Here is a 57,671-nt window from a genome sequence, read left to right on the forward strand (position 1 = left end):
AGAACGTTTTTCTCTTGGCGAAAAAGTACGTGAACTGAAAGACCTCAACCAACAGATCTCCGAAGATGCCAAACAATTGACACGCGCTTTGAAAGGTGAAAGTAAAACACAGGGAAATTGGGGAGAAATGATCCTGGAAAGCATTCTGGAAAAATCAGGTTTGAGAAAAAATCAGGAATATTTTCTTGAACATGAATTAAAAGATGAAAACAACAAAGCCATTTTCTCTGAATTTTCCGGCAAGAAAATGCGTCCTGACGCCGTTGTAAAATATCCCGACAACAGAAACGTCATAATTGACAGCAAAGTTTCTCTAACGGCTTTTGTAGAAATGACAGATGAAACTGACCCTGAAATTTTGATAGTAAAACAAAATCAGCATCTTCAGTCAGTGAAAAACCACATCAATCAATTGAATCAAAAAGCTTATGACGATTTTGATAAATCACTGGATTTTGTGATGATGTTCATTCCAAGTGAAGCGGCTTACATCGCTGCTTTGCAAGCCGAGCCGAATCTTTGGAATTTTGCTTATGATAAAAGAATTCTGTTATTAAGTCCGACCAATTTGATTACTTCTCTCAAGTTGATACAAGACCTTTGGAAACGGGAACATCAGAATCGGAATGCGATGGAAATTGCAGACAGAGGCGCAAAGTTGTACGACAAATTTGTTGGTTTTGTTGAAAATATGGAACGTATCGGTAAGAATATTGATCAGGCAAAAAATTCTTACAATGATGCTTTCAAACAGCTAAGTTCGGGCAATGATAATCTGATTACCCAAACTCAGAAATTGAAAAATCTCGGGATTAAGAATAAAAAAAATCTTCCTCAAAGTTTAGGTGAGGAAGATTTGTAGATTAGCGATATGGCTTATTTATCTCATCAATTGTGGCTCTTAATTCACCAATTGTAAACTTTTCCGGATCACATTTGATTTCTGGAATCTGGTGTTGTTTTAGAAAATCGTTTAAATCTCCACAATCTCTCAGTATATTGAACTCTTTATTATCAAGATCTAGAACAATTCCTTTTATATTTCCATTCATCAAATAAGTCATCGGACTTAAGTTCCCCAGTAATGCTTTTGACCACATACCTCTCATATTTTCTTCAAAATAAATAAATCGCCCATAACTTGTAACCTTGCAAAACCGGGAATATTGATCCGGATCATATCCTTTATCTTTCTTATTAGTATATTTTCTATAAGTCTGAAAATACATCTCTCCATTATGAGAAACTGCTAGAGGGATTCTAATTTTTTTATCTTTTTGTTTGAAGTAAAAAAATACTTTATCTGGAGATTCAGAAGAATCTTTTACATCAGATGGTTTAAAATAAACTTCATCTGTTGAGGTTGGTTTTTTATTCAAGACATCCTCCAATGTTTCATAGACACCTTCCGGAAAATCACCTTGGTTTATAGATTGATATTGTTTTTCCTGACCCATTCCTAGATTGAAAATTAAAAAAAAGAATGGTAGAATAATTAGTTTCATATGTTATTAATTTAAGTTTATAAATACCTATTTTTTACTTATTCAAAAGTTTTGCAACTTCCGATGCTGCGTAAGTGAAGATCATATCGGCTCCGGCGCGTTTGATGCTGGTTAAACTTTCTATTAGGACCTTATCGTTGTCCAGCCAGCCGTTTTGTGCAGCCGCTTTCAGCATTGCATATTCTCCACTTACCTGATAAACTGCAATTGGTTGTGTAATCAGTTCACGAATTTTAGAAACTATGTCCAGATAAGGCATTCCAGGTTTTATCATGATGATATCTGCACCTTCTTCTACGTCTTTCAAAGCTTCATCGATTGCTTCGCGAGAATTATGGAAATCCATTTGATATGTTTTTTTGTCTGCAGGAATCTCCTGTGCATCAACCGGTGCACTGTCCAAAGCACTTCTGAAAGGTCCGTAAAAGGCACTCGCATACTTGGCCGCATAAGATAAAATCCCAACATCGGTAAATCCATTCTCTTCCAAACCTTCTCTCATTGCCAAAACACGGCCGTCCATCATATCACTTGGTGCCAAAATGTCAGCTCCTGCTTCTGCCAAAGAAACTCCCATTTTTACGAGCGCGTCAACTGTAGAATCGTTGTCTATTTTTCCGTTTTTGATAATTCCGTCGTGACCATAAATAGAATACGGATCAAGCGCAACATCCGGCATAATGATGACTCCGGGAACTGCATCTTTTATAGCTTTGATGGTAGTTTGCATCAATCCGTTTGGATTCCAGGATTCTTTTCCGGTATTGTCTTTGAGGTTATCGGAAACCTTCATATAAAGATTGACAGCTTTGATACCCAAATCATAATTTTCTTTAACAGTTTGTACCGTTAAATCTAAACTTTGCCTAAAAACCCCTGGCATCGAGGAAATGGCTTCCTTTTTGTTATTTCCTTCCATAACAAACATTGGCAGGACCAAATCGTTTGTTGTAAGGGTTGTTTCACGAACAAGACTTCTGATGGCATCGTTGGTTCTTAGTCTTCTGTTTCTTGAAATCATCTTGATAAAAATTATTTATGCAAATTTAATTATACTTTTACGGATAGACTATTGCATATGAATTTTATTTAAAATATATTTGTTGTAATTGTTTAAGTACAGACTAAAGCGAATGAAAAAACTTCTATTTTTTATTATATTTACGTTAGTTTCAGTTGGATTTTCGGGAGGAATGAAGGCGCAATCTACTCGTGCAATGGCAGGACAAAAGACCGATGACGGTATTTTGGTCGCTTTCCCTAATCCTACCAAGGATGTCCTGATCTTGAAATCAAAAGATAATTTTGCTAAAATCAAAACTGTAACTTTCTTTTCAATTTTGGGAGTTCAGGTGGCAGAATATGCAATCAATAGTAACAATGCCGAGCTAAGACTTGATAAACTTCGTCCTGGAAAGTATCTAATGAGATATACTTTGGATGATAATACTCAAAAAATTGCGCAGATCATCAAGCAATAAAAAATTCAATTTAATATATAATGCCGGTTCATCCGGCATTTTTTATTTATCATCTTTAATTTCTGTAAATTTGCCATAACCTAGAAAATTAAATTATGAGAAAACTGGTCACTTTACTTTTTGTGATTTTCTTTCAGATCTTTAATTCACAATTCAGGAGTTCTCTTTATGATGACAATCAACTGACTGTATCTTTGCGAGGAGGATTGGATTTCCCATCTTACGATAACCAAACCAAATTCATTGATTATAAATATAATCTGAATCTGGGAGCTTCTGTTGATTTCTACTTCAATTGGATAGGTCTGGGAATTGATTTGGATCATCTCAAGAATACTTCTAGAAATACGTATCCGACAGATAATCTATACAATAATACTGCTCCGCTTTCTAATATCAATTTGACCGAGAGTAAAATCAATAGATTGTTTTTTGGGATTGGTCCAAACTTCCGTTATGTGGTTAATGACGATATAAGTTTAGCATTCAAATTAAAAGGTGGAATTTCCAATATCAATGGTGGAGAAACAATTTTGACTTCGGCACCTTATAATCTTAATTACCATAATGGATATGACGAGAAAAACATCCTGACAGGAAAAGGGCAAGTTGAACTGAACTGGTTTTTCTCAGAATATGTGGGGCTGAATATCGGCGGTTATTATATTCAACATTTCAAGGCCAAAGACCTTGTTAAAAATGGAACTGCTTCTGGGCATATCCCTTTTACAGAGTCCGGAAATCAAAATAATATCAATCCAAACAATCCAGATATTAGAAATAGCAGTCTTGATCATAAAATACATTCAGCTGGTGTTTTTGCAGGACTGACATTTAGAATCCCGACCAAAGAAGCAACTCCTAATTACGGCTTATCTGTCATAGCAAAAGACAAAGAAACAGGATTGATCTTGCCTGATACTTTTGTGGAGCTTTTTAAAAATGGGAAAAGAACCCATTTTGCCAAAACCAATTCTCAAGGTGTGGCTTTCTTCAAGAACATCAAGCCTGACAATTACGATATCAAAGGAAGTCTTTATAATATAGACCTGACCTCAGCCAAAACCAATAAAACAGAGTTCATAAAAAACTCTATGCTCAAAAAAGAAATATCAACAGATGCAGAAACCTTCTTTGTGAAAGGTCAGGTGAACATCTGTAACTCAAAAAATCCTTTGAGAGATGTAACTGTTGTTATCAAAAATAATGAAACCGAAGTCTATCATGAAGTAAAAACAGACATCAATGGAAAATTCTATTTCAAGGCAGACAAGAATTCAACTTATAGCATCTATGGTAAAAAAGGAAGTTACTTTTCACAAACGGAATCGGTAACTTCTAAAAATGTTGATAGGACTAATACTTTTTTCCTCAATCTACAAGTTTGTATGGAGGAAACAACTTGTGGAAAGCCAATCAATCTGAAAAATATCCATTACGACCTGGACAAATATTTTATTCGGGAAGATGCGAAAGCAGAACTCAACAAAATGGTTCAGTTCATGAAAGACAATCCAAACGTAAAAGTTGAATTGGCTTCTCATACAGATTCCCGAGCTACCGATGATTATAACAAGACACTTTCCCAGAACCGTGCAAATGCTGCCGTTGATTATCTGGTTTCAAAGGGTATTGATAAATCCAGGCTGAAACCAATTGGTTATGGAGAAACTCAACTGTTGAATAAATGTAGCAATGGTGTAGATTGTACCGAGCAAGAACACCAGACCAATAGAAGAACAGAGATGAAAGTTATTTGTCCTTGATAAAAAACCATTTCTTGTAAACCAAAAATCCAATAGAAACACCTAAAGTATTAAGAATAACATCATCGACGTCCGCAAAACCTCGCTTAAAATAAAACTGAGAAAACTCGATGATATTGATCACAACAAAGAATGTCAACAGGAGCCATCCCAATCTATTGAGTTTGGGATAGAGGATCCCTAGAAAGCCATAAGGAACAAACATAACGATATTCCCAATCATATTAAATGTGAATTCGAAAGGGCGATAGGGCAATACAGTAGTTAAATATCTGATAATTGTTTTAAACGGAACATATTCAATTGTTAAAAAATCTGCCAGATCATCACGGAATGTTGCAAAAAACAGCAAATACAACATAAAAACGGTATAGACATTGATAAGTGCAGGATAAATTCGGTAAAGCAGTTTCTTCATCAAATAGAAAGAATAGATAATTAATAAAAATTTAAGTAAAAATATTTAAAATAATGCACACATACAAAGTAAAAGCCTACGGAACAGACGCTCCAGAGAATGATTTGGAACTCTTCACCATAGAAAGAAGAGAAGTACAACCAAAAGACATCGAGATCGACATCTATTACTGTGGCGTTTGCCACTCAGACCTCCATACGGCAAGGAATGATTGGGGCGGTTCAGTTTATCCTGTTGTTCCTGGTCACGAAATTGTAGGAAAAGTTCTTCAGGTTGGTTCTGATGTTACCAAATTCAAAGTCGGAGACTTGGTTGCCGTGGGTTGTATGGTAGATTCTTGCAGAATTTGCCACAGTTGCGAGCAAGACCTGGAACAGTTCTGCGAAAAAGGATTCACAGGAACTTATAACGGGAAAGATAAATATATTGAAAACACGAGAACATTCGGTGGTTATGCAGAATCTGTTGTAGTTGACGAGCATTTTGTTTTGAGTCTTCCTGAAAATCTGGATATGGCCGCTGCTGCACCACTTCTTTGCGCAGGAATCACGACCTGGTCGCCTTTGAAGCATTGGAATGTGACGGAGAAATCGAAAGTTGCTGTAGTTGGTCTTGGCGGATTAGGTCACATGGCAATTAAGCTAGCAAAAGGTTTAGGTGCTGAAGTGTCCTTGTTCTCCAGAACGCCGGGAAAAACTGAGGATGCGAAAGCTCTAGGCGCAGACCATGTGATTATTTCTACAGATGAGGAATCGATGAAATCGGTTTTCAACAAGTTTGATCTGATCATCGATACGGTTCCTTATGAGCACGACATCAATCCTTATATGAATACCCTGAGTGTGAACGGAACTTTGGTTTTAGTTGGCTTCATTGGAGAATTCGAGAATGATGCGGTGAGCACACGACCAATGATCTACAAAAGACGTTCGGTTGCGGGCTCATTGATTGGTGGAATCAAAGAAACTCAGGAAATGCTGGATTTCTGTGGTGAGAAGAACATTGTTTCCGACATCGAAATTATCAACATCCAGGACATCAATGATGCTTACGAAAGAATGCTGAAAAGTGATGTGAAATACAGATTCGTTATTGATATGAAAAGTTTGAAGAATTAATTTTAATTCAAATAAAAAACAATGAAAAATAGAGAACACCATTAGATGTTCTCTATTTTATTTTGAAGCTTCATCAGAATAATTTGAGATAAGACCAAGGTGTTTTTCAAAAAACCTACGTGTGTTATATCAAAAAAGACACGAACGTTTTGAGGCACCCTTGCGAACACCCCATTCATCGGGCTTGCAGAAGGTCTTTTTTAGCTTTCAAAAAGGTAAAATTATAGCAAAGTCTCGCAAAAAAAGAGGGCACAAAGTAGTATCCTCTTTCTCAGTTTTTAATAAATTTGATTTATCGTTATTAGTTTTCTTCTAATTACCAAAAACTATATTATTGTTTTGTTAATGAAAGAATACAGCATCAAGAAGACATTTGATCCTAAAATAAAAAAATCCCGACTCTTCTGATGAATCGGGATCTGTGTATGTTAAGAGAAATATCTTAAGCCTGAACGTTGTTACCTCCTAATACGAAAGGCTCAACTTCTTTGATCTCACCAAACTGCTGCTCATAGTTAGCAACATTTTGCTGAAGTGCAGCTAAAACTCTCTTCGCATGAAGAGGTGCTACGATAACTCTAGATCTTACTTTTGCTTGTTGTACACCTGGCATCAATTGGATAAAATCCAATACGAATTCTGATGGAGAGTGATTTACTAAAGCTAGGTTCACATAAACTCCTGCTGCTACAACTTCATTAAGTTCGATGTTGATGTTGTTTGGATCTTGGTTTTGATTATTGTCCATTTTTTGTTTTAAATTATTTTGTTAAAATTATAGATTACGAATATAAATCATTTCTAATTTAAATCCATAATCTATAATATCTTTTTTAGTTAATATCTTCGAATTCTTTTCTAGAACCCACGATTACATTCTGATAGTCTTTAAGACCTGTACCTGCTGGGATTCTGTGTCCTACGATCACATTTTCCTTCAGACCGCTCAAGAAATCGATTTTTCCGGAAACAGCTGCTTCATTAAGAACTTTGGTTGTTTCCTGGAACGACGCTGCAGACATGAATGACTTGGTCTGTAACGCTGCTCTTGTGATACCTTGTAATACAGGAGTTGCAGTTGCAGGAAGCGCTTCTCTCACTTGTACCAGGGCTTGATCTTCTCTCTTAAGTTTCGAGTTCTCATCTCTAAGCTCTCTTGCAGTGATCATTTGTCCAGCCTGGAATACTTTAGAATCTCCCGGCTCTGTAACAACCTTCAGTCCAAAAACTCTGTTGTTTTCTTCCAAGAAATCGAATTTGTGTTCCAAAGCTCCCTCTAGGAACTGAGTATCTCCTCCATCCACAATCGATACTTTTGTCATCATCTGACGAACAATAATCTCGAAGTGTTTGTCATCGATCTTCACCCCTTGAAGACGGTAAACCTCCTGGATCTCATTTACCAGATATTCCTGAACCGCAGTTGGACCTTTGATTCTTAAGATATCATCCGGCGTGATAGAACCATCAGAAAGTGGACCCCCAGCATAAACGAAGTCATTTTCCTGAACAAGAATCTGGTTAGATAATTTAACCAAATATTTCTTAATCTCTCCAGTTTTAGCTTCCACGATCAATTCACGGTTACCTCTCTTGATCTTACCGTAAGAAACTACACCATCGATCTCTGTAACTACAGCTGGGTTAGATGGATTTCTAGCTTCGAACAATTCGGTAACTCTTGGAAGACCTCCGGTAATATCCCCTGCTTTTGCAGATTTTCTCGGGATTTTGATAAGGACTTTACCAGCCTTGATCTTTTCACCATCGTTCACCATCAAGTGGGCTCCAACAGGTAAGTTATATGCTTTTTGCTCTACGCCTTTTGCATCTACAACCTTTAATGTTGGTACCGCTTTTTTATTTCTAGATTCTGAGATAACTTTCTCTTCGAAACCTGTCTGCTCATCAATCTCCAATACGAAAGAAATACCTTGGATAATATCCTCATACTCTACCTTACCAGAAGTTTCTGCAATGATAACCGCGTTATACGCATCCCATTTCGCAATCAGGTCTCCTTTTTTAACCTTGTCTCCTGGTTTTACAAATAACTCGGAACCATAAGGAACGTTGGCGATCATAATTGGCGTTCTAGCTTCGTTATCTGCCACTAATCTAAATTCTGTTGAACGAGAAACAACGATATCTGTTTCCTTTCCGTCTTCACCTTCAGATTTAATAGTTCTAACCTCATCCATCTCAACAATACCATCACGTTTTGCAACGATACTTGGATTTTCTGAAATGTTACCCGCAGTACCCCCTTGGTGGAAAGTTCTCAGTGTCAACTGAGTTCCCGGCTCACCAATAGATTGTGCTGCAATTACACCTACAGCCTCTCCCATATGGATTCCTTTACCTGTGGCAAGGTTACGTCCGTAGCATTTTGCACAGATACCTTTTTTGGATTCACAAGTTAGTGGAGAACGAACTTCTACAGCCTCGATTCCAGCTTCCTCGATCTTCTTGGCAACAGCTTCTACGATCAGTTCATCAGCATTGGCCAATAACTCATCTGTTTCCGGATGGTAGATATCATGAAGAGAAACTCTACCAAGAATTCTGTCAGAGATTCTTTCTACAATCTCGTCATTTTTCTTAAGTGCAGTAACTTCTGTACCTCTCAATGTTCCACAGTCATCTTGTGTAATGATAACATCCTGTGCAACATCTACCAATCTTCTGGTCAAGTAACCAGCATCGGCCGTTTTAAGGGCGGTATCCGCAAGACCTTTACGAGCACCGTGGGTAGAGATAAAGTATTCTAAGATGGAAAGACCTTCTTTAAAGTTCGCAAGAATCGGGTTTTCGATGATCTCTGCTCCAACAGAACCTGCTTTTTGTGGTTTTGCCATCAAACCTCTCATCCCTGATAACTGACGGATCTGTTCCTTAGAACCCCTCGCTCCAGAATCAAGCATCATATACACAGAGTTGAAACCACCTTGGTCAGTTTTCATTCTGCTCATGATCATTTCTGTCAATCCGGCATTGGTATTGGTCCAAACGTCAATTACCTGGTTATAACGCTCCGTATCTGTAATAAGACCCATGTTATAGTTAGCTTTGATCTCATCAACCGTTTCGATAGATTGTGCAATCATTGCTTTTTTCTCAACCGGAATCACAATATCTCCTAATGAGAATGAAAGACCTCCTTTGAATGCGTTAGCATATCCAAGATTCTTCATGTCATCCAAGAACTTAACAGTCGTAGGGAAATCTGTATCTTCTAAGATCTGACCAATTACGTTTCTAAGAGATTTCTTAGTCAATAACTCATCGATATAACCTGATTCTTTTGGTACAATCTGGTTGAACAAAATTCTACCAACCGTTGTATTCAACAATTTGGTTACGATTCCTCCATTTTCTTTTACAGGAAGACGACATCTTACTTTTGCATTAAGGGAAACTTGTCCTTCTGCATAAGCGATCTCCACTTCTTCCGGAGAGTAGAAAGCCAGACCTTCGCCTTTTACTTTCATTGTCTCTGTAGAATCCAGCTGTTTGGTCATGAAATACAGACCCAAAACCATGTCCTGAGATGGTACCGTGATTGGAGAACCATTTGCAGGGTTAAGGATATTCTGAGAACCTAGCATCAATAACTGAGCTTCCAAAATAGCTTCTGGACCTAATGGCAAGTGTACCGCCATCTGGTCACCATCGAAATCGGCGTTGAAAGCCGTTGTTACCAATGGGTGAAGCTGGATTGCCTTACCTTCGATCATCTTAGGCTGGAATGCCTGGATACCCAGCCTGTGCAAAGTAGGCGCTCTGTTCAAAAGAACAGGATGACCTTTCATCACACCTTCCAGGATATCATAAACTACAGGCTCTTTTCTATCGATGATCCTTTTAGCTGATTTTACAGTTTTTACAATTCCTCTCTCAATTAGCTTTCTAATGATAAACGGTTTGTAAAGCTCCGCAGCCATATCTTTCGGAAGACCACACTCGTGCAATTGTAAGCTAGGACCTACAACAATAACTGAACGGGCTGAGTAATCTACCCTTTTCCCTAATAAGTTCTGACGGAAACGACCTTGCTTACCTTTCAATGAATCAGAAAGGGATTTCAATGGTCTGTTTGATTCCGACTTAACCGCAGAAGATTTTCTTGTATTATCGAATAATGAATCTACAGATTCCTGAAGCATACGCTTCTCATTTCTCAAGATCACTTCCGGAGCTTTGATCTCCAATAGTCTCTTCAGACGGTTGTTTCTGATAATAACTCTTCTGTAAAGATCATTAAGGTCGGAAGTTGCAAAACGTCCTCCATCCAATGGAACCAATGGTCTTAGTTCTGGTGGTATGATAGGAAGAACACGCATGATCATCCATTCCGGCTTGTTGATCATTCTTGTATTAGCAGCTCTAAGCGCTTCTACAACATTTAATCTCTTAAGCGCTTCCGTTCTTCTTTGTTTAGAAGATTCGTTGTGAGCTTTGTGTCTAAGATCGAATGATAGAGAATCAAGGTCGATTCTCTTCAACAATTCTTCAACAGCTTCTGCTCCCATTTTCGCTACGAATTTGTTCGGGTCAGAGTCATCAAGATATTGGTTCTCAACAGGAAGCGTTTCCAGAACATCCAGATATTCTTCTTCTGTAAGGAATTCCTTATCATCGAAATCTGAGCCATCTGCTTTCTTAGCGATACCTTGCTGAATAACGACATATCTCTCGTAATAGATGATCATATCCAATTTCTTGGAAGGAATACCTAATAGATAACCAATTTTGTTTGGTAAAGAACGGAAATACCAGATGTGCGCAACAGGAACAACCAGACCAATGTGTCCGATTCTCTCTCTACGTACTTTTTTCTCTGTAACTTCTACACCACATCTATCACAAACAATCCCTTTGTAACGGATTCTTTTGTATTTTCCACAAGCGCACTCGTAGTCTTTTACAGGACCAAAGATCTTCTCGCAGAACAAACCGTCTCTTTCTGGCTTGTGCGTACGATAGTTGATCGTTTCCGGTTTAAGAACTTCTCCTCTCGATTCCTGAAGAATAGATTCTGGTGAAGCTAAACCAATAGTGATTTTATTAAATCGACTAGTTTTATTTTTATTTGACATTTGTTAGAATTTAAATTTTAGAGTTTAGATTTTAGATTAATGCTTTGAATTGTGACATTCAAAATAATTTAAAATTTAAAATTACTCTTCAAGTCTTACATCAAGTCCAAGACCCTGTAACTCGTGAAGTAATACGTTGAAAGATTCCGGAATACCAGGTTCTGGCATTGCTTCACCTTTCGCAATTGCTTCATAAGTTTTTGCTCTACCAATCACGTCATCTGACTTCACAGTCAAGATTTCTCTAAGGATGTTAGATGCTCCAAATGCTTCAAGAGCCCAAACCTCCATCTCTCCAAATCTCTGACCTCCGAATTGCGCTTTACCTCCTAACGGCTGTTGCGTGATCAATGAGTATGGTCCAATAGAACGTGCGTGCATCTTATCATCTACCATGTGCCCCAATTTCAACATGTAGATCACACCAACAGTTGCAGGCTGCGTAAATCTCTCACCAGTTCCACCGTCATATAAGTGTGTGCTACCAAATTTCGGAAGACCTGCCTGATCAGTATATTCTGTGATCTGCTCAAGACTTGCACCATCAAAGATCGGTGTTGCAAACTTTAATCCTAGTTTTGTACCAGCCCATCCAAGAACAGTTTCGTAGATCTGACCAATGTTCATACGGGAAGGCACCCCAAGTGGATTCAATACGATATCTACTGGCGTTCCATCTTCTAGGAATGGCATATCTTCTTCACGAACGATTCTTGAAACGATACCTTTGTTACCGTGACGACCTGCCATTTTATCCCCTACGTTCAGTTTACGTTTCTTAGCGATGTAAACTTTAGCTAATTTGATAATACCTGCAGGAAGCTCGTCTCCGATAGACAATGCAAATTTCTCACGGTTTTTAACTCCCGAAAGATCGTTGTATTTGATCTTATAATTGTGGATCAATTGTTTGATCCATTCGTTTTTGTCTGCATCAACGGTCCAATCTGCACCGCTGATGTTCACATAATCTTCAACAGATTGAAGCAACTTCAAAGTGAATTTAGTTCCCTTACCGATTACTTCTTCTTCCAGGTCATTTTTCACACCTTGAGAAGTTTTACCAGAAACCAAAGTATTCAATTTGTCAATCAAAGTGTTTCTCAAGTCATCGAATTTAGCTTTGTAAGTATTTTCGATTTCCTCAAGTTTGATCTTCTCTTCGCTTCTTTTCTTTTTGTCCTTGATATTTCTAGAGAACAATTTTTTGTTGATAACAACGCCTCTAAGAGAAGAATCCGCTTTCAATGAAGCATCTTTTACATCACCAGCTTTGTCCCCGAAGATCGCTCTAAGCAATTTCTCTTCCGGAGTTGGATCAGACTCACCTTTAGGTGTGATCTTACCGATAAGGATATCACCAGGCTTAACTTCTGCTCCGATACGGATCATACCGTTCTCATCAAGATCTTTGGTAGCTTCTTCAGAAACGTTAGGAATATCAGCTGTTAATTCTTCCATCCCTAATTTGGTATCACGAACTTCAAGAGAATATTCGTCAACGTGGATCGAAGTAAACCAGTCCTCACGAACAACTTTCTCATTGATCACGATCGCATCCTCGAAGTTATAACCTTTCCAAGGCATGAACGCAACCACCAAATTTCTACCAAGAGCCAATTCTCCATTTTCAGTTGCATAACCGTCGCAAAGAACCTGACCTTTTTCCACTGTATCACCAACTCTTACGTTTGGTCTAAGTGTAATAGTCGTACTTTGGTTGGTTTTTCTGAACTTAGTCAGTTTATAAGTTTTAGTAGCAGAATCGAAGTTAACTAGGTCATCCTCCTCGCTTCTTTCGTACTTAATAACTATTTTCTCAGCGTCCACATATTCTACAACTCCAGTTCCTTCTGCATTGATCAAAATCCTAGAGTCTCTAGCTACTTGTTTCTCCAAACCTGTCCCTACAACTGGTGCTTGAGGTTTCAATAATGGAACTGCCTGACGCATCATGTTAGATCCCATCAATGCACGGTTCGCATCATCATGTTCCAAGAATGGGATCAATGAAGCAGAAATACCAGAGATCTGGTTAGGTGCAACGTCGATAAGATCCACTTGTTGAGGCTCAACTACAGGATAATCACCATCCAAACGGGCAATAATTCTATCTGTTTCGAATTGACCTTCATCACTCAAAGCAACGTTTGCCTGAGCAATAACCTGATTTTCTTCGTCCTCAGCATTTAGATAAACAGGAGCTGCATTAAGATCAACTTTTCCATCTGTTACTTTTCTATAAGGAGTCTCGATGAATCCTAAAGTATTGATCTTTGCATACATACCCAAAGAAGAGATCAAACCAATGTTTGGTCCTTCCGGAGTTTCGATCGGACAAATTCTTCCATAATGAGTATGGTGAACGTCACGAACCTCGAAACCTGCTCTTTCTCTTGATAGACCACCAGGTCCTAGTGCAGATAATCTTCTCTTGTGAGTGATCTCCGACAATGGATTGGTCTGGTCCATGAACTGAGAAAGCTGGTTGGTTCCGAAGAATGAGTTAATCACAGATGTCAAAGTCTTAGCGTTAACCAAGTCAACCGGTGTAAAGATCTCGTTATCTCTAACGTTCATTCTTTCTTTGATCGTTCTGGCAATTCTAGAAAGACCTACACCAAACTGTCCTGACAATTGCTCTCCAACAGTCTTGATCCTTCTATTTGATAAGTGATCGATGTCATCAACCTCAGCCTTAGAGTTAACTAATTCGATTAGGTGTTTTACGATAGAGATAATATCCTCTTTTGTAAGAACCTGATTTTCTTCGGAAATATTAAGGCCTAATTTTTTGTTCAATCTGTAACGACCAACTTCACCTAATGAATATCTCTGCTCCGAGAAGAATAATTTCTCAATAATTCCTCTTGCAGTTTCCTCATCCGGAGCATCAGCATTTCTTAGCTGACGATAGATATATTCCACCGCTTCTTTTTCTGAGTTGGTTGGATCTTTTTGTAAAGTATTTTGGATGATAGAGAACTCATTAGAATTTTCTTTGTGAATCAAGATCGACTTAACTCCAGAATCCAAGATAACATCAAGGTGTTCTTTTTCTAAGATTGTTTCTCTATCCAAGATGATCTCGTTTCTTTCGATAGAAACTACTTCACCTGTATCTTCGTCTACGAAATCCTCGAACCAAGTGTTCAAAACTCTCGCAGCCAAAGTTCTTCCTTCTACTTTTTTAAGGGCAGCTTTGGAAACTTTCACTTCTTCTGCAAGGTCAAAGATCTGAAGAATTTCTTTATCAGACTCATAACCGATAGCTCTTAACAATGTAGTTAAAGGTAATTTTTTCTTACGGTCGATATACGCATACATTACGTTATTGATATCCGTAGTAAACTCCATCCAAGACCCTTTGAAAGGGATAATTCTTGAATAGTAAAGTTTAGTTCCGTTCGCGTGGTAGGTCTGTCCGAAGAATACACCTGGAGATCTGTGTAACTGAGTTACAATAACACGCTCTGCCCCATTGATGATGAATGAACCAGACGGAGTCATATAAGGAACCGGACCTAAATATACGTCTTGTACAACAGTCTGGAAATCTTCGTGCTCCGGATCTGTACAATACAATTTAAGTCTAGCTTTTAGAGGTACGTTGTACGTTAAACCTCTCTCTACGCACTCATCGATGGAATAACGTGGAGAATCTACCAGATAATCCAGAAATTCCAAAACGAATTGGTTTCTAGAATCTGTAATTGGAAAATTTTCCTGGAACGTTTTGTAAAGTGACTCATTCAAACGTTGCTCAGGAAGCGTGTCTAACTGGAAAAACTCCTTGAAAGACTGGATTTGGATGTCCAAAAAGTCAGGTGTTTCGATTCTACCTTTCGCTGATGAAAAGTTGATTCTCTCTGTACCTTGAACTTTAGGAGCGGCCTGTGTTTTACTCATAAAATTATAAGAAAAAGGGTTAAAAAATATTTTGATTTAAAAAATATCAGAACAGACAAAAGAAAAAAGAATTAGGAATAAAGATTTTTTGATTTTTGGCGCTATCAGAATAAACCTTGATTCTTTGGGTCTTGATTCTACAATCTAATTTCTAACTGCAACACCGGTATATCTTTTCACGGCGTAGTGCAAAATATTTTTATTTCTTTCAGACATTAGCTATTTATAAACAGAAAATCCCCTTCATGAAAATGAAAGAGTATATATTATTTTTTTAGTGTATATAAATTTATTAGCGCCAAAAGAGTTGCAAATTTATAACATATTTTTCAAATATACAAATCGTTATAAAATCTTAAACTTTCTGTGAACAAAAAAATCCTAATCTTACGATTAGGATTTTGACTTATATTAAAATCGAAATTATTTCAATTCTACTTCAGCACCAGCTTCTTCAAGTTGTTTCTTAAGAGCTTCTGCTTCGTCTTTAGATACACCTTGCTTGATTGGAGCAGGAGCACCGTCTACGATGTCTTTAGCTTCTTTAAGACCTGCACCAGTTAAATCTTTTACCAATTTAACAACAGCTAATTTAGAAGCTCCAGCTGATTTAAGAATTACGTCGAATTCTGTTTTTTCTTCAGCAGCTTCACCTGCACCACCTGCAGCAACTACTACTGCAGCAGCAGCTGGCTCAATTCCGTACTCATCCTTAAGGATAGCAGCTAATTCGTTTACGTCTTTTACTGTTAAGTTTACTAGCGTTTCAGCTAAATTTTTTAAATCTGACATTGTTGTAATGTTTTTTGTTGATTATTTATCTATTTTTTTGAGTGTAATTATTCAGCAGCTGGCGTTTCGTCAGTGCTTTCTGCAGCTGGAGCCTCTGGAGCTTCCTCAACAGCAGGAGTTTCTTCTACTGCAGGAGCAGCTTCTTCAGCTTTAGCTTCTACAGTTTCAGATTTGTTTTGAAGAGCAGAAACAACTCTTTGGATTGGAGACTGAAGCAATCCGATGATCTCACCGATCATTTCTTCTCTAGACTTGATGCTTACTAATGCGTCTAGGTTCTCATCACCAACATAGAAAGTTTCCTGAACGAAAGCTGATTTAAGAGCTGGTTTCTCTTCTTTCTTTCTGAAGTCTTTGATCAATTTTGCTGGAGCGTTAGCCGTTTCAGCAATCATAATTGCAGAGTTTCCTTTGAAAGTTTCGAACATCTCAGAGTAATCTACACCTTCGATCTGTTCCATTGCTTTTTGAAGCAATGTGTTCTTCACAACTTTTACTTTGATATTTTGCTTGAAAGCCTGTCTTCTGAAATCAGAAGATTTAGCAGCGTTCAAACCTTGTAGATCTGCTACGTAAACTACTTTTGCATCCTGAAGCAAATCTTTGATCTCTTGTATCGCTACAACTTTTTGGTCTTTTGTCATTGTCTTAAGGATTATAATTAGTTAACAGATTTAGTATCAATTGCAATTCCGGGACTCATTGTAGAAGACAAATAGATGCTTTTTACATAAGTTCCTTTAGCAGCAGTTGGTTTCAACTTGATCAATGTCGAAATCAATTCCTGAGCATTTTCTTTAAGTTTAGCAGCATCGAAAGATACTTTACCAATACCTGCGTGGATAATACCATATTTATCTACTTTGAAATCGATTTTACCAGCTTTTACCTCAGCAACCGCCTTTCCGATTTCCATAGTTACAGTACCAGATTTAGGGTTTGGCATAAGACCTCTTGGTCCTAAGATTCTACCCAATGGCCCTAATTTACCCATAACAGCTGGCATAGTAACGATAACGTCAACATCTGTCCAACCATTCTTGATTTGAGCCAAATAGTCATCTAGACCAACATAGTCTGCACCAGCCTCTTTAGCTTCTGCTTCTTTATCTGGAGTTACCAAAGCCAAAACTTTAATATCTTTACCAGTACCATGAGGAAGAGATACAACACCTCTCACCATTTGATTTGCTTTTCTTGGATCTACACCCAATCTAACAGCGATATCTACAGATGCGTCAAATTTTGCAAAATTTACTTCTTTTACCAAAGCAGAAGCTTCGTCAAGATTGTAAATTTTGTTCTTTTCCACTTTGCTTAAAGCTTCTTTTTGCTTTTTTGTCAATTTTGCCATTTCTTTAAGTTTTAAGCGTTAGTTGGTTTAGCTCCTGTTACTCTCAATCCCATAGACCTAGCAGTACCAGCTACCATAGAAATTGCAGGTTCAACAGTGAAACAGTTTAAGTCTCCCATTTTGTCCTCAGCAATTTTCTGAACTTGAGCCCAAGATACAGCACCTACTTTGTTTCTGTTAGGTTCTCCAGAACCACTTTTCAACTTTGCAGCTTCCAATAATTGGATTGCAACTGGAGGTGTTTTGATGATGAATTCAAAAGATTTGTCTTCATACACCGTAATTACTACTGGCAAAACTTGACCAGGCTTATCCTGAGTTCTACCGTTGAATTGTTTACAAAACTCCATGATGTTCACCCCTGCAGAACCCAAAGCTGGACCTACTGGTGGCGAAGGGTTGGCAGCGCCACCTTTCACCTGAAGTTTTACCATTTTAAAGACTTTTTTAGCCATTTTAATGTGTTGATTTGATTAATAAATAATTGAATGTGGAAGCATTAATTATTCAATATAAGTCACTTCGCATAAAAGAAGACCTATATTTCGGTTTGCAAAAGTATTAATTATTTTTGAATCTACAAATAGAATCTGCTGATTTTATATATTTTACAAAAAAATACCCACTCAATAATCTGAATGGATATTACTCTAAGAAAATAACTAAAATATTAGAACTCTAATGTGATAGATGCTCTGACAGCTGCCCCCATAATTGGTCTCGCCATTCTTACAGATGATGCAGTAGAAGATGTATCTCTTGGATCGCCTTCCGTAATACCTATTGTGTTGAAAATATTAGTAGCATCTATCCCAAATCTTACTTTTCCTAATTGATAAGATGTCCCAGCCCCAAACTCACTAAATGCTGGTAAAGAATAATCTTCTTTATTGTCTTCGGTCTGGAAACGTTTCCCGTAATAATTATAGCTTACATAAGTTCTCCATTCTTTGGTAATGTTAACCGCCGGAGAAATATTGAAATATAATTTAGGAATTCTTCTTACAAAATTGCCATCATAGTCAAAGGTAGTCCCATCTGCATTGGTTCCTGAAAAGTTTTTATACTTTGGACTTTGGATAGTTCCGTTGAAAGTAACTTCTAAAATATTACTAAACAATCTTGCAAAACCTTCGATTTCAACTCCTAAATTTCGAGTATCAGCAAATTTGTTTTCAGACCTTCCATTAGAAAGGATATCCGTGAAAGAAAGATTTTTAAGTGTTGAGTAGAAAGGGATCACACCAATATCAAACGTTCTTGAATAATATTTGTAACCTAGCTCTATCTGATTTGTCAATGCTGGTTTAAGTGCACTCAAGTCATCGATATTGTTATAATATGCTTCCTCGTTTGGAGACCTGAAACCGTGGGAAAATCTCCCGTAAACGGCATTTTGAGAATCAATTTTATAATTCAAAGATCCAGTGTACGATACTTTATCTACATCATATCTCCAATAAGTATATTGATTTCCCAATACACTCATATTATCATCAGCAGTTGTTGTGTCAAAACCGTGAGTTCCATCAATAGTAAGTCCAGAATTGTTTAAGTTTGCAGTAGTAGTATTTACTTTATAACCTCTATATGTATCATTACTGTAACGGATTCCTCCATTGAAACTTAACTTATCTGTCAAAGAATAATCTAGGTTTAGATATAAAGCATTCAAGCTTCCTTCTGTTTGAGAATCTCTAAGCAAGAATGACATATCTGTAACGCCATTATAAGTTTTTGAATAACCAACATCATTCGGACTAAGAGAAGTATCAACAAGATCAAGAAGTTGTGGCTTATCTGTAGCGGTTGTCAAAATATTACTCCAGTTCCAATATTGTTTTGATTTCCAATTGGATCTATAAAAACCTGCAGTGATATTTCCTTTATCTAATTTATAATTGAATTGCAAGTCATTGATGAAATTGTCCATCTGCTTATCAATTGCCCAGAATCCTAACTTTTGTACATATTGAGGATTTACAACTTGCCCATTCCCTACTAAAGAATATTGGGCTTTTCCATCTGCAATACCATTACTATTTGCAAAGTCACTTGCAAGAGTTGGTCCGCCAGATGGGAAAATTGCTGTATAATTAAGGTTGATATTGGTATATCTTGTTTTATTGATTACACTAAAATTGTTTCCAAGGTCATATTTGAATTCTGCACCCAGAACATCCATTTTAGGGTTGATTCCGTTTGTCAGATCTCTTTTAAAGAAACCTCCACCAGCTTGTGGAATATTCAACTGACCGATCGTGTTGTAGGTATAAGTTCCGTAATTCGCATTGAAACCTGGAAACTCTTTCAAATTGTTAGTTAAAGGAATTGGCAGGTAGAAGGCATTCCGGTCATCCAGTTTTTTGTAATACACTTTTGCATAACCTTTATCGAAGACATATTTCAAATTCATTCGGATTTGTCCTCCGTTATTAGCTTTGAAACCTGTTTTTCTGATTCCGTCATCTGTTCTGTAGAAACCTCCAATGTTGAAGAATAATTTATCTTTGACTAAAGCGCCACCAAGATTAAGATCTGTTCTCATCAATCCATAAGTACTGGTTTCCAACTTCGCAGCACCTTTGAAATCGTTGGTACCTTCTTTAGAAATAAAGTTAATCAAACCTCCCGGAGAATTGGTTGCGAAAATAGAACCTGTCCCACCTCTCAATGCTTCTAATCTTCCAGTTGTATTATCTACTCGGAAAAAGTTATCAGCGTTCGCAAACTGTAATGCACCATCTTCAAAAACCGGCAAACCGTCTTCCTGAATCTGTGTAAATTCATAAGCTCCAGCAGAAGGAATACCTCTTGCAAAAAGGTTGTTTCCTACTTCACCACCCGATGTTTCAACAGCAAAACCCGGAACTCTTTGCAACAATGCTGCTGCACTGATTGGATTCTGTTTTTGAATTTCTTTCGCTGTGAAAGTAGAAATTGCCGTTGCAGATTCTAATTTTGCTTTTGGCCTGGAGCTTCCAGTGATCACAACTTGCTCGATGTTATTAGATTTTATGGAGTCATTCTCAGTTTGTTGTCCATAAACATTTTGAAAGTAAAGCGATGCAACGCCAACCATCAAAAAAATCGAATTTCTTTTCATATCATATAATTATTTAAGGTTAATTGTTCATTTTCAAATAAACCCCATTGGTCCACCCAAATCCGTCCTGATTTGGATATTCTCCTCCGCCTGCAATACTTTTTACATCCACGGCATTATACTTTTCCATCAATTTTCCTGTATTGTTGTAAACACGTTCCACATTTTTGCTCCAGTTATATTTGATCTGTTCTGCCAAATCTTCAAAACCATAATTCTTCATCGCCGTATAACCGATCCATTGGTTCGGAGCCCACGCATTTGGCAAATCCCATTGTTGTCCTGTTTCTTTTGTCGTGGTGACAAGCCCTCCTGAATACAGGAATTTTTCAGAAATCGTTTGAGCTATTTCTTTCGCTTGTTGTTTGCTCGAAATCTTTAGAAATAATGGATACAAAGAAGCGATATGTTCAGATTGTGTTTGTTTGTTTTTTATGAAATTGAAATCTCTGTAGATTTTAGATTCCTTATCCCAAAAATATTTTTCAATATTTGATTTTCGTTGATTGGATAATGATTGATATTTTTCTTCAAGGTCAAATTTTCTATTGATATGAGCTGACTTCGCAAGAGTTTTTTCGAGATGCCAAAGCAGGCAGTTCACATCAACTTGCGCCAATTCCAAAGTATAGATTGTTCCGATATTTTCTCCATCTTCAAACCATCTGCTGGAAAAATCCCAACCCGATTCACAAGCTGCTCTGACATTTCTATAGAATTCAGAATTTTGAGAGTTTTCAGAATCTTTGACATCTATCAAATAACTTTCCGGACGAGGCAGATTTTCATCATCATAATAACGATTCAGAATATCGCCGTCATTAGTTTTCAAAACTCTTTTAACAGCTTTGCCGTTTTCTAGATCTTCAACTCCTGACATCCAGAACTCATATTCTTTCTCCAACGTTTCGAAATACTGGGAATAAATTTTTTCATCATTCGTGTTTTCGTAAATCAGATCCAACATCAAAGAAAAATAGGGAGGCTGTGAACGACTTAGAAAATAGCTTCGGCTGGCATTTGGAACAAAACCATAATTCATTATCAAATAAGAACAATTCTCAACGATGTTTTTCATCATTTCGACATTCCCGGAAACCTGTAATCCCAACATCACAAAATAACTGTCCCAATAAAAAAACTCAATGAATCTTCCTCCAGGAACGATGTAAGGTTTAGGCAACTGCAAAAGTGTTCCTTTATTTTCATAGGCAGTTCTGGCCAGCTGATTCCAAAGTTTCTCAATATGTTCTTTGATAGGAATTTTATTTTCGACAATATCATCTGCTCTTTCCGAAATTTGTTCCATGGAAAAATTTCGCAATACAAAACTTTTCAGATCAAAATCAGGCTTATTTTTTTCATTCGAATATCTTTTTTCAATTTCAGCAATTGTAAATAACGGAATAGCGTCTACCATTGTTTTTTGGTCATCGAAAATTTCAGCTTTTTGAACAGCTTCGAACAGATTGTAAAAATCTTTTATATCGGTATAGTTTTTCATTTGCATATAATTTTTATTTCTTACCAAGCTGTTTGTTCATCATTATTACAAAAATCAGCAATAAGGACAACGGGATAAATGATAGATAAAATGCTTGCTGCCCTCCAGTTTCCTGAAATACAAATCCAGTAATCATAGACCCAAGTGTTCCTCCGATGGCGGAAAAAACGACAATAAGACCAGACATAGAACTTTGCAAGTATTTCGGGATCGATGCAAGAATCACAGAGTTGATGCTTGGATAGATCGGTGCAAGAAAAACACCCATCAATGGGAAAATATACACAGCCAAAGGTGCATTGAACCAAGTTACATTTTCGTCAAGGTGAATGTCATGCGTTAATGGTAAAACTAAAAATATGCTCATTGCAAAACAGATAACGCAAAACGAAACAACATAGATCCATTTATATTTTCTTGAAAAAAATCCAGATAGAAATCTTCCTAATGCAAATGCACCGGCTAAAACTGCTCCAGCCTGAACAGCCATACTCGTTGGAAGATGAAGAATTTCCTTATAAAAAGTAGGTGTCCAAGTTTGGAAACTCTGTTCTACAAGTACGAATAAAAATGCACATACAATGAAGAATAAAACTTTCTTGAGTTTAAATAAACTGATGCTATTTTTCACATCGCCTTTCAGACTTGTGTTCTCTATTTTTGCTTCACTTTCATCTAGTTTTGAAAATACCAGAATCAGGAATGAAACGGCTGACAACAATCCTAAAACCCAATAAGTTTTAAGCCAGCTTTTTGATTGTGGATCACTGTCATCTATGAAAAGGCTGAAAAGAACATTTCCCACCAAAACGCCTATCATAAAAAAACCTTCAAGAAATCCCATAATACTAGAATGTTCTTTGTCATTATTCGTGATTAATCCAATTGCCGTAAAAACGGAGATCTTGATAAGCGCAAATGAAATCCCGACAACACAAAACAATATTTTGAAATACCAAAAAGCATTTGCAAATGGCATTAGAAAACACATAACACTTACCAAAGCTAATGCAATCAACATAGACTTTTTCAACCCGATCTTAGGAAGAAAGGAAGCTAAGAGGAAAGAACAAATCGCAATTGGCAAATCTTTGAAGCCTTCCAAAATGCTTGCATCGGATTTTGAAATTCCAAAATTTTGCTGAACCTGAAGAATAACCGTTCCCACCGAATTCAAAAGAATGGCAAAAAGGAAATAGTTCAGAAAAAGGACTGCTTTAATATTTAAGTTTTTCATCGATTACAAAATTATCCAGAAACAGTTTACATTAATTTAACACTATAAATCATTAATGACACTACATTAATATAAAATAGTATATTTACCTAAATTATCAATTAATTAAATGAAAGTAAGTTACGAGAATGTTAAGGCTGATGAAAATTCATCTTTTCGTACGTTACACATGAATTTTCCTGTGAAAGAATTTCGTTGGGAATACCATTATCATCCGGAATTGGAATTGGTTTGCGTAGTTTCTGGGAGTGGAACACGACACGTTGGCTATCATAAAAGCAGTTTCAGAGATGGAGATCTGGTTTTGATAGGTTCCAATATTCCCCATTCAGGATTCGGGCTCAATTCCTCTGATCCTCACGAAGAAATCGTTTTGCAGTTTCGAGAAGAGATCATTCAGTTTCCAAAAGATGTTGGGGAATTAGCAAGTCTCAGAAAACTTTTATCTGTCGCAAAGTTTGGAGTCTTATTCAGTAATTCAATGAAAGAAAAAATATTGCCAAAGCTTCGAAAAATGATGGATACAGAAAATCACAAAAGATATATGTTGCTACTAAATCTATTAGTAGAACTTTCTGAAGAAAAAGATTACACCTTGCTGAATAAAGAGGTCATGCCACACACGATTATTTCGAAAAACAGGGAAAGGTTACAGTCTATATTTACATTCGTAGAAAAGAATTATCAGAAAGAGTTTGATATCAATGAAATTGCGGCGATTGTAAATCTTACTTTGCCATCTTTTTGTAATTTTTTCAAAAAAACAATGAAAATAACCTTCACAGACTTTGTCAATCAATATAGAATCGAAAAAGCCTGCCATCTTATTTTGCAGGGAAAAAGTGTCTCGGAAAGCTGTTACAGCACAGGCTATAATAATATATCTTATTTCAACCGTGCATTCAAAAAATATGTTGGAAAAACGCCAACCGAATTCAATAATGAGTTGATAAAATAAAAAAAGACCTAAGAAATAATCTTAGGTCTTTATATGTTATAAATAAGAGTCTATACTTTTTCAACTTGCATGAAGCTAAGTTCCATCGGGGTTTTTCTACCAAAAATAAGAACTGAAACTTCCACCTTCTTCTTGTCTTCCAAGATTTTTTCTATAGTGCCATTGAAACCATTGAAAGGACCATCGATCACTTTTACATTTTCTCCAACAATGAAAGGAATCTCAACGTCTGTAGCAAATTCAGAAAGTTCATCCATTCTTCCGAGCATTCTGTTAACCTCAGATTTTCTCATCGGAACAGGCTCTCCTCCTTTTGTAAGACTCAAGAAAGAAATAACTCCCGGGATGTTTTTGATAACGTGAGGAACTTCTCCAACTAAATCAGCTTCTACCATAAGGTAACCAGGATAATAAGGCTTCTCTTTTGGAACTTTTTTACCATTTCTGATCTGGATAACTTTTTCCATAGGAATTACCACTTGAGTAACATAAGCATCCATGCCTAAGCGTTGGATTTCGTTCTCAATATAATTCTTCACTTTATTTTCCTGTCCGCTAATAGCTTTCAGCACATACCATTTCGATTCGCTCATGAGGAAAGTAATTTTTGGATTAGTTAAATAGATTAATAAACGTCGCAATAAGATTCTTGATAGTAACACTAAATAAAGAATCTACTCCAAATGTAAATAAAGCAAGAATAACCGTAGTAACAGCTACAACAATTGTAGAAGACTGAAGATCTGGCCATTTTGGCCATTCCACTTTATCTTTAAATTCTGTATAAGAACCTTTTAAAAAATTAACTAATGAGCTCATATTTTAATTTTGCACGGGCACTAGGATTCGAACCCAGATCAACGGTGTTGGAGACCGGTATCCTACCATTGGACGATGCCCGTAGATTAAAAGTTCCGTAAGTTTCCTTACGGAACTTTAATTTTATATTAAGATGATTAATCTAGGATCTCAGTAACCTGACCAGAACCTACAGTTCTACCTCCTTCTCTGATTGCAAATCTAAGACCTACATTAAGAGCGATTGGTTGTAGCAATTCTACAGTGATTTCCAAGTTATCACCAGGCATTACCATTTCTACACCTTCTGGCAAGAAGATTTCACCTGTAACGTCAGTAGTTCTTACGTAGAACTGAGGACGGTATTTGTTGTGGAATGGAGTGTGACGTCCACCTTCTTCTTTAGAAAGGATATAAACAGAAGCTTTGAATTTTTTGTGAGGTTTCACAGAATCTTTCTTAGCGATAACCATACCTCTCTTGATGTCAGTTTTTTCAATACCTCTCAACAATAGACCTACGTTATCTCCAGCTTCACCTCTATCTAGGATTTTTCTGAACATCTCAACTCCTGTAATAGTAGAAGTCAATTTCTCATCACCCATACCAACGATATCAACCGGATCTCCAGTGTTGATAACACCAGCCTCGATTCTACCAGTTGCAACAGTACCTCTACCTGTAATAGAGAATACGTCTTCGATTGGCATCAAGAAAGGCTTATCAGTATCTCTTGGTGGTTGCTCGATCCAAGTATCAACAGCGTCCATCAATTCTTCAACAGATTTGAACCATTTATCCTCAGTATCAACTGTAGCAGCAGTAGCAGCAGTAAGAGCTCCTAATGCAGAACCTTGGATCACTGGAGAGTTATCTCCGTCGAAATCGTAAGTAGACAACAAGTCTCTAAGTTCCATTTCAACAAGCTCTAACAATTCTGGATCATCCACCATGTCAACTTTGTTCATGAAAACAACGATTCTTGGTACGTTTACCTGACGGCAAAGCAAGATGTGCTCTCTAGTTTGTGGCATAGGTCCGTCTGTAGCAGCACATACAACGATAGCACCATCCATTTGAGCAGCACCCGTTACCATGTTCTTTACATAATCCGCGTGACCTGGGCAGTCAACGTGAGCGTAGTGTCTTTTTTCTGTTTCGTACTCGATGTGAGCAGTATTGATTGTAATACCTCTTTCTTTTTCTTCAGGAGCAGAGTCAATTGCAGAGAAGTCTTTTTTCTCAGCAAGACCTTTGCTTGCTAATACAGCAGAAATAGCAGCTGTAAGAGTAGTTTTACCATGGTCAACGTGACCAATAGTACCAATGTTCAAGTGTGGTTTTGAACGATTAAACGTTTCCTTTGCCATGATTTTAATATTTAATTTATTTAATATTGTTTTTTTCGGTTTGCAAATATAATGAATTTTTAAATATCAAAAATTATTTTACATAAAAAATAATAACATGACTTTCAATTTGAAATAACTTAAAAACAATCCTTTACATTGACTGCCGAATCAGAATGCAAATTTACATTAATTATATAAAATGATTCCAAAAAAAAGCCTGAATATATTCAGGACTTCTGAGCCAACTACGGGATTTGAACCCGTGACCTCTTCCTTACCAAGGAAGCACTCTACCCCTGAGCTAAGTCGGCTTAAAAAAAAATCACATCCCGTAAGGTTTGTGATTTTGAGCGAAAGACGGGGGTCGAACCCGCGACATTCAGCTTGGAAGGCTGACGCTCTACCAACTGAGCTACTTTCGCAATTTTTGTTTCCTAATTGTTGGTAAACGTGTGCAAATTTAAAAATAATTTTTGAATCTGCAAAATAATTTAAATCATAAAAAAGTGGGGAGAGCAGGATTCGAACCTACGTAGCCGAAGCAGCTGAGTTACAGTCAGCCCCATTTGACCGCTCTGGTATCTCCCCAGTATTTTTTATAAATTGAGCCTCCAGAGGGATTCGAACCCACGACCCCGAGATTACAAATCACGTGCTCTGGCCAACTGAGCTATGGAGGCAAATAGATTTCAAAAGAGCTTTCTTTTCTGCGTTGCGGTTGTTTCCGTTTTGCGAGTGCAAATATGAGACACTTTTTTGAAATCTACAAATATTTTTACAAAAAAATTTTAATTATTTTTTTAAGCTAATTCTTTTTTCTTGATTAACAGTTTTTTAGCCGTTTCCACACAATCGTCCAAACTTTCCTCAAAACTTGCACAGGTTTTCTTTACCACGATATCATTACCCGGGATCTTCACAACCAACTCTGTTGTTTTATTTTCTTTTTCTGATGTATTTTCTACTTTAAGGTAAACCACAGCCTCTACAATTTTGTCATAAAAAGTTTCAAGCTTGGCCAATTTTTTTTCAATTCTTTCTTTTAATGGTTCATGAGGTGTTACACCTACAGTCTGAATCGTAATCTTCATAACGTCTGATTTTAATGGTTAAACAATTAAATAGTAATTTTACTCCATATCATTTTGTTTATTCTTAGTTTCTCTTGGATGTGCGTTTTTATAAACTTCTTTCAGTTTTTCTATATTCGCGCTTGTATAGACTTGTGTACTTGCTAAACTGGCATGTCCTAATATTTTCTGAACCTTAGATATTTCTGCACCTTGGTTCAGGACGTGTGTTGCAAAAGTATGCCTCAGAATATGCGGACTCCTTTTTTGCTTAGAAGTAACTATACTAAAGTACTTATTAACGACCAAATACACAAACTTTTCACCCAGTTTTTTTCCATTTTTATTAACGAAAAAATATTGTTCATTTTCTGAATTAGCCTTACGGATATTGAGATATAATTGAAAATCTGCAAACAATTCATCTGCAATAGGAATTATTCTAGCTTTGTTTCCTTTACCAATAACTAATATTTCTTTTTTTGAGAAATCCACATTCTCCAACAAGAGGCCACATAATTCCGCTTTTCTGATTCCTGTCTGATATAAGGTTTCTATAATCAGCTTATCAAGAAGTGTCATATCCCCCTTCTCCTCTACTTCTATTTTCATTTGATCCATTTCTTCCACAGAAAAAGGAATCCGTTTTTCAGCATAGAATTTAAGCGAATCTATAGTTTCCATGGGCGAAACCTTTATCTCTTCCAGTCTAAGCATAAAAACATAGAAACTACGTAGCGAGGACAGCTTCCTATTGATGCTTCTTTTACTCAGTCCGGAATTACTCATTTCCACAATAAAATTTTTAATGACCTTTTTATGAACATGAACAATATCTTCTGATGCTTCTGTCTTGAGAACAAAGGCCGAAAAATCTAACAAGTCTTTTTTGTAGTTGATCAATGTATGTGGAGAATATCTTTTTTCCACTGTTATGTAGTCCAGAAATCTTTCTATCATACGTATATAAATGCAAAATCACTTCCAAATATAGAAATTCGGAAGTGATTTTTATTATGTTTTGCTAAAAAGAACTTAAGCTTGTTCTTCTTTGCTCAAGTTTCTTTGCTTGTGAGCTGCTTTTAGTTTAGCTTGTCTCAAAGTTACAGAAGGCTTAATAAATTGTTGTCTAGATCTAAGTTCTCTTACTACTCTAGTTTTATCAAATTTTCTTTTGTACTTTTTTAAAGCTCTGTCGATAGACTCTCCGTCTTTTACTGGTATTATTAACATAATTTACATCTCATTTTGAAGTGCAAAAATAAGAATAATTTATTAATCTGCAAATTTTTGAAAGGTTATTTTGATAAAATAATATTAAGGGTTTAATCTTTCTGAATAATTTTAACGCAAAAATCGCCAAGATTTTTTGACATTATTGAAAAATATTTTTAAGGTTCGCAAAGGCGCTTGCGCTCAGCAAAAACAATCAAAAAGTAAGTTTGTCATTCCTTAGGAATCTCAGCAGTATGGGTTCCTAAGGAATAACAATATTGTTTTTTAATATTGAATGTTGAATAGATGACAAATCCCCCTAGCCCCGATTGCAGTGGAAATCCTTTTTTGTGTGATCTGCAAGTTCTACTTAACGGAAAGCGTCGGCAAAAAAGATTGCAACGGAAAGCGGGAATTGCTCCAAAGCAATCGACGGAGTCAAACAGCTCCTAAAAAATTATCAAATAAAAACTCCCGAATAAATCGGGAGTTTTTTATATCTTAAGCTTTGATATACATCGCTTTTTTGATTTCTTCTTTCACTTTTTCCAGTTTCGGGAACCATTCTGCGAACAATGCGGCAGAATATGGCGCTGAAGCATCTGGTGTTGTGATTCTCTTGATTGGCGCATCCAAATAATCGAATGCTTTCTGCTGAACCATATATGTGATTTCCGAAGCAACTGAGGCAAATGGCCAAGCTTCTTCTAAAATTACTAATCTGTTTGTTTTCTTCACAGACTCAAGAACCGTATCGTAATCCAAAGGACGAACTGTTCTAAGGTCTATAACCTCAACAGAAACACCTTCTTTTTCCAAATCTGCCGCAGCTTGTAAAGCCAGTTTCATTATCTTACCGAAAGAAACCAAAGTCACATCTTTCCCTTCTTTCTTGATATCCGCTTTGCCAATTGGAATATAATATTCTTCTTCAGGAATTTCCATTTTGTCGCCATACATCTGCTCAGACTCCATAAAGATAACTGGGTCATTATCTTGGATAGCCGTTTTCAGAAGCCCTTTTGCATCATAAGGATTCGAAGGAACAACAACTTTAAGACCTGGACAGTTTGCATACCAACTTTCGAAAGCCTGAGAGTGCGTTGCACCCAACTGACCTGCTGAAGCTGTTGGTCCACGAAAAACCGCCGGGCAATTCCATTGTCCTGCGCTCATCTGATAGATCTTTGCAGCATTATTGATAATCTGGTCAATCGCAACCATCGAGAAGTTGAATGTCATAAATTCTACAATCGGACGATTCCCGTTCATCGCAGCTCCAACTGCAATACCAGTAAAACCAAGTTCGGCAATCGGTGCATCGATGATTCTCTTTGGTCCAAATTCATCAAGCATCCCTTTTGAAGCTTTGTAAGCTCCGTTATATTCTGCAACCTCCTCTCCTACTAGAAAAATAGATTCGTCTTTACGCATTTCTTCGCTCATCGCCTGAGCAATTACTTCACGAAATGTATATTCTTTCATTTTTAATAATTGATTATGAAAATGTTCTTTTTAAAATTTCGAAATACAAAAGTATTAATTTTTTTGTTATGCTAATAATAAAAAAAGGCCTCCAAAAGGAAGCCTGCTATTTATCATAATTTTCGATTAATCAACTTTGTGCCAAGTTTGTGTTTTGACCGCAATCCCTAAAATGAGTGCCTTTACTTTTAACTCATCGCCTTCTCTTACGATTTCAGTTTTATAGGATTTTCCATCTTTAGGATTGGTAATCGTACCTCCAGAAAACTCATTGCCATCTTTTGAAAGTCCTCTGATGATCTCTAGTCCGATAAGAGGTTTGTTCTTACGGTCATCTTTACATTTTACACAGTTGTTATTCTCTGGCTTTATTAATAACTGAACGATTTTGCCAACATATTTTCCTTTCGAGTCCTTAGAAATTTCTACTATGGATTTTGGTTTTCCGGTTTCGTCATCAATTGTTTTCCACTTCCCTTCGATCTGAGCAAATGATAAAATGCCGATGAATGTTAAGGCAAATGCTAAAATTATTTTTTTCATTGTCTTCTATTTTAAGTTGTTTTGTTTTTGATAGGCTTTTTCCGTTAACGTTAAATTAACATTGTTAAAAATATAAATTTATTTTAAACAAACAAGTATTTTTTATTATCCGAAGCATAAATAAAGCCATTTGTCAGAATTTTCAAAACTTAAACAATGCTCCTATCTAAGTTTCCTATTGATCACTCTATCCATATAATCCTGGTACCAGGCTTTTGTTTTTTCGATTCCCAGAATCTGTTCAGCATTCAGGTTTTTACTCAAAATATTGTTGGATAATGCCAGATCCGATTTTTCATAAATGCCCGTCACATCTTTACCATTAAAAATATAAATATAGTTCCCGATGATCATCTGCTCGTTGATCGCATCGGAATTGACAATCATATAATCTTCATTTTTATCCGAGAGCAAACTTCTGCCCCAACTTCTGATCTTTTTGTTATATCCAATCAGATCCGCCAAAGTTGGATAAATATCGATCTGCTGAGCAAATCTGTCATTAATACCTTTCAGATGATATTTGGGATTTGGAGAGAAAAATAATAACGGAATAGCAAACCGGTTCATCGCTTTTTGATATTCCGGATAATTGATCTGATTGGTATGGTCAGCCGTGATCACAAAAATCGTATTCTGATACCAAGTCTGTTTTCTGGCTGTTTCAAAGAATTTTTTCAAAGCATGATCTGTATATTGAATCGGTTCATGAATCTGCAAAGTTCCTTTTTTAAATTTCCCATTATATTTTTCAGGAATTTTAAACGGGTCGTGAGAAGATGCTGAAAACAAAGTTGACAAGAACGGCTGCTTCTTTCCCATATTTTTTGCGAAATACTGAAAAAACGGTTCATCCCAAATTGCCCAGATCCCATCAAAATCCTCATCTTTATTATATTCGGTTTTGCCGAAATAATGTTTGAAACCCAAAATATTTCCAAATCCCTGAAATCCCATCGATCCATTTGGCGCACCGTGATAGAAACTCGTATCATAGCCCATATCATTACAAACCGAAACAATGGATTGAATTTTCTGATTGGAATATGGCGAACTCGTAAAAGCATCTGTCAAACTCGGGATTCCTGCAAGGACTGAACTCATTCCGTGGATAGATTGCCGTCCGTTGGCAAAAGCATTGGTAAAAATCAAACTTTGATCGGCAAGACTATCCAAAAATGGTGTGTAAGAAACGAAATCTTTGACATTTGTATTTTTATTAAATGCTCCAGAGTATTCCTTTCCAAAACTTTCCATAATGAAAATCACGACGTTCGGTTTACCTTCAACTTCACGATGATATAATTTGTAAGGTTTGATTTCTTGATCAATGAATTTCTCATCAACAAAATGAACCAACTTAAAATTATTAGTTCCAATGGTCCTGAAAAATGAAAAAACGCTATTCAGAACAATATTTGCCTGAAGTGGATTGCTCACATGTTTATTGGCATCAACCAAATTGATCGGTCTTGTTGAATGTTTGAAATCTCCACGGATTCCGCCAACCACCAAAGTTGTGATTAAACATAAACTTATAATTGTTGAAACGAAATATACAATCCAATTAGACGGTTTTTCGTCTTTAATTTCTACTTTTTTATAAAGAAAAATCCATACAAACAGAACCACAACAAACCAAATAACAACAAACGGATGCTGGAAAACGGCATTCCAAAATATCCTTCCTAGATTATTCTCGTGCTTCCCAACTTCAATCGCCGCAGACGTTAATCTAGCTTGACTGAATCGATAATAAATCATATCGCCAAAGTTGAGTGAATAAGCAATCCCATTCGTGATAAAATACCAATAGAAAAGAAATATCTGATAGCCTTTCTTTGTGTTAATAACCAACGGAATGATACTTAATAAAATAAAAACAGCATTTACATATAAAATTGCAGTTGTGTCAAACGCAGTTCCATAATAGGACAAATTGAAATATTCCGATATCCCGTCAACTTTTATCAAGTTTTTATTGAAAACCCAAAATAATAATCTTGCTATCTGGTAAAAGAAAAACACCAGAAAAAGTCTGTAAATCAAGGCAAAAAATTCTTGCCCTCTTAAATTCTTCATTTTGCAAAATTACAAAAAGATGGATGTTAGATGTTGGAAGATAGATGTTTTTCTAAAGGCTCCGAAAACTTCCAACATCCAACTTCGAGCATCCAACAAAAAAACTTATTTTTGTGATATGAATTTCATCAAGAATAACCTCGCCAATGCTTTTACTTTGGGAAATCTTTTTTCCGGATGTGTTGGTATCATCCATCTATTTTTAGGAGATTATCAAACGACCGCGGTTTGCATTATCATTTCCTTGGTTCTTGATTTTTTTGATGGTTTCATTGCCAGAGCTCTTGGTTCCAGCAGTAATCTTGGAGGGCAGCTGGATTCTTTGGCAGACATGGTGAGTTTTGGATTTTTACCTGGATTTACAATGTTCATGGCGTTGATAGGGAAACAATACACAGATTTTGCCTGGTATTATTATTTAGGCTTTTTGATCACGGTTTTTTCTTGTCTTAGATTAGCGATTTTCAATCTGGATGAAGAGCAGAAATATTACTTCAAAGGACTTAACACACCGAGTAACACGATTTTGATTTTCGGATTATTCTATGTTTATAAAGAATCTGGAAATTTCAGTTTTCTGTTTGAGAATGAAATTTATTTATTGGTTTTCACAGGCATTTCCTCTTGGTTATTAATCTCGCCAATTAAAATGATCGCAATGAAATTCAAATCAAAACAATTGAAAGATAATTATCCAAAATTAGCTTTATTGATTGGTGGAAGTTTGATTTTGTTAATTTTTAAAACAATTGGAATTCCATTATTAATTATATATTACATCTTAATTTCATTAATATTCCAAAAACAACTCAAATAGTTTTGAATTTTGAAACCCATCATTCATAACTAAATTATAGCTATAAAAAATGAACCTAAAACTACATAAACCACTTTGCGTTTTCGATCTGGAAACTACAGGAACCAATATCGGAAAAGACAGGATCGTAGAAATCTGCATTCTGAAGGTCAATCCGGATGCGTCCCGAGAAAGTAAAACCTGGCGAGTAAATCCGGAAATGCCCATACCTAAAGAATCTTCTGCAATCCATGGAATATATGATGATGATGTTGCAGAAGCGCCAACTTTCCGGGAAATTGCGCCTAAAATAATGGCCATGATCAAGGATTCTGATTTGGGAGGCTTCAATTCAAATAGATTCGACATTCCTGTCCTGGCTGAGGAAATGTTGAGAGCAGATGTAGATTTTGACCTTAGCAAACATCGTTTTGTGGATGCTCAAACGATTTTTTTCAAAAAAGAGCCGAGAAATCTTGGTGCTGCTTATCAGTTCTATTGTGGAAAGACTTTGGAAAACGCCCATTCTGCAGAAGCGGATGTAATGGCAACATTCGAAGTTCTGGATGCACAGGTTGGAAAATACGAAGATGTTCCAAACGAAATTGCTGAGTTAAGCGATTTTTCTACGCAGAACAAATTTGCGGATTTGGCCGGAATGATCCATTTTGATGACAGTGGACAAGAGATCTTTGCTTTTGGCAAATATAAAGGTCAAAAAGTAAAAGATGTTTTCCAAAAGGACCTTGGCTACTACGGCTGGCTTCAGAATGCTGACTTTCCGCTTTACACCAAGAAGATCTTTACAAAGATACAGTTGAAGTCTCGCTTCTAATTAAATTAACAATGTGAAAATATAACAATCTACCAATTTGGAATTATGGATTGTTACATTGTTAGATTGATAAATTTTTACATTAATATTATGAAAATAATCTGCATAGGAAGAAATTACAGCGAACATGCCAAAGAACTTGGAAATGAAGTTCCGGAAGACCCGGTAATCTTTATGAAGCCTGACACAGCTATCCTGAAGAAAGGTTTTGACTTTTACATTCCGGAGTTTTCTGATGATGTTCATTACGAACTGGAAGTAGTTCTGAAAATCTCAAAAGGTGGAAAGTATATCCAGAAAGAAAACGCCGGAAAACATTATGACGAGATCGGTCTTGGAATAGATTTTACAGCGAGAGATCTACAGTCGAAATTAAAGGATAAAGGCTTGCCTTGGGAGCTGGCAAAAGGTTTTGACGGTTCTGCTGTGGTTTCTGATTTTGTATCAGAAGAGAATTATGATTTGCAGAATCTCAATTTTTCTCTGACAAAAAATAATGAACAAGTTCAGAATGGTAATACAAGAGATATGATTTTCAGTTTTGATGATATTATTGCTTTTGCTTCACAATATTTCACATTGAGGGTCGGTGATCTGATTTTTACTGGAACCCCGAAAGGAGTTGGCAAAGTTTCTGAAAATGATTTGTTGGAGGCATTTCTTGAAAACAAAAAATTGTTTTCGCTAAAAATTCAGTAACTTTTCATGTAACTTATATTAGCCTTGGAAATATGAGAGTGGCTGAGTTTTTGCTCTAATATGATTAGAAATACTATAAAACCTTAAGATTATGAAAAAGATTATTTTACCCGTAGATTTTTCTGACAGCTCCGATAAATTGGTAGATTATGCTGTAAATTTTGCGAAAGACGTAAATGCTGAGATTGCGCTGATTCATGTTGCTGCAACGGATATCGGTTTTGTAATCGGTGATATGGGTTTCCAATATTTCCCCGAAGTTGAGGAAAACGAAATCAAATTCGAATTGAAGGAACTCAACAAATTAGAACAAAGAATTGTTTCTCAAGGTGTTAATTGCAGTCATATTTTGAAGCAGGGTATCGCCGGTGATACGATTTTAGAATATTCTGATGAGAATAATGCAGACTACATCGTGGTTGGCTCACATGGCAGAAGCGGCGTTTATGATGTTTTTATCGGAAGTTTGACGAAGGAAATTACCCGAAAATCTAAAATCCCTGTCCTGGTTGTCCCTTGTCACGACGAAAATTAATCGAATATAAAAAAATAAAAGAACCCGTCTCGTTTCAATAACAAGACGGGTTTTTTATAAATATAATCAATTTATTTAACCTTCGTTTTTGTAGATCTTTGGATCATAATATGGGTGTTTCCCTTCTGTTGGAGAATGATAATCTTTATCTTTTTGTGCCCCTAATGTGACTACCAAAATATAGCACCAATATGTGAAAAACCCAGAAGCCACCAGAAATAAAATCCAATTCAAAACATTAGCAGTAAGGTCAAAAAAACCAAAAGACCATTTGAATGCTGCACTTAATGCTAACCAGAAAGATGTCATATTTTTCTTTTTTTAAATTAACTTTGCACAAATTTATAAAAAATGTTTCGATTACTTTCTAAAGAAAGCAATATTTTTTCGGTCCCGGTTTATATCGGTTTTTTGTTTTTAATATTTTTATTACTTAATTTGTTAGATTTCAAATATATAGATATTTTTCCGGCCATTATTACATTTATGGGAATCAGTCTGGGGTATTTTTTATTTAATGCAATTGCGCTTAATCAGTTTTCACATCTTCCGCTTTTCCTTTATACGATTTTTGTGGCCTCATTTTATGATGGAACTATAAATCTGGGATTGGCATTTACATTTTTAACGAGTTCCATTTTACTATTGATTCTTACCAGCCAAAACGACCAACTAAGAAAAAGCTCCTTTATGTTGGTAGGCTCTATTCTGGCTTTCAACTATTTAGTATTTCCACCAAGTTGGCCTATGGGTGTTTTTGTTATCTTTCATATTATTGGAACTTCGGGTAGAATCGGACTTAATATTTTCAGGTTATTGTTTGGAATTATTCTGATTGTTCTGAGTTATTTTGGATTGATGTATCTCATCCACTATACAACTTGGGACAAAACTTATTTACCTTTTTATGGGAAATTCGAAGCGTTGGATTCTTATTTTCCGTTATATATTTTAAGTCCGATTGCGCTGATGCTGCTCTACTCTATTTCCGACCATTTCAAACATTACAACGAGAAAAGTCCGATCAGCCGATACAAATACACATTTGTTCTTGTTTTTTCTCTCGCTCAGTTGATTACGATTATCTTTTATATGGGAGAAAATTATGACTATCTTTTACTCCTAGCCCTTCCAGCAAGTATCATAATCAGCAGAATGTTACGTTTTCTTCCCAGCTATTGGATGCAGGAACTGGGACTTTGGGTCATTGTCTTTGCGCTTGCGATCTTTAAAATCGTTAATTTTGTATAAAATTTAAAATGGATGTCGAATGATTCAGATAGATGATAAATTAATTTCAGAAGATATATTTGCTCAGAGTTTTGTCTGCAACCTAACGAAATGCAAGGGTGTCTGCTGTGTAGATGGTGATACTGGAGCCCCTCTCGACAAAGACGAATTACCAATACTTGACGAAATTTTCCCTAAAATAAAATCCTATCTAAGACCAGAAGGCGTGAAAGCCATCGAAGAACAGGGAACTTGGGTCATTGATGATTATGATGGAGGTTATGTAACGACTTTGGTCAACGGAAGTGAGTGCGCTTATGTTATTTTTGATGAAAAAGGAACAACAAAATGTGGCATAGAAAAGGCTTATGAAGATGGTGCGGTCGATTGGAAAAAACCAATATCCTGTCACCTTTATCCAATCCGCGTGAATGAGTACAAAACTTTTTCCGCACTCAATTATCACGAATGGGATATTTGTAGTGATGCTTGTACACTTGGATCAGAATTGCAGGTTAGAATTTTTCAATTTTTGAAAGAACCGCTTATCAGAAAATACGGGGAGGATTTTTACAATACACTTTGCGAAGCTGCCGAAGAATGGGAAAAGGAATATAATTCATAACAAAAAAGAATCCAAATTTGGATTCTTTTTCTTTATAATAATGTTCTAAAAGATTATTCCAATTTGAATACATCATCTGAAACTGGTTGATTGATCTTGATATCAGAATTTTTGATTGTGATCTGTTGGCCAGCTGCATCAATAGACATCTCTTCTACGAATTTGATTCCGTCAACGTCCGCATATTTAGCAATCGTCATTGTTCCTTTATCACTTTCAGATTTTGCAAGTAATCCTGTTTTTGCATCAAAATAAGATTTGGTGTCATCGGAAGAAAGCACATAGAAATCTTTCCCATCAATCTGCTTCTTCTCAACCGTTTTAATTTTTGCAGCATCCAAACCAAGCGCTTCGATAATTTTTGCAGTTTTTAGTTTTTCAATCTGGTCAGCAGGTAGATCCATTTTTTGTCCCATTTGGTTCGCATAACCTTTTTCGCCATCAAAAACCTGAACCATCTCCTGCCCCATCATCGTCTGAGTAGATTTGAACTTGTTATCTTTCTTCACGGTCGTGCCTTCCATGTCCATCCCCATTACACTGATGGTGTTCTTCATCGAAAGGGTTTTTACCGATTCCAGTTTTGCTTTTCCTCCAAGTGCAGTCAAATAATTGTCGATAACCTGTTTTGCTGTTGGTACATTCTGAGCCATCATATTTGCAGCAAACAATAGAGAAAGTGCAAACGATACAATAAGTTTTTTCATTTTAATTTTTAATTTCTATTAACGAATATAGTGAATTTAACAGTAATAATACTTTTCCGTTAGTTCACGGATAAGGATCTTTGTTACAAAAAATAAAAACAACTCCAAAAATTGAAGTTGTTTTTTCATTGATTCAAACGATATTAATCTTTCTTTTTGATATCCTCCTTTACATCTTTGTAAGTATCGCTTACAGCATCTGCCCCTTTTTTAGCAGTTTTGCCGGTCCATTTTGCTGCATCCTTCACGCCTTTCTTTGTAGCTTTTGCTCCTTTTTTAGCGGTTTTCCCTGTCCATTTAGCGCCGTCCTTTACACCTTCGGCAGTTGCTTCCGCACCTTTTTCAGCTGTTTTTCCAGTCCATTTTGCAGCATCTTTTACACCTTCTCCAGTTGCCTTAGTGCCTTTTTTAACTGCAGTTCCTACTGCATTGGCATCTTTTTTAACTTCTTGTTTTACCGTCTGAGCGTTCATTCCAATTGTTAGGAATACAAGTGCTGACAAAGACAAAATTCTTTTTTTCATTTTTTTAAATGTTTTTAAATTAACAATACAATATTAGCATAAAACAAGCCAAAAATATTCATTAGTACTTTAATTTTTTAAAATAATTTTTTCAGTTCTTTTTGGATGGGGAAAAATAATATTTTTGCAAAACTTATGGCAAAGGCAAATATCAATACCAAGAAGAAAATTCATCAGAAAAGAAAAAGCATTTTTATGAAAAAGCGCTGGATTCTGTTGATCATACTTTGTATTTCTTTGCTGGGAGCGGGATATTATCTAAGACAAAAAATCAATTACTATTTTACTTATTATCTTGGAAAGCACTTCGAACACAAAAAACTTTCGAATACCGAAGCAGAAGCCGCAAGAATTGAAAAAATAACTGGACTATATTCTAATCAGACTTTCGGTTTTGATATTTCTCATTACCAAAGAAAAGAAGATATCCAATGGGACAGTCTGAGCATCGGAAACAGAACAATTCCTTTAAAATTTGTAGTTCTGCGGGCAAGTATGGGAAACAGAAAACTGGATAAAAACTTTGACCATTTTTGGGAAACCGCAAAACAGCATAACCTGATTCGTGGTGCTTATCATTTTTATCGCCCGGATGAAGACCCCGTGATGCAGGCTAATTCTTTTCTTTCGGTAGCTAAGTTAGAAGCCGGTGACCTTCCACCAATTCTTGATATCGAGAAAAATCCGAGAAAAAAATCAAAAGAGCAATTGGTTTCTGACCTCAAGGTATGGATTAAAATCATGGAAGACACATATGACGAAAAACCAATTATCTACACTTATTATCATTATTACAAAGACTATTTAAAGGGCGAATTCGATGATTATCCGCTTTGGCTGGCCAATTACAACGATGTTCCAACACCTTCGCCAGATGATGAATGGCAGTTCTGGCAATTCTCAGAAAACGGAATTGTTTACGGCATCAATTCCAAAGTTGATCTGGATATTTATAATGGGAATCTTTGGTCTTTGAAAATGTTGACGATTGATTAGATTAATTACTAAAAATCTTCGACTCCGCTCAGACCGACAATCAGAAAACATATAGTATTAGAAATGTCACACTGAGCGGAGTCGAAGTGTTTCAGTTTTTATGAAATAAATATTAGTTCTTTATAAACTCAATCACATCCTTGCTTAATTCTTCTGCTCTTTCAACAGGAACACCGTGCGATGCGCCTTGGAAGATTTTCAGTTTGGAATTAGGGATTTCTCTGGCAATATATTCGGTATGGGAACGAAGAATCAAATCATTTTCGCCCGCAACAACAAAAACTTTCGCTTTGATTTTATTGAGTTGTTCTTTGGTGATTTTGGGTTCATCAATCATCAATTGAAGCAATCTGACATCGCGTTCCGATTTGTTTTCCGCTCTCATTTTATCAGCATCTTTTTTCATGTTTTCAACTTCATTTTCGCCGACGCCATTGGGAAAAACATTCGCTCCGCTTGTGATGATTTTATTAGTCATTCTTGGATATTTGATAGCGAATTCGATTCCTATATTTCCGCCATCGCTCCAGCCCAAAATATTGATTTTTTTCAACTTCAATTCATCTGCCAAAGCTTTTACATCATCAGCAAATTTAATATAAGTCAAAGGTTCTTTAGAAGTGTCTGTACTCTTTCCCTGGGCTCTTGTATCCATCGCAACAACCGTAAAATGTTTGGAAAGTTCCGGAATTTCTTTTGAAAAAGCATCAATACTTCCGCCATTCCCGTGCAGTAAAAATAGAGGTTCACCTTTTCCGTAAATTTCATAATAGATATCAGCATCTTTTAAATGAAGGACTTTCCCAGCGTCCGGATTTTTACCAAAATCATAAACTTGAGCAAAGGAAATTGTTGAGACAAACAGAATTAATAAAGAAATTACTTTTTTCATTTGATTAAAGAGTATTTAACTTCTCGCTGATTATATAGATATAGCAGATTGAAAACACTAAAATCTGCTTAATCCGCAAAATCTGCGTGACAAATTATTTTCAGTCAAATGTAAAAATAAATCAAACTACTTTTTAACTTTCACATCAATATTGATAGCCGGTGCTGCCATACCAATTTTTTCCCAATTTCCATAGAAAGAACGGTAATAACCTGACCTGAACAAAGCACCACTCAAAGCTACTTTCCCGTTGGATTGTCCGATGAACTGAATTCCGACAAAGAACTTGCCCTCCAACCAAATCGATTCTTTGCTCACGTCCAAAGAAAATGTAGAATCCTTCAAATCTTCTTTTCCAATTGTGGTTATAATATCATTTTCCAAAATCAGATTATTCGGTTTTCCATCTTTTTCATCGTAAATCGTGTAACGGACTTTGATAGGCATCGTGGATTCGAATCTGGAAAAATTCATATTGATTTTATTAATTTTTAATCGCTTGTTGGAACTGAACTCCACCGCAGTTTCCTCCACCACCGAATTTCCTTTCTCCATATTCGGCGTGAACATTACGGATTTTGATTTAGCGTTGACTCCTAGATTTTTTTCTTTATAATTCTGAGGCGTCAACACAACTTCTTGGATATTGGTTACTTTTTCGTACAGATAAATATTGTGAGGATTGCTTTTGACGAAGTCTTCTACAGAGCTTCTGAACTGTTTGTATCCGCCCACAATAACTACCAGCTCTTTGTCTTTACTGACCTTCTCCAACTGAATTTCGAATTTTCCATTTTCATCCGCCTGAACACCATAATTACTATTCAGGATTCCAATCTTGGCGTAAGGAATTGGCTGGTTATCTTCTTTAGACAAAACAGTACCGGAAATCAATTGAGCTTGAGAAACTACATAAACAAAGAGTGCAACAAGAAAGTTAAGTTTTTTCATAGGTTTAATTTATCAGCAAACTTCTGAATTTTTATATTATGATTCTCTCAACAAAAGGTTAAAAACAACTAATAATTTAGTTAAAATTTTCTAAAGACTTTGATGATTCAGAATAATAAACAATTATTGTGAACATCGAATCACAGCAGCCCTGCTTGAGCGGAAATCCTTTTTATGCAACGCAGTCGAGTGAAAAGATTGGGAACGGAAGACGGATAAAGCTGCCCAAAAAATTGTTTTATTGATGGAGTTTATGGGATATTCGGTTTTCAATTTCGTATTTTCGCCAATCGTTATAAACCATACAATGAATTACGTTTCTGCAGAAAATCTGAGCAAATCTTACGGCGTTAAAGTCTTATTCAAAAATATCAATTTCCACGTGAACGAAGGCGACAAAATCGCTATCGTTGCCAAAAACGGAAGCGGGAAGTCTACACTTCTGAAAATCCTTATGGGAAAGGAAATCGCGGATAGTGGAACTACGCTTATCAACAAAGATATTCAGGTCGTTTTGTTTGACCAGGAAATCGATTTTGACCCGAAATTGACTGTAGAAGAGTTTATGATGACGTTGGATTCTGCACCGATTTTGGCGCTGAAAAAATACCATTACGCATTGACTTCCGAAAATCCGGACGATATGGAATCAGCTTTGGCAGAGATGGAAATTCATAAAGCGTGGGATTTGGAAAACGAGATGGAACAGATTCTTTCTCAACTTAAAATCACAGATTTGTCTGCGAAAATGGGAACACTTTCCGGTGGACAAATCAAGAGAATTGCTTTGGCAAAACTTTTAACAGAAACTAGAGCTGAACATCGTCATACACTTCTAATAATGGATGAGCCGACCAACCACTTGGATGTGGAGATGGTAGAATGGCTGGAAAATTATCTGAGCAAGGCGAAAATCACATTGCTTTTAGTAACGCACGACCGTTATTTCTTGGACGCCGTTTGCGACAAAATCTGGGAAATGGAAGATGGAAACCTTTATCTCCACAACGGAAGTTACTCAACTTATCTTGAGAACAAAATGATTCGTGAGGACAATCTGAATTCAACGATTGATAAAGCGCAAAACCTTTACAGAAAGGAGCTGGAATGGATGCGAAGACAACCGAAAGCGAGAACTACCAAGTCCAAATCGAGACAAGATGATTTTTATGAAACCGAAAAAATAGCCAAAACCGATACGAGAAAACAAGCTTTGGAATTGGATTTCGAAATGAAAAGATTGGGAAATAAGATTCTTGAACTTAAAAACATCAACAAAAGCTTTGGCGAAAAAGTGCTTTTTAAAGATTTTTCTTATCAATTTCAAAGAGGTGAGAAGGTTGGAATTGTTGGGAAAAATGGTGCTGGAAAATCAACTCTACTGAATATCATCCAAGGTTTTGAACCGAAAGATTCTGGAGAAATTGAAACTGGAGAAACGATTAAATTCGGATATTTTGCTCAGAAAGGATTGCAATATAAAGAAGATGAAAGAGTGATTGATTTCATCAAAGAAATTGGGGAAAACTTTCCTTTGGCTAATGGAAAAACCATCTCGGCTTCTCAGTTCTTAAGATTATTCTTATTTGATGACCAAACGCAATATTCACCGATTTCTAAACTTTCCGGTGGAGAGAAGCGTCGTCTTCACTTGATGTATATTCTTTATCAAAATCCGAATTTCCTGATTTTTGATGAGCCCACGAATGATTTAGATTTGCCAACGTTGACAGTTTTGGAAAACTTTTTACAGAATTTCCAAGGCAGTTTGATCATCGTTTCGCACGACCGTTATTTTATGGACAGAATTGTGGACCACGTTCTGGCTTTCGAAGGCGAGGGAAAAATCAAAGAATTTGTCGGGAATTTTTCTGAATATCGCGAGCATCTGAAATCAGAAGATAAAAATCCTAAAGTTGAAGCTCCAAAGGCTGAAAAGGTTGAAGCTCCGAAAGAGGCTTCGGCTCAGCTAAGCGTGACAAGTCAACAATCAGTAGCCAACAACCAGCAACCAAAGAAAAAAATATCTTTTAAAGAGCAACGTGAGCTGGAAACTATCGAAAAAGAAATGCCAAAATTGGAAGGAAAAAGAGCTGAGATTCTTGAGCAGCTCAACAACGAATCTGATTATGATAAAATCTCAAAATTATCTTCGGAATTGGAAATAGTATCAGAAAAACTGGAAGAATTTGAAATGCGCTGGCTAGAACTCCAAGAATAATTGATAAAAATCATTAAATAATAAAATTCTGATTTTCAAATATTTAAATCAAAAATATCTCTTTTATTTAGAATTATTTAAAATAATATTAGGAGATATTAACAGTTTGCATACTTTTGCCCTGTTTTTAAATATTCTAAATAAACTATGAAAAAGTCCATCATCTCTGCAAGTCTTATTTTGCTTTCCATTTCTGTCTATTCTCAAAAAGGTGGACAAAAAGATAACGATACAATCAAGATTCAGCAAATTGAAGATGTAGCGTTGCATAAAACGGGCAATCCTAACAAGGCAAAAACGCCTACTTCCAAATCCAATCTCACAACGATGGAAAATCCTCAGCCGATTTCTATTGTAACTCATGAGATTATCGAGCAACAGCAAATCAGACAACTGTCGGAGGTTATTCAGAATGTAAGTGGATTATACGTGACTTCTGCGAGAGGAAATTCCCAAGCTAGTTTTGGAGGAAGAGGTTTTACTTTCGGATCAGAAAATCTATATAAAAACGGGGCGAGAATCAACAGCGGCGTTAATCCCGAAGTTTCCGGATTGGAACGCGTAGAAGTTGCTAAAGGGGCCAACGCTTTGTTATATGGTAACGTTGCAGCTGGCGGAATTATCAATATGATTACAAAAAAACCAATTTTCAAACCTGGTGGAATATTTGGTTTCTCGGCAGGAAGCTGGGATTCTTACAAACCAACGGTGGACATCTATGGACCTTTGACAGAGAAAATTGCTTTTCGCGTAAATGGTACTTATGAAAAAGCGAATAGCTTCCGTGATGTTGTGAATTCTGAAAAATACTATTTCAATCCATCTTTTGCGTTTAACATCGGTTCAAGAACGCAGATTATTGTAGAAGCAGATTATCTTCAGAATAATTTCACACCAGATTTTGGGCTGGGAACATTTGAAAATCCAGATAAAAGTTATTTCCTAAATACTACTTCGCCCATCAGCACTTTTTTTGGTGCAGATTGGCAGTACCAAAATGTGAAACAAGCTTCAACTGATATTATTGTGAATCATCAATTCAATGAAAATTGGACTTTGAATGCCGTAGTTACTTATCAGAATTACACCAAAGATTATTTCTCTACAGAGCGTACCGCTTGGACCCTGAATAGTGACCGATACAGATGGAGAAGAAATCTCAACAGAACTTATAATGAGCAAAACTACAACAGTGCACAGGTTAATATCAATGGAGAATTTTCTACAGGCAAAATTAGCCATAAAGTTTTGGCAGGAGCCGATGCGGATTATTTGACCTCAGATGCTTACACTTATTATGACCCGAACAGAAATAATGCTGAGTTTGGGACATCTTATTATTATGGTACTAATGGCGATACATCAGGCTATGTTTTCTTAGATGACCCCAACTCTTTGGTTGGCGGAACAATACCTACAGCCAACAGATACAAAAAAACGAGAATCCCAACCAGAAGAATAGGAATCTATGCGCAGGATTTTATCAGTTTGACAAAAGAACTGAAAGTAATTGCCGGATTGAGATATTCTTACTTAGAAAACATGACAACTCTGGTCTCCAACTTTTTGAAAAACACAAAAGAAGGCACTGCAAACTCTGCAACATCGGATAGAGCATTCTCTCCTAAAGCTGGATTGGTTTATATGCCAAATGATAATCTTTCTGTTTTTGCAACCTATACCAATTCCTTCTCTCCTAATACGGGACAAGATGTGATGACCGGCAACGGTTTAAAACCAAGTATCATAGACCAGTTTGAAGTTGGTTTAAAGAAAAATGTATGGAACAATGCGGTTGCCTTTAATGTAACCGCTTATCAGATTTTTAATAAAAACTTCTATCAGCAGGCACAGTTTGATTCTGCGGGAAATGCTAATAGCAATACCAACATCAAAGAATTTGCAGGTAAATTATTAAGTCGAGGCGTTGAAGCAGACATCACTGGAAATCCTACTAAAAATATTTCCATCATTGCTGGGTTTGCGTACAACCACGCTATTTATAAAGATACACCCGAGATTTTCGGATATGTAGAAAAACAAAGAGTTGTGAGAACGCCTGCAACTACAGTTAATGGTTCCGTTTTCTACACGTTTGACAAATGGGTCAAAGGTCTTAAACTAGGTGGAACTTACTATTTCATTGGAGACAGACTTGCCGGCTGGAACGATACCAAAACTGGAGCAAACAGTTTGGAAGCAAGAAATGGTGTTTCCAGAATATTTAAACTGAAAGATTATAACATCTTTGATCTATCAGTTGGATACGAATACAAAAAATTCCTGATTCAGGGTAAAATAGGGAATCTTTTCGATACTCATAATTATGTTGTTCACGAGAATTACTCCGCGAATCCTATTATGCCAAGAAACGTTTATATGACCTTGACGTATAAACTTTAATAAAATATCAAATCAAATTTCTAAAAATAAAAGTGGAGTCATACATTTGTCTCCACTTTTTCAAATTAAAAAAACAAATATAAAATGGATAAAATCAAGAATACAAAAACGTTTATGAGAATCACGCACCGGTATCTGGGATATTTTCTGGCTGGAATAATGGCTGTCTATGCTATCAGCGGCGTTTTGTTGGTTTACAGAGATACAGATTTTCTAAAAAAAGAAAAAAGCTACGAGAAGAAATTCGATGCTAATTTGGACGAGAAGAAACTGGGCAAAGAAATCAAAATCAAAGGATTTGAGGTTGACAAAACAGAAGATGATGTGATGTTCTTCAAGCAGGGTACTTATAATATGAAAACAGGTGAAGCGAAATATTCTAAAAAGGAATTGCCATTTGTTCTTGATAAAATGACGAAGCTTCACAAGGCCCAATCTAAAGACACGCTTTCTCCGCTGAACACATTCTTCGGTATTTCGTTGTTCTTTTTCGTGATTTCCAGTTTCTGGATGTTCAATCCTAAGACCAAAGCTTTCAAACGTGGAATGGCTTTCACAGCGATTGGATTGGTGGTTGCATTGATTTTGACTTTCTTATAACATCTAAACTGGCTAATTGATTACTAACCTGCAAAAGGGATAGTAGTGGAAATCCTTTTTCTTTTCTTTCATATAAGGAAAAGAAAAAGATTGTAACGGATAGCCGACCCGAGCGGCTGGAAAGTCGCGGCGAGGGTTTTGCCCAAGTTAATTATATTATATGAAATGTTTTCAAAAGCACATTCAGGCTCCAGATAATTACCATTAATCCTACTCCGATGAACATTGCTTTTAAAGGTAATTTCCCAGCTAATTTAGCAGCAATTGGAGCAGCAATAACGCCACCTAAAATCAATGCTGCAATTAACTGCCAATGACTGATTCCGATAACTGAAAAGAAAGTCAGTGCACTTGCGAAGGTTACGAAAAACTCAGTCAAACTAACGGTTCCGATGATGTAGCGAGGTGTTTTCCCCTTGGAAATCAAGGTTGATGTTACCAATGGTCCCCAACCACCGCCACCGAAGGAGTCCAAGAAGCCTCCAGCTCCAGCAAGCCAACCAACTCTTCTGGTTTTTTTGCGTTTCTTGTTTTTCTTAAAAGCATTGAACAAAATTCTGATTCCAAGGATGAATGTGTAAGTGGCCAAAATCGGTTTGATAATCCCTGCATATTTCTCTCCGAAATAAGCCAAAAGTAATGCCCCCAAAACGGCACCGATAACGCCCGGAATCAAGATATTTTTAAACAATTTTTTATTGATATTCCCAAATTTGTAATGACTAAATCCGGAAGCGCCACTGGAAAACATCTCCGCTGTATGGATACTGCTGCTGATGGCCGGCAAAGGAATCCCGATATATAAAAGCGCTGCTGTACAAGTCACACCATAGCCCATTCCCAATGCGCCATCAATCAATTGTGCTAAAAATCCAACCAAGAACAACCAGAAAAATCGTTCGTCTGTGTTGGCATTTAGATATTGATAAGCAACTTGTAAATCATTGAATCCTATGTAAAATGAGACTATATTTCCTATCAGCAAAACGACGAATGCCCAGAAAAATATGGTTGCAATTCTTCGCCATTTCTTTTCCCCATTAATGAAAAAAAGGTTTTTTCTGTCTTGATTATCATTATTTCCACGAAAGAAAAAATCATTATCAGAAGTAAGACTTGGAGCAAAATATAAGTTTTTCCTCTCTTTGATTTTATTAATTATCAACTGGTCCTGAGCAGAATCTTCTGTCGCAACAATGAACAAATCTGCAATCTCCAAATAGGAATCATCAAAATCCTCATTGATAATCTTGACCGACGTATTTTCCAACAACAGGTTTTTGATATCATCAGATAGCCTTTTGGCAAGAACGCTGATATTGGCATCCGGAATATTCTGCATCAAATCATTGAGCTGTTCTGAAGCCAACTTTCCACCGCCGACAATCAGGATTCTGTTAGTCGATGCATTGATGAAAACCGGAAGTGAAATTTTTGATGTCAAAATCTGTCTTATTTAAAAATTACTGAATCAATCCTGCACCAACTGTTACAAAACTCGTCTCATCGATAAAGATAATTCCGCCATTGGAAGCCAAATCTTTGTAAGAATCATAAGCCAGTGGTTTTGCAGTTTTCAATTTTAATTTTACAATTTCGTTAAGGGAAACTTGCTCTATTTCTTGTTTTTCCAAAGTATTGACATCGAGTTTATATTCAATTTCTTTAATGACACTTTTGACTTGAGTTGTGCTATTTTGAATCAGATATTTTGAACCTGATTTCAAAGGTTTGTCGCCCATCCAGCAAACCAAAACTTCTAATTCCTGCTCTACTTTTGGAAGGTCGTCGGATTTTACAATCAAATCGCCACGGCTGATATCCACATCGTCTTCCAAATGCAAAATCACACTCTGAGGAGCAAAAGCTTCTTCTACTTTTTCCTGGTTGATTTCAATCGCGGAAATCTTACTTTCGGTTCCGGAAGGTAAAATCGTTACAGAATCTCCAACTTTGTAAATTCCGCTGGTGATTTTTCCTGCATATCCACGATAATCGTGAAGTTCTTCTGTCTGAGGTCGAATCACGTATTGAACAGGAAATCTCGCTTTATCCAGATTAATCGTATTTTCTAATTCTACAGACTCCAGATAATCCAATAAAGTTTTTCCTTCGTACCAATTCAGGTTTTCGGATTTATCAACGATATTGTCACCATCTAAAGCTGATATTGGAATATAAACTACGTTATTCAAAGAAAGCTGTTCTGCCATTTTTGAATATTCGTCTTTGATATTTTTGAAAATCTCTTCGGAATAATTAACCAAATCCAGCTTGTTAATCGCCACCACAACATTTGGAATGTTAAGCAATGATGCAATAATCGAATGTCTTTTGGTTTGTTCGATGATTCCGTTTCTGGCGTCAATCAGAATGATAATCAAATCAGAATTGCTGGCTCCCGTAATCATATTTCGGGTGTACTGAACGTGTCCCGGCGCATCTGCGATGATGAATTTACGTTTCGGAGTAGAGAAATATTTGTAAGCTACATCAATTGTAATTCCTTGTTCACGTTCTGCTCTCAGACCATCTGTGAGCAAAGCCAAATCCAGTTCACCATCGTTTTTAAATTTGCTGGCGCGCTCAACAGCTTCTAACTGGTCAATCAGAATGTTTTTGCTGTCGTATAATAATCTGCCTATCAGTGTACTTTTTCCGTCGTCTACACTTCCTGCAGTGATGAATCTTAGTATATCCATTTTTTGATAATTGATAATTGATAATTGATAAATGATTTTGAGAACTTCTAAATATCATCATTCATCATTTATAATCCATCATTAATAATTAAAAGTATCCCGCTTTTTTTCTGTCTTCCATTGCGGCTTCGGAGGTTCTGTCGTCTATTCTGGTTTCGCCTCGTTCGCTGGTTTTGGTGGTGATGATTTCGGCAATTACTTGTTCCAGATTATTGGCTTCCGATAAAACTGCCGCAGTACAAGTCATATCACCAACTGTTCTGTAGCGGACTTTTTCTTTGGTAACGACATCATTTTCATCAAGATTGACAAACTCGTTCATTGCAATGAATTGGTTTTCGAAATTGAGAACTTCACGTTCGTGCGAAAAATAAATCGAAGGTAATTGGATATTTTCTTTCAGAATGTAGTTCCAGACGTCCAATTCTGTCCAGTTACTGATTGGGAAAGCACGTACCTGCTCGCCTTTGTGGATTTTTCCGTTGTAGGTATTCCAAAGTTCGGGACGCTGAAGTTTTGGGTCCCACTGGCCGAAATCATCACGAACAGAGAAAATACGTTCTTTGGCTCTGGCTTTTTCCTCATCACGTCTTCCGCCACCAATACAACAATCAAATTCGAATTCTTCTACGGTGTCCAACAATGTAAAAGTCTGCAAAGCGTTTCTGCTTGGCAATTTTCCTTTTGGTTCTCTTAAACCTTTTTCTTTGATGGTATCTTCTACTTTTCTGACGATTAATTTTTCGCCAATCTGTTCAGCTAATTGGTCACGGAATTCCAGAACTTCCGGAAAATTATGACCTGTATCAATGTGAACCAACGGAAAAGGGAATTTCCCAGGACGAAAGGCTTTCAGCGCCAAATGAACAAGCGTAATACTGTCCTTTCCTCCACTGAAAAGCAAAGCCGGACGCTCAAACTGACCCGCAACTTCCCTGAAAATATGAATGGCTTCGGATTCTAACTGCTTCAGATAATCCAAATGATATTTTGACATTTTAATCTTAATTAATTGTTATTTGTGAACGTGGAGACCACATTCTTTTTTGCTGGCATCTTCCCACCACCAACGACCTGCACGAAAATCTTCGCCTGGCTGAATTGCTCTTGTACAAGGTGCGCAACCAATGCTGACGAAACCTTTGTCGTGCAAAATATTATACGGAATATTATTTTTCTTGATATAATCTCTCACCTGTTCCGTTGTCCAGAAAAGGATTGGATGGTACTTAATGATTTGATTGGACTCGTCCCATTCGAATTGAGAAAGATTTTCTCTTGCGACGGAATGCTCGGCTCTGAGTCCTGTAATCCAGATTTTATTACCCATCAAAGCTCTTTTCAATGGATGAACCTTTCTGATATCACAACAAGTTTTCCTGTTCTCAACAGACCTGTAAAATGAATCTGGTCCATTGTCCTGAATGAATGGTTCCAATTCATCTGGATTTGGATAATAAGCTTTGATTGGAAGTTTGTATTTGGATTTGGTTAAATTCCAAGTGTTGTAAGTATCTTCGAATAATCGACCTGTATCTAGTGTGAAAACTTTGATTCCAGAATTTTTTACATAATCTGTAATAACTTGGTCTTCGAAACTAAAGCTCGTAGAAAAGCAAACTTCATCGGGAAAAGTATTTATCAGAATCTCCAGAACTTCTTCTATCGATTTTGATTCCAAATTTTCATCAATCAGTTTTTGGTAAGTTTCTTTTAGTTCGTTCATCATCATTAGATATTATCCGAAATGCAAATTTAACAATTCATTGAAATCTGACCAAATTAGTATAATTTAAATTTTGTTAATTAAATCAGTAAAATCTTTTCACATCAATTTCAGAATCGAGTTCAATATCATTTTCTAAGTAATCGAAAAGTACTTTAGAAAAATAACTTCCGTTGTAAACACCTCTCGCTCCCAATCCATTGAAAATATAAAAATTATGATGCTCCGGATGTCTTCCTAAAATTGGTCTTCTATCAGCAACCGTTGCTCGAAAAGCAAAGTTGATATCTTTGATTTCAAAATCGTTTTTATATAATTCACGAAGTCCATTTTCTAATTCCTCAAATGAAACTTTATTGATATCATCTGAATTATCAAAACGGTCGTAAGTTCCACCGTAATAATATTCATCATTTTGAAGATTGAACAAGAAATGCTTTTTCTTAATAATGTATGGTTCAGGCCTGTCTTTAAGCTTAACTTTTAAACAATGTCCTTTATTAGGTTTGATAGGAATATTTTTGAAATATGGATTATGATTGCTCGCAATACCTTCGCAGAAAACGAGGTTTTTAAATGAAAGATATTTGTAGGAATTGTTTTCTGTATTAATCAAATCATAGTCAAATTTCTCTCTGATTAAGTAATTGTTCTCTTCTAAATAATTGAGCATATCTTGGAAAAATTCAGTTACGTTCAATCTTGAAGAATGATTGACTTTTCCAGCTCCAAAAGGATTTTCTACACTATTAAGTTTAATAAAGTCATTATTAAGAAAAGATTGTAAATTTTCTTTTTCAGAATTTTTCTTCCATTGAACTTTCTCGGAATCGTTATGAAAGATTCGAACTACGCTTTCATTGATCAAATATTTTTTGGATTGATATTTTTCAATCTCATCAAAAATAACATCAAGATAATCTATCTGTTCCTGTGACTTCCAAAAAGTTGTAAATCTTTTCAGAATAACCGGATTACATACTCCGGCAGATATCTGGGAAGCAGAAGTATTATTATCACAAAAAATTTTGAAAGATTTATGTTCCTTAATTAATTGATGTGCAAAAAAAATCCCTGCATAACCGGCTCCAACAATAATATAATCTACCTGTTCCATAAAAATAAAAAACCTAAGTAAAGATACTTAGGTTTTTTTATTTAGACTATGAGAAATATTAGTAATTCCACATATCATTTTCCATTTGAAGAATCTGTGCTTTGATTCTATCACTTTCTTCCAACTGTCCTTCTGCATCGTTCGGAATATATTCATCAATAATTCCGCTTCCACCTCTTCCTAGACCATTGTCCGACTTATAGATAATTGATGAAAAACGTCTTTGATTTAAAACATCATCAAATGTAATATCTGATGTAGTGTTCTTAGCATTAAAGATAAAATTACTAGATAACACTTGTCTTGCATCAGGATAATATATCCAGAAAAGATCAATCAGGTCCGCGGCTCCACCACTCGCGGCCTCTACAGGTTGCCCAGCTTCTGCCAATGCCTGAGCTTGGGATGCTCTGAGTTTAGCGGCATTTGGGTCTTCACCCATAGCAGCAATTCCCAATAGTCTGTATCTAAGCTGAGAATCTCTTTTATCAACATACCACATTCCCATCAACTTCAGAGCTTTCACTTTTTCAGTACCTGTAACAATTTTATCTACGTTAGCAGAGATATCATTTCTATTGATCTTATACCAACTTCCATCTAGTTTAACCAATACAGTTCCTGGAGGAATGTTAACTGGTTTAGCAGCTGTTTTTTTAGTAGTCTTTTTTTTCTTTTTACCTTTCTTGGTAGTAGTAGTTTCCTCAACAGGCGTTTCACTTGTTATAGTTGGGTTACTGCCATCTGCAAATAGCAAAATATCTTCTAATCTTCCACCGTAAAAGGCTTTAAGAGAGCTAATATCAGCGTCTGTAGAGTTAAGAATCGAATTGAAGTATTTTTTCAAACTATTAGCAGCTCCTTCTTCTATCTTGTTCTCATTAAGAGTTTGAGAAAAGTAATCAGCAACTTGTACTGCAGATGTAGCGGTTACAATTTGCTCAGGTGTCAATCTTGCTGTAAAATCATCACCAGAATATACTTCTTTTATCTTACCATTATTTACCGCATCCAATAAGATTTGATATAATGATTTATTTTGGGCAACAAGACCATCAGAATTATGGTAAAAAGGCTGATTGATCTTATCATTCATATCAATAATTTCCCATACAACCATACTTCTCAATATATCTTTATCTTCGATAAAACCATATTTAAGAGGTGAAGCAATACTATCTTTCTTAATCTCACGATCTTCTCTGAATGTCTGCGGCGAACTAGCATTAAGAATGCTATTCTGAGCAAAAGACATTGTCGATGAAAGACAAATTAAACTATATATAATCTTTTTCATAAATAAATATTGAATAATATAAAATCAATCAGTTTTTTATGTTCTACTAATTAAAGAACGTTTATAATAACGTTACCAATGTTAGGAAGTACAACTCCGTTCAAACCATTGGCTTTCGCTTGAATATCAAATATCGTGACAATGTCACCACTTCTCAATCCTTTTGTTAAAGATTCTGCCTGTCCTAATGAATCTCCATTGATTGACATAGCAGGTTTACCAGCCACTTTAACTTTGAAACTTACAACATCGAATGTTACAGGGAAATCAAAATCAGGCAAAGTAGCCGTAAGTGTTTGTTTAGATATAGAAGCAGCCGGCATAGATGCATAGCTAGTTCCTCTGATCTGTCCTTTTGGTGGAGGAATGTTCTTGATTCTGAAATCAAAACCTTGAGAAATAACTTTTCCACTTGGAGCTTTTCCAGAAATTGTTAATTTAACAGTACTTCCAGAACCAGGCGTAACCATCCATTTACCTTTCCCTCCGCTAACTGAAGCTCCAGGTGCAGATAAGGTAGTTGCACTAAGATCAGCTCCAAGAATTGCTCCTGAAACAGGGTTCTGAAGACCTCTATACAATACCATCATTTTATCAGCTTGCAAGATAGCACCATTTTGTTCTTTAAGTGCCTCTGCTCCAGAAACTACATTTAAAGTATGTGCATATGGAAGTGTATGAACTTTTCCATTTTTATCAGTAAATGAAATCTGACCTTTAAATTCTTGTGCTCCAACAGCTCCTGTAGCTGGAGTAATAATTCCTTGTCCATTAACAACTTTAGCTCCGCTAATAGCCAAACCAGGAACAGAACTAGCAAAAGTCCCAATAGCAATTTTAATTTCAGCTGGCTCACCCTTCATAACAGAACTAGGTCCTGAAACCAAAGCTTCATAAGCATCAAACTTGATATCTGCATCCACTTTTTCTTGAAGCATAGAAGTTAATGCATCTGACTGAAGATTTCTTGCCTCAGACTGTATAACCTCTAAGTTAGACAAAGCTGCAATCAATGGCTGGTTATAGAATTTATATTGGAACCAACCTTTTTTACTTCTCTTATCATCTTTTGCAAACTCGGCCACCAAATGTCTCTGAGCTCTATCGGCAACAGCTTTCAATTGTGCATTATTACCAAAAGTGGAAGTAATATAATTTCTTAAATCATCAACTTTTGCCTTTAATTCATTAGATTTATCACTAATGTTTTTTTCATCGCCATCTTTAAAGAAAAGATTGGTTGCAGGCTCAGTATTATTAAGAGATGCAAAACTTTCTTCTATCTCAGCGCCAGAATTATATTCCGCGGCTGTACTCATGGTTGTTTTTAATCCATCAATATAATTTACCAAATCATTGGTTTTGCCTTTCAAGGTTTTATACTGATCGAAAAGTGACTGATAACTTTCCGGCGAAGTTTGAGCTTTAGCAGCCAAAGTCTTCTCAAAAATATCGTCATTTTTTTTCTCCACAATCAATCTGGTATCCATTAGGGATTGATTGGTATCTTTATATGATCTGATGATTTCCTGATCGATCTGCATTGCAAGCATTGCAATGAAGACCAAATACATCAGGTTGATCATCTTCTGACGTGGTGTCTGTTTACCTCCTGCCATTTTAATAAAATAATTTAATCGTTAAACAATAATTAAAATGACCGTGATTAAGACTTCATTGCGCTAAGCATACCACCATAAACTCTATTAAGATTATTAAGATTAGATGTCAAGCCTAGTAATTCTTCATTGAATTTTTCTGATTGTGCAGCAGATTTTTGAATGTCTTCAACATACTTTTTGCTAAATTCTGATTGCTTTTGCCCATGCTCCAATTGAAGTGCATATAGTGCATTCATACTTTCCAAATGAGAAGCGGCAAGATTCAATTGCTCGTTATATTTGTGAGTAGATGCAGAAACGTCAACTGTTTGATTGATTTGGTCAACTGAAGAAGAGAATTTATCAATTCCACCTCTAAGTCTTTCGAATAAGCTAACGTCTAATTTTGCGTCAGCCAACATTTTATCCAATTTATCAGACAATGATATTTCCAATTCTTTGTTCTCTACTTTATTGACTGCTTTTCTAGGCTGTCTCTCAGCAGTCTCATCCAACAATTCAGGATAAACATTTTCCCAGGCATAGTTTTCTTCTGATTTTGGTGGATCGAATGCAAAAAATAAGAAAATTAGTGCTTCTGTAATCAAACCAGCCGCCAATGCTACGTTACCTGTGATAGGACCAACATGCCAGTGAGTCATTTTAAATAAAGCTCCCAAAATTACGATAGCAGCACCAAACGAATAGATAAAATTCGTGATTGAATCTTTAGTTTTAAACATTTTTTGAATTTTTAGTTAGTAATAGTTAGTTAAATTATTATTTGGTTTTTCTTGAAAATCTACCAGACCCTGAAGGAATATCCTGAATTGTTCTGAATCCGATATAACTTCTTGCGGAATCTTTTCTTTCCCAATCTCTATATCCCGTCATCAAAAGATATCCTACATCTTTCCATGAGCCTCCTCTTACAGTTTTTTTAACATCATTTGCTGCATTAGCAGAAAGACTTGGATTCAAAGAAGATGAGAACTCATATGCAGAGTTATTGAACGGTGACTCTGTCCACTCGGAAACATTACCAGCCATATCATATAATCCGTATCCATTCTTAGAGAATTTTTTCACAGGTGCCGTATAAGTATAGTTCCCAGTTTTTTCATCTTCTATATAGTTACCTCTTTTAGGTTTGAAGTTTGCCAAATAGCACCCTCTGTCGTCTTGTAAGTATGGACCACCCCACGGATAAGTTGCATTTTGAATCCCTCCTTTTGCCGCATATTCCCATTCAGATTCTGTAGGAAGACGATATCTCATTGGTTTTTGCTTTTTCTTTTTAAGACTATTGTTATAATCTGTCTTCATTTTAGTCCTAAAATCACAAAAAGCTCTGGCCTGATCCCAAGTAACTCCTACCACAGGATATTCTTTATATGCACTATGCCAAAAGTACTGACCAAACAAAGGTTCATTATACGCATATTTAAAATCTTTTACCCAAACAGTTGTATCTGGATAAACAGCAATACTTTCTTTTTTAAGATATTGAGAACCTCTACTTTTATCTTTCACAGCAGATGTTACATCCTCCCATTGATAAGCATATTTGATTTTTGACCAATCAATAATTCTTTCATTATTGATTCTCTTTTCCGCAGGTAAATACATCGATTCCAATACCTCTGCATATTTCTCATCTGGATAAGCCGAAGTATTATATGTAAGTGGAACTTTTTTATCCAATTTTTTAGATTCATCATAACCGCCTTCTCTGCCACCTTGGGACTCTAAGAATTTTTGGTAAGGAGTGGCTTCTTCTCCTGTTTTCTTACCTGCGTAAGCATAATCTGCAATAGAGCTACCATTACCACCTTCGCCATCTCCTCCACCTTCACCAGCTGCTTCTGCCAATAAACCTCTTGCAATAGAATCTCTAACTGCATTGATGAATAATCTATACTCAGCATTGGTAATTTCAGTTTCATCCATAAAAAAAGATGATACGGTAACCGTTTTAGGCATTGCTTTTTCCGGAGTATTGGAAAAATCCTGATCAGCCATACCCATTACAAAAGATCCGCCCGGAATTGGAACCATCCCGTATGGTCTTTCTGCAACAAACGATTTCGAAGACCCTCTTGGAATCAATTCTCCCTTGATTCCGGGATTACCAGTTATACCTTTCCCACCCCCTTTGGAACAAGAAATTATAACTGAAGTTGATAATAATATAAGTAATATCCTTTTCATCCTATTTTAAAGAAATTAAGCGGTAAATATATAATTTTTTTTATGAATAATTATCAATTTTTATTCAAAACGTAATTTGTTAAAGAATATTTCACAAAGCATGAAATTATTCTACAGTTACTGATTTAGCAAGGTTTCTCGGCTGATCGACATTAGCTCCTCTTTCCACAGCAATATAATATGCTAGTAATTGTAATGGAATAGATGCCAA

52 protein-coding genes and 5 tRNA genes (2 of these 57 running past the window's edge) are annotated in these 57,671 nt (G+C 36.2%); 15 read left to right on the plus strand and 42 right to left on the minus strand.

What is annotated here, in order from left to right; genetic code table 11:
* Positions 1-862 carry the 3' portion of a DNA recombination protein RmuC gene (locus RTX21_RS02555; RefSeq protein WP_312765152.1) on the plus strand. Its footprint begins 485 nt before the window's first position, so the window shows 862 of its 1,347 coding nt (coding positions 486-1,347); its start codon lies beyond the left edge, outside the window; the stop codon is at positions 860-862.
* A gap of 1 nt (position 863) precedes the next feature.
* On the opposite strand, the gene RTX21_RS02560 is transcribed toward RTX21_RS02555, so the two are convergent.
* The gene (locus RTX21_RS02560; RefSeq protein WP_312765153.1) at positions 864-1,505 is read right to left on the minus strand and encodes a hypothetical protein; all 642 of its coding nucleotides are present in this window, start codon (positions 1,503-1,505) and stop codon (positions 864-866) included.
* 34 nt (positions 1,506-1,539) lie between these two features.
* Positions 1,540-2,526: a porphobilinogen synthase gene (gene hemB / locus RTX21_RS02565; RefSeq protein ID WP_409414965.1), complete on the minus strand. Its 987-nt coding sequence runs from the start codon at positions 2,524-2,526 to the stop codon at positions 1,540-1,542.
* A gap of 112 nt (positions 2,527-2,638) precedes the next feature.
* On the opposite strand from hemB, the gene RTX21_RS02570 reads away from it, so the two are divergent.
* Together RTX21_RS02570 and RTX21_RS02575 are read left to right on the plus strand one after the other, a co-directional pair.
* Positions 2,639-2,986, plus strand: a complete 348-nt coding sequence (locus tag RTX21_RS02570; RefSeq protein ID WP_312765154.1) for a T9SS type A sorting domain-containing protein — start codon at positions 2,639-2,641, stop codon at positions 2,984-2,986.
* 95 nt (positions 2,987-3,081) lie between these two features.
* A complete protein-coding gene (locus tag RTX21_RS02575; protein ID WP_312765155.1) occupies positions 3,082-4,752 on the plus strand; it encodes an OmpA family protein in 1,671 nt (556 codons plus the stop codon).
* On the opposite strand, the gene RTX21_RS02580 is transcribed toward RTX21_RS02575, so the two are convergent.
* Complete coding sequence (locus tag RTX21_RS02580; protein ID WP_312765156.1) at positions 4,739-5,170, minus strand: VanZ family protein; 432 nt, start codon at positions 5,168-5,170, stop codon at positions 4,739-4,741. The two genes, RTX21_RS02575 and RTX21_RS02580, sit on opposite strands and share 14 nt — an antisense overlap.
* A 53-nt stretch (positions 5,171-5,223) precedes the next feature.
* Between RTX21_RS02580 and RTX21_RS02585 the strand changes: the two genes are divergently transcribed.
* The gene (locus RTX21_RS02585; RefSeq protein WP_312765157.1) at positions 5,224-6,288 is read left to right on the plus strand and encodes an NAD(P)-dependent alcohol dehydrogenase; all 1,065 of its coding nucleotides are present in this window, start codon (positions 5,224-5,226) and stop codon (positions 6,286-6,288) included.
* 442 nt (positions 6,289-6,730) lie between these two features.
* On the opposite strand, the gene RTX21_RS02590 is transcribed toward RTX21_RS02585, so the two are convergent.
* From RTX21_RS02590 to RTX21_RS02635, 10 genes are all read right to left on the minus strand, one after another.
* A complete protein-coding gene (locus RTX21_RS02590) occupies positions 6,731-7,036 on the minus strand; it encodes a DUF3467 domain-containing protein (protein ID WP_027384121.1) in 306 nt (101 codons plus the stop codon).
* 85 nt (positions 7,037-7,121) lie between these two features.
* Positions 7,122-11,387, minus strand: coding sequence for a DNA-directed RNA polymerase subunit beta' (gene rpoC / locus RTX21_RS02595; RefSeq protein WP_312765158.1), 4,266 nt, complete (start codon positions 11,385-11,387; stop codon positions 7,122-7,124).
* Between the two features lie 81 nt (positions 11,388-11,468).
* The gene (rpoB, locus tag RTX21_RS02600) at positions 11,469-15,296 is read right to left on the minus strand and encodes a DNA-directed RNA polymerase subunit beta (protein WP_312765159.1); all 3,828 of its coding nucleotides are present in this window, start codon (positions 15,294-15,296) and stop codon (positions 11,469-11,471) included.
* Positions 15,297-15,719: 423 nt separating this feature from the next.
* On the minus strand, positions 15,720-16,088 hold the full coding sequence (rplL, locus tag RTX21_RS02605; RefSeq protein WP_116031725.1) for a 50S ribosomal protein L7/L12: 369 nt from the start codon (positions 16,086-16,088) through the stop codon (positions 15,720-15,722).
* A gap of 47 nt (positions 16,089-16,135) precedes the next feature.
* Entirely contained in the window at positions 16,136-16,732 is a 597-nt protein-coding gene (gene rplJ, locus RTX21_RS02610; RefSeq protein ID WP_312765160.1) for a 50S ribosomal protein L10, read from the minus strand.
* Positions 16,733-16,749: 17 nt separating this feature from the next.
* On the minus strand, positions 16,750-17,442 hold the full coding sequence (gene rplA / locus RTX21_RS02615) for a 50S ribosomal protein L1 (protein WP_028121267.1): 693 nt from the start codon (positions 17,440-17,442) through the stop codon (positions 16,750-16,752).
* Positions 17,443-17,453: 11 nt separating this feature from the next.
* Positions 17,454-17,897, minus strand: a complete 444-nt coding sequence (gene rplK / locus RTX21_RS02620; protein ID WP_312765161.1) for a 50S ribosomal protein L11 — start codon at positions 17,895-17,897, stop codon at positions 17,454-17,456.
* A 215-nt stretch (positions 17,898-18,112) separates the two neighbouring features.
* A complete protein-coding gene (locus RTX21_RS02625; RefSeq protein ID WP_312765162.1) occupies positions 18,113-20,548 on the minus strand; it encodes a TonB-dependent receptor domain-containing protein in 2,436 nt (811 codons plus the stop codon).
* Between the two features lie 19 nt (positions 20,549-20,567).
* The gene (locus RTX21_RS02630; protein WP_312765163.1) at positions 20,568-22,052 is read right to left on the minus strand and encodes a trehalase family glycosidase; all 1,485 of its coding nucleotides are present in this window, start codon (positions 22,050-22,052) and stop codon (positions 20,568-20,570) included.
* A gap of 13 nt (positions 22,053-22,065) precedes the next feature.
* On the minus strand, positions 22,066-23,289 hold the full coding sequence (locus RTX21_RS02635; RefSeq protein WP_312765164.1) for an MFS transporter: 1,224 nt from the start codon (positions 23,287-23,289) through the stop codon (positions 22,066-22,068).
* Between the two features lie 109 nt (positions 23,290-23,398).
* Between RTX21_RS02635 and RTX21_RS02640 the strand changes: the two genes are divergently transcribed.
* Positions 23,399-24,247, plus strand: coding sequence for an AraC family transcriptional regulator (locus RTX21_RS02640; protein WP_312765165.1), 849 nt, complete (start codon positions 23,399-23,401; stop codon positions 24,245-24,247).
* A 50-nt stretch (positions 24,248-24,297) separates the two neighbouring features.
* On the opposite strand, the gene nusG is transcribed toward RTX21_RS02640, so the two are convergent.
* The 14 genes from nusG to RTX21_RS02710 all read right to left on the minus strand — a co-directional run bounded on the left by nusG (position 24,298) and on the right by RTX21_RS02710 (position 32,792).
* The gene (gene nusG, locus RTX21_RS02645; protein ID WP_089873322.1) at positions 24,298-24,840 is read right to left on the minus strand and encodes a transcription termination/antitermination protein NusG; all 543 of its coding nucleotides are present in this window, start codon (positions 24,838-24,840) and stop codon (positions 24,298-24,300) included.
* Between the two features lie 19 nt (positions 24,841-24,859).
* Positions 24,860-25,066 carry a preprotein translocase subunit SecE gene (gene secE, locus RTX21_RS02650; RefSeq protein WP_027384133.1) on the minus strand — a complete coding sequence of 69 codons (207 nt, stop codon included), beginning with the start codon at positions 25,064-25,066 and terminating at the stop codon, positions 24,860-24,862.
* A gap of 12 nt (positions 25,067-25,078) precedes the next feature.
* Positions 25,079-25,149: transfer RNA gene (locus RTX21_RS02655), tRNA-Trp, on the minus strand.
* A gap of 54 nt (positions 25,150-25,203) precedes the next feature.
* Positions 25,204-26,415, minus strand: a complete 1,212-nt coding sequence (tuf, locus tag RTX21_RS02660; RefSeq protein ID WP_027384134.1) for an elongation factor Tu — start codon at positions 26,413-26,415, stop codon at positions 25,204-25,206.
* A gap of 221 nt (positions 26,416-26,636) precedes the next feature.
* Positions 26,637-26,708, minus strand: a tRNA-Thr gene (locus tag RTX21_RS02665).
* 38 nt (positions 26,709-26,746) lie between these two features.
* A tRNA-Gly gene (locus RTX21_RS02670) sits at positions 26,747-26,819 on the minus strand.
* Between the two features lie 85 nt (positions 26,820-26,904).
* A tRNA-Tyr gene (locus tag RTX21_RS02675) sits at positions 26,905-26,985 on the minus strand.
* Between the two features lie 18 nt (positions 26,986-27,003).
* Positions 27,004-27,077: transfer RNA gene (locus RTX21_RS02680), tRNA-Thr, on the minus strand.
* 120 nt (positions 27,078-27,197) lie between these two features.
* Complete coding sequence (locus tag RTX21_RS02685; RefSeq protein WP_312765166.1) at positions 27,198-27,488, minus strand: HPF/RaiA family ribosome-associated protein; 291 nt, start codon at positions 27,486-27,488, stop codon at positions 27,198-27,200.
* Positions 27,489-27,527: 39 nt separating this feature from the next.
* Positions 27,528-28,427 (minus strand): tyrosine-type recombinase/integrase, encoded by a 900-nt coding sequence (locus tag RTX21_RS02690; RefSeq protein ID WP_312765167.1) that lies wholly within the window; start codon positions 28,425-28,427, stop codon positions 27,528-27,530.
* A gap of 75 nt (positions 28,428-28,502) precedes the next feature.
* Positions 28,503-28,700, minus strand: a complete 198-nt coding sequence (gene rpsU / locus RTX21_RS02695; RefSeq protein WP_027384137.1) for a 30S ribosomal protein S21 — start codon at positions 28,698-28,700, stop codon at positions 28,503-28,505.
* 483 nt (positions 28,701-29,183) lie between these two features.
* Positions 29,184-30,167, minus strand: a complete 984-nt coding sequence (locus RTX21_RS02700; RefSeq protein ID WP_312765168.1) for a pyruvate dehydrogenase complex E1 component subunit beta — start codon at positions 30,165-30,167, stop codon at positions 29,184-29,186.
* Between the two features lie 126 nt (positions 30,168-30,293).
* On the minus strand, positions 30,294-30,710 hold the full coding sequence (locus RTX21_RS02705; protein ID WP_312765169.1) for a DUF2147 domain-containing protein: 417 nt from the start codon (positions 30,708-30,710) through the stop codon (positions 30,294-30,296).
* A gap of 162 nt (positions 30,711-30,872) precedes the next feature.
* Positions 30,873-32,792: a sulfatase-like hydrolase/transferase gene (locus RTX21_RS02710; RefSeq protein ID WP_312765170.1), complete on the minus strand. Its 1,920-nt coding sequence runs from the start codon at positions 32,790-32,792 to the stop codon at positions 30,873-30,875.
* Positions 32,793-32,910: 118 nt separating this feature from the next.
* Here RTX21_RS02710 and RTX21_RS02715 point away from each other — a divergent pair, with 118 nt between their 5' ends.
* From RTX21_RS02715 to RTX21_RS02730, 4 genes are all read left to right on the plus strand, one after another.
* A complete protein-coding gene (locus tag RTX21_RS02715) occupies positions 32,911-33,609 on the plus strand; it encodes a CDP-alcohol phosphatidyltransferase family protein (protein ID WP_312765448.1) in 699 nt (232 codons plus the stop codon).
* Between the two features lie 49 nt (positions 33,610-33,658).
* Positions 33,659-34,423: a 3'-5' exonuclease gene (locus RTX21_RS02720; protein ID WP_312765171.1), complete on the plus strand. Its 765-nt coding sequence runs from the start codon at positions 33,659-33,661 to the stop codon at positions 34,421-34,423.
* Between the two features lie 90 nt (positions 34,424-34,513).
* Positions 34,514-35,122 carry a fumarylacetoacetate hydrolase family protein gene (locus RTX21_RS02725; protein ID WP_312765172.1) on the plus strand — a complete coding sequence of 203 codons (609 nt, stop codon included), beginning with the start codon at positions 34,514-34,516 and terminating at the stop codon, positions 35,120-35,122.
* A gap of 91 nt (positions 35,123-35,213) precedes the next feature.
* The gene (locus RTX21_RS02730) at positions 35,214-35,657 is read left to right on the plus strand and encodes a universal stress protein (protein ID WP_312765173.1); all 444 of its coding nucleotides are present in this window, start codon (positions 35,214-35,216) and stop codon (positions 35,655-35,657) included.
* Positions 35,658-35,732: 75 nt separating this feature from the next.
* Here the strand turns inward: RTX21_RS02730 and RTX21_RS02735 are convergent, their stop codons facing one another.
* Positions 35,733-35,966, minus strand: a complete 234-nt coding sequence (locus tag RTX21_RS02735; RefSeq protein ID WP_089873332.1) for a hypothetical protein — start codon at positions 35,964-35,966, stop codon at positions 35,733-35,735.
* A 42-nt stretch (positions 35,967-36,008) separates the two neighbouring features.
* Here RTX21_RS02735 and RTX21_RS02740 point away from each other — a divergent pair, with 42 nt between their 5' ends.
* Positions 36,009-36,908 (plus strand): DUF6427 family protein, encoded by a 900-nt coding sequence (locus RTX21_RS02740; RefSeq protein WP_312765174.1) that lies wholly within the window; start codon positions 36,009-36,011, stop codon positions 36,906-36,908.
* A gap of 19 nt (positions 36,909-36,927) precedes the next feature.
* Positions 36,928-37,512, plus strand: coding sequence for a DUF3109 family protein (locus tag RTX21_RS02745; protein WP_312765175.1), 585 nt, complete (start codon positions 36,928-36,930; stop codon positions 37,510-37,512).
* A gap of 53 nt (positions 37,513-37,565) precedes the next feature.
* Here the strand turns inward: RTX21_RS02745 and RTX21_RS02750 are convergent, their stop codons facing one another.
* Positions 37,566-38,219 carry a hypothetical protein gene (locus RTX21_RS02750; protein ID WP_312765176.1) on the minus strand — a complete coding sequence of 218 codons (654 nt, stop codon included), beginning with the start codon at positions 38,217-38,219 and terminating at the stop codon, positions 37,566-37,568.
* A gap of 143 nt (positions 38,220-38,362) precedes the next feature.
* Positions 38,363-38,743, minus strand: coding sequence for a hypothetical protein (locus RTX21_RS02755; protein ID WP_312765177.1), 381 nt, complete (start codon positions 38,741-38,743; stop codon positions 38,363-38,365).
* A gap of 135 nt (positions 38,744-38,878) precedes the next feature.
* On the opposite strand from RTX21_RS02755, the gene RTX21_RS02760 reads away from it, so the two are divergent.
* A complete protein-coding gene (locus tag RTX21_RS02760; RefSeq protein ID WP_312765178.1) occupies positions 38,879-39,739 on the plus strand; it encodes a GH25 family lysozyme in 861 nt (286 codons plus the stop codon).
* A 112-nt stretch (positions 39,740-39,851) separates the two neighbouring features.
* On the opposite strand, the gene RTX21_RS02765 is transcribed toward RTX21_RS02760, so the two are convergent.
* Together RTX21_RS02765 and RTX21_RS02770 are read right to left on the minus strand one after the other, a co-directional pair.
* Positions 39,852-40,631, minus strand: coding sequence for an alpha/beta hydrolase (locus RTX21_RS02765; RefSeq protein WP_312765179.1), 780 nt, complete (start codon positions 40,629-40,631; stop codon positions 39,852-39,854).
* 126 nt (positions 40,632-40,757) lie between these two features.
* Positions 40,758-41,582, minus strand: a complete 825-nt coding sequence (locus RTX21_RS02770; protein WP_312765180.1) for a carboxypeptidase-like regulatory domain-containing protein — start codon at positions 41,580-41,582, stop codon at positions 40,758-40,760.
* 307 nt (positions 41,583-41,889) lie between these two features.
* Between RTX21_RS02770 and RTX21_RS02775 the strand changes: the two genes are divergently transcribed.
* From RTX21_RS02775 to RTX21_RS02785, 3 genes are all read left to right on the plus strand, one after another.
* The gene (locus RTX21_RS02775) at positions 41,890-43,803 is read left to right on the plus strand and encodes an ABC-F family ATP-binding cassette domain-containing protein (RefSeq protein WP_312765181.1); all 1,914 of its coding nucleotides are present in this window, start codon (positions 41,890-41,892) and stop codon (positions 43,801-43,803) included.
* Between the two features lie 147 nt (positions 43,804-43,950).
* The gene (locus RTX21_RS02780) at positions 43,951-46,206 is read left to right on the plus strand and encodes a TonB-dependent siderophore receptor (protein ID WP_312765182.1); all 2,256 of its coding nucleotides are present in this window, start codon (positions 43,951-43,953) and stop codon (positions 46,204-46,206) included.
* 84 nt (positions 46,207-46,290) lie between these two features.
* Positions 46,291-46,806: a hypothetical protein gene (locus RTX21_RS02785; protein WP_312765183.1), complete on the plus strand. Its 516-nt coding sequence runs from the start codon at positions 46,291-46,293 to the stop codon at positions 46,804-46,806.
* A 151-nt stretch (positions 46,807-46,957) separates the two neighbouring features.
* On the opposite strand, the gene RTX21_RS02790 is transcribed toward RTX21_RS02785, so the two are convergent.
* The 10 genes from RTX21_RS02790 to glmS all read right to left on the minus strand — a co-directional run.
* Complete coding sequence (locus RTX21_RS02790) at positions 46,958-48,250, minus strand: TSUP family transporter (RefSeq protein ID WP_312765184.1); 1,293 nt, start codon at positions 48,248-48,250, stop codon at positions 46,958-46,960.
* 19 nt (positions 48,251-48,269) lie between these two features.
* Positions 48,270-49,508: a GTP-binding protein gene (locus tag RTX21_RS02795; RefSeq protein ID WP_312765185.1), complete on the minus strand. Its 1,239-nt coding sequence runs from the start codon at positions 49,506-49,508 to the stop codon at positions 48,270-48,272.
* A gap of 88 nt (positions 49,509-49,596) precedes the next feature.
* A complete protein-coding gene (gene cysD / locus RTX21_RS02800) occupies positions 49,597-50,505 on the minus strand; it encodes a sulfate adenylyltransferase subunit CysD (protein WP_312765186.1) in 909 nt (302 codons plus the stop codon).
* Between the two features lie 18 nt (positions 50,506-50,523).
* Positions 50,524-51,237 (minus strand): phosphoadenylyl-sulfate reductase, encoded by a 714-nt coding sequence (locus tag RTX21_RS02805; protein ID WP_312765187.1) that lies wholly within the window; start codon positions 51,235-51,237, stop codon positions 50,524-50,526.
* A gap of 82 nt (positions 51,238-51,319) precedes the next feature.
* Entirely contained in the window at positions 51,320-52,351 is a 1,032-nt protein-coding gene (locus tag RTX21_RS02810) for an FAD-dependent oxidoreductase (RefSeq protein WP_312765188.1), read from the minus strand.
* Between the two features lie 58 nt (positions 52,352-52,409).
* On the minus strand, positions 52,410-53,648 hold the full coding sequence (gene gldN / locus RTX21_RS02815) for a gliding motility protein GldN (RefSeq protein WP_312765189.1): 1,239 nt from the start codon (positions 53,646-53,648) through the stop codon (positions 52,410-52,412).
* Positions 53,649-53,698: 50 nt separating this feature from the next.
* A complete protein-coding gene (gene gldM, locus RTX21_RS02820; protein ID WP_312765190.1) occupies positions 53,699-55,267 on the minus strand; it encodes a gliding motility protein GldM in 1,569 nt (522 codons plus the stop codon).
* 47 nt (positions 55,268-55,314) lie between these two features.
* Positions 55,315-55,992, minus strand: a complete 678-nt coding sequence (gldL, locus tag RTX21_RS02825; protein ID WP_089873346.1) for a gliding motility protein GldL — start codon at positions 55,990-55,992, stop codon at positions 55,315-55,317.
* A gap of 37 nt (positions 55,993-56,029) precedes the next feature.
* Entirely contained in the window at positions 56,030-57,460 is a 1,431-nt protein-coding gene (gene gldK / locus RTX21_RS02830) for a gliding motility lipoprotein GldK (RefSeq protein ID WP_312765191.1), read from the minus strand.
* 106 nt (positions 57,461-57,566) lie between these two features.
* On the minus strand, positions 57,567-57,671 hold the 3' portion of the coding sequence (gene glmS / locus RTX21_RS02835) for a glutamine--fructose-6-phosphate transaminase (isomerizing) (RefSeq protein WP_312765192.1). Its footprint extends 1,749 nt past the window's final position; only the last 105 of its 1,854 coding nucleotides appear in the window; its start codon lies beyond the right edge, outside the window; its stop codon occupies positions 57,567-57,569.

This window comes from Epilithonimonas sp. (assembly GCF_032054305.1).
Taxonomy (GTDB): domain Bacteria; phylum Bacteroidota; class Bacteroidia; order Flavobacteriales; family Weeksellaceae; genus Epilithonimonas.

Excerpts from the sequence above, each read along its gene's own strand:
- RTX21_RS02560 (WP_312765153.1), bottom strand. The coding sequence starts at position 1,505 with ATGAAACTAATTATTCTACCATTCTTTTTTTTAATTTTCAATCTAGGA.
- hemB (WP_409414965.1), bottom strand. The coding sequence starts at position 2,526 with ATGATTTCAAGAAACAGAAGACTAAGAACCAACGATGCCATCAGAAGT.
- RTX21_RS02570 (WP_312765154.1), top strand. The coding sequence starts at position 2,639 with ATGAAAAAACTTCTATTTTTTATTATATTTACGTTAGTTTCAGTTGGA.
- RTX21_RS02575 (WP_312765155.1), top strand. The coding sequence starts at position 3,082 with ATGAGAAAACTGGTCACTTTACTTTTTGTGATTTTCTTTCAGATCTTT.
- RTX21_RS02580 (WP_312765156.1), bottom strand. The coding sequence starts at position 5,170 with ATGAAGAAACTGCTTTACCGAATTTATCCTGCACTTATCAATGTCTAT.
- RTX21_RS02585 (WP_312765157.1), top strand. The coding sequence starts at position 5,224 with ATGCACACATACAAAGTAAAAGCCTACGGAACAGACGCTCCAGAGAAT.
- RTX21_RS02590 (WP_027384121.1), bottom strand. The coding sequence starts at position 7,036 with ATGGACAATAATCAAAACCAAGATCCAAACAACATCAACATCGAACTT.
- rpoC (WP_312765158.1), bottom strand. The coding sequence starts at position 11,387 with ATGTCAAATAAAAATAAAACTAGTCGATTTAATAAAATCACTATTGGT.
- rpoB (WP_312765159.1), bottom strand. The coding sequence starts at position 15,296 with ATGAGTAAAACACAGGCCGCTCCTAAAGTTCAAGGTACAGAGAGAATC.
- rplL (WP_116031725.1), bottom strand. The coding sequence starts at position 16,088 with ATGTCAGATTTAAAAAATTTAGCTGAAACGCTAGTAAACTTAACAGTA.
- rplJ (WP_312765160.1), bottom strand. The coding sequence starts at position 16,732 with ATGACAAAAGACCAAAAAGTTGTAGCGATACAAGAGATCAAAGATTTG.
- rplA (WP_028121267.1), bottom strand. The coding sequence starts at position 17,442 with ATGGCAAAATTGACAAAAAAGCAAAAAGAAGCTTTAAGCAAAGTGGAA.
- rplK (WP_312765161.1), bottom strand. The coding sequence starts at position 17,897 with ATGGCTAAAAAAGTCTTTAAAATGGTAAAACTTCAGGTGAAAGGTGGC.
- RTX21_RS02625 (WP_312765162.1), bottom strand. The coding sequence starts at position 20,548 with ATGAAAAGAAATTCGATTTTTTTGATGGTTGGCGTTGCATCGCTTTAC.
- RTX21_RS02630 (WP_312765163.1), bottom strand. The coding sequence starts at position 22,052 with ATGAAAAACTATACCGATATAAAAGATTTTTACAATCTGTTCGAAGCT.
- RTX21_RS02635 (WP_312765164.1), bottom strand. The coding sequence starts at position 23,289 with ATGAAAAACTTAAATATTAAAGCAGTCCTTTTTCTGAACTATTTCCTT.
- RTX21_RS02640 (WP_312765165.1), top strand. The coding sequence starts at position 23,399 with ATGAAAGTAAGTTACGAGAATGTTAAGGCTGATGAAAATTCATCTTTT.
- nusG (WP_089873322.1), bottom strand. The coding sequence starts at position 24,840 with ATGAGCGAATCGAAATGGTATGTGCTGAAAGCTATTAGCGGACAGGAA.
- secE (WP_027384133.1), bottom strand. The coding sequence starts at position 25,066 with ATGAGCTCATTAGTTAATTTTTTAAAAGGTTCTTATACAGAATTTAAA.
- tuf (WP_027384134.1), bottom strand. The coding sequence starts at position 26,415 with ATGGCAAAGGAAACGTTTAATCGTTCAAAACCACACTTGAACATTGGT.
- RTX21_RS02685 (WP_312765166.1), bottom strand. The coding sequence starts at position 27,488 with ATGAAGATTACGATTCAGACTGTAGGTGTAACACCTCATGAACCATTA.
- RTX21_RS02690 (WP_312765167.1), bottom strand. The coding sequence starts at position 28,427 with ATGATAGAAAGATTTCTGGACTACATAACAGTGGAAAAAAGATATTCT.
- rpsU (WP_027384137.1), bottom strand. The coding sequence starts at position 28,700 with ATGTTAATAATACCAGTAAAAGACGGAGAGTCTATCGACAGAGCTTTA.
- RTX21_RS02700 (WP_312765168.1), bottom strand. The coding sequence starts at position 30,167 with ATGAAAGAATATACATTTCGTGAAGTAATTGCTCAGGCGATGAGCGAA.
- RTX21_RS02705 (WP_312765169.1), bottom strand. The coding sequence starts at position 30,710 with ATGAAAAAAATAATTTTAGCATTTGCCTTAACATTCATCGGCATTTTA.
- RTX21_RS02710 (WP_312765170.1), bottom strand. The coding sequence starts at position 32,792 with ATGAAGAATTTAAGAGGGCAAGAATTTTTTGCCTTGATTTACAGACTT.
- RTX21_RS02715 (WP_312765448.1), top strand. The coding sequence starts at position 32,911 with ATGAATTTCATCAAGAATAACCTCGCCAATGCTTTTACTTTGGGAAAT.
- RTX21_RS02720 (WP_312765171.1), top strand. The coding sequence starts at position 33,659 with ATGAACCTAAAACTACATAAACCACTTTGCGTTTTCGATCTGGAAACT.
- RTX21_RS02725 (WP_312765172.1), top strand. The coding sequence starts at position 34,514 with ATGAAAATAATCTGCATAGGAAGAAATTACAGCGAACATGCCAAAGAA.
- RTX21_RS02730 (WP_312765173.1), top strand. The coding sequence starts at position 35,214 with ATGAAAAAGATTATTTTACCCGTAGATTTTTCTGACAGCTCCGATAAA.
- RTX21_RS02735 (WP_089873332.1), bottom strand. The coding sequence starts at position 35,966 with ATGACATCTTTCTGGTTAGCATTAAGTGCAGCATTCAAATGGTCTTTT.
- RTX21_RS02740 (WP_312765174.1), top strand. The coding sequence starts at position 36,009 with ATGTTTCGATTACTTTCTAAAGAAAGCAATATTTTTTCGGTCCCGGTT.
- RTX21_RS02745 (WP_312765175.1), top strand. The coding sequence starts at position 36,928 with ATGATTCAGATAGATGATAAATTAATTTCAGAAGATATATTTGCTCAG.
- RTX21_RS02750 (WP_312765176.1), bottom strand. The coding sequence starts at position 38,219 with ATGAAAAAACTTATTGTATCGTTTGCACTTTCTCTATTGTTTGCTGCA.
- RTX21_RS02755 (WP_312765177.1), bottom strand. The coding sequence starts at position 38,743 with ATGAAAAAAAGAATTTTGTCTTTGTCAGCACTTGTATTCCTAACAATT.
- RTX21_RS02760 (WP_312765178.1), top strand. The coding sequence starts at position 38,879 with ATGGCAAAGGCAAATATCAATACCAAGAAGAAAATTCATCAGAAAAGA.
- RTX21_RS02765 (WP_312765179.1), bottom strand. The coding sequence starts at position 40,631 with ATGAAAAAAGTAATTTCTTTATTAATTCTGTTTGTCTCAACAATTTCC.
- RTX21_RS02770 (WP_312765180.1), bottom strand. The coding sequence starts at position 41,582 with ATGAAAAAACTTAACTTTCTTGTTGCACTCTTTGTTTATGTAGTTTCT.
- RTX21_RS02775 (WP_312765181.1), top strand. The coding sequence starts at position 41,890 with ATGAATTACGTTTCTGCAGAAAATCTGAGCAAATCTTACGGCGTTAAA.
- RTX21_RS02780 (WP_312765182.1), top strand. The coding sequence starts at position 43,951 with ATGAAAAAGTCCATCATCTCTGCAAGTCTTATTTTGCTTTCCATTTCT.
- RTX21_RS02785 (WP_312765183.1), top strand. The coding sequence starts at position 46,291 with ATGGATAAAATCAAGAATACAAAAACGTTTATGAGAATCACGCACCGG.
- RTX21_RS02795 (WP_312765185.1), bottom strand. The coding sequence starts at position 49,508 with ATGGATATACTAAGATTCATCACTGCAGGAAGTGTAGACGACGGAAAA.
- cysD (WP_312765186.1), bottom strand. The coding sequence starts at position 50,505 with ATGTCAAAATATCATTTGGATTATCTGAAGCAGTTAGAATCCGAAGCC.
- RTX21_RS02805 (WP_312765187.1), bottom strand. The coding sequence starts at position 51,237 with ATGATGAACGAACTAAAAGAAACTTACCAAAAACTGATTGATGAAAAT.
- RTX21_RS02810 (WP_312765188.1), bottom strand. The coding sequence starts at position 52,351 with ATGGAACAGGTAGATTATATTATTGTTGGAGCCGGTTATGCAGGGATT.
- gldN (WP_312765189.1), bottom strand. The coding sequence starts at position 53,648 with ATGAAAAAGATTATATATAGTTTAATTTGTCTTTCATCGACAATGTCT.
- gldM (WP_312765190.1), bottom strand. The coding sequence starts at position 55,267 with ATGGCAGGAGGTAAACAGACACCACGTCAGAAGATGATCAACCTGATG.
- gldL (WP_089873346.1), bottom strand. The coding sequence starts at position 55,992 with ATGTTTAAAACTAAAGATTCAATCACGAATTTTATCTATTCGTTTGGT.
- gldK (WP_312765191.1), bottom strand. The coding sequence starts at position 57,460 with ATGAAAAGGATATTACTTATATTATTATCAACTTCAGTTATAATTTCT.